General features: G+C 71.4%; 49 protein-coding genes and 3 pseudogenes (1 of these 52 cut by a window edge). 28 read left to right on the forward strand and 24 right to left on the reverse strand.

Annotated features, from left to right (window positions below):
- Positions 1-512: 512 nt before the first annotated feature.
- Positions 513-1,541 (forward strand): DUF2510 domain-containing protein, encoded by a 1,029-nt coding sequence (locus tag ACFYZJ_RS13000; RefSeq protein WP_388566397.1) that lies wholly within the window; start codon positions 513-515, stop codon positions 1,539-1,541.
- Between the two features lie 159 nt (positions 1,542-1,700).
- Here ACFYZJ_RS13000 and ACFYZJ_RS13005 read toward each other — a convergent pair whose 3' ends face one another.
- Positions 1,701-2,315: a TetR/AcrR family transcriptional regulator C-terminal ligand-binding domain-containing protein gene (locus ACFYZJ_RS13005; RefSeq protein ID WP_388566399.1), complete on the reverse strand. Its 615-nt coding sequence runs from the start codon at positions 2,313-2,315 to the stop codon at positions 1,701-1,703.
- 238 nt (positions 2,316-2,553) lie between these two features.
- Between ACFYZJ_RS13005 and ACFYZJ_RS13010 the strand changes: the two genes are divergently transcribed.
- Together ACFYZJ_RS13010 and ACFYZJ_RS13015 are read left to right on the forward strand one after the other, a co-directional pair.
- Positions 2,554-3,381: a phosphatase PAP2 family protein gene (locus ACFYZJ_RS13010; RefSeq protein ID WP_388566402.1), complete on the forward strand. Its 828-nt coding sequence runs from the start codon at positions 2,554-2,556 to the stop codon at positions 3,379-3,381.
- Positions 3,378-4,322, forward strand: a complete 945-nt coding sequence (locus tag ACFYZJ_RS13015) for a hypothetical protein (RefSeq protein WP_388566404.1) — start codon at positions 3,378-3,380, stop codon at positions 4,320-4,322. The genes ACFYZJ_RS13010 and ACFYZJ_RS13015 overlap by 4 nt, the downstream gene beginning before the upstream one ends.
- Before the next feature lie 61 nt (positions 4,323-4,383).
- Here ACFYZJ_RS13015 and ACFYZJ_RS13020 read toward each other — a convergent pair whose 3' ends face one another.
- Positions 4,384-6,435, reverse strand: coding sequence for a phosphocholine-specific phospholipase C (locus ACFYZJ_RS13020; RefSeq protein WP_388566406.1), 2,052 nt, complete (start codon positions 6,433-6,435; stop codon positions 4,384-4,386).
- Between the two features lie 301 nt (positions 6,436-6,736).
- Positions 6,737-7,813 (reverse strand): NAD(+)/NADH kinase, encoded by a 1,077-nt coding sequence (locus ACFYZJ_RS13025; RefSeq protein ID WP_388566409.1) that lies wholly within the window; start codon positions 7,811-7,813, stop codon positions 6,737-6,739.
- Between the two features lie 289 nt (positions 7,814-8,102).
- Here ACFYZJ_RS13025 and ACFYZJ_RS13030 point away from each other — a divergent pair, with 289 nt between their 5' ends.
- The 3 genes from ACFYZJ_RS13030 to ACFYZJ_RS13040 are packed head-to-tail and all read left to right on the forward strand — an operon-like array spanning position 8,103 to position 10,278.
- On the forward strand, positions 8,103-9,173 hold the full coding sequence (locus ACFYZJ_RS13030) for a Rieske 2Fe-2S domain-containing protein (RefSeq protein ID WP_388566412.1): 1,071 nt from the start codon (positions 8,103-8,105) through the stop codon (positions 9,171-9,173).
- Entirely contained in the window at positions 9,170-9,346 is a 177-nt protein-coding gene (locus tag ACFYZJ_RS13035) for a hypothetical protein (protein WP_388566413.1), read from the forward strand. Before ACFYZJ_RS13030 ends, ACFYZJ_RS13035 begins: the two co-directional genes overlap by 4 nt.
- Complete coding sequence (locus ACFYZJ_RS13040; protein ID WP_388566415.1) at positions 9,343-10,278, forward strand: PDR/VanB family oxidoreductase; 936 nt, start codon at positions 9,343-9,345, stop codon at positions 10,276-10,278. The genes ACFYZJ_RS13035 and ACFYZJ_RS13040 overlap by 4 nt, the downstream gene beginning before the upstream one ends.
- Before the next feature lie 49 nt (positions 10,279-10,327).
- On the opposite strand, the gene ACFYZJ_RS13045 is transcribed toward ACFYZJ_RS13040, so the two are convergent.
- The 4 genes from ACFYZJ_RS13045 to ACFYZJ_RS13060 are packed head-to-tail and all read right to left on the reverse strand — an operon-like array spanning position 10,328 to position 14,367.
- Positions 10,328-11,143, reverse strand: coding sequence for an ABC transporter permease (locus ACFYZJ_RS13045; protein ID WP_388566417.1), 816 nt, complete (start codon positions 11,141-11,143; stop codon positions 10,328-10,330).
- A 37-nt stretch (positions 11,144-11,180) separates the two neighbouring features.
- Complete coding sequence (locus tag ACFYZJ_RS13050) at positions 11,181-12,071, reverse strand: ABC transporter permease (protein WP_388566420.1); 891 nt, start codon at positions 12,069-12,071, stop codon at positions 11,181-11,183.
- A gap of 11 nt (positions 12,072-12,082) precedes the next feature.
- Positions 12,083-13,288: an ABC transporter substrate-binding protein gene (locus ACFYZJ_RS13055; protein ID WP_388566423.1), complete on the reverse strand. Its 1,206-nt coding sequence runs from the start codon at positions 13,286-13,288 to the stop codon at positions 12,083-12,085.
- 41 nt (positions 13,289-13,329) lie between these two features.
- A complete protein-coding gene (locus ACFYZJ_RS13060) occupies positions 13,330-14,367 on the reverse strand; it encodes an ABC transporter ATP-binding protein (protein WP_388566426.1) in 1,038 nt (345 codons plus the stop codon).
- Between the two features lie 122 nt (positions 14,368-14,489).
- On the opposite strand from ACFYZJ_RS13060, the gene ACFYZJ_RS13065 reads away from it, so the two are divergent.
- Positions 14,490-15,227 (forward strand): FadR/GntR family transcriptional regulator, encoded by a 738-nt coding sequence (locus ACFYZJ_RS13065; RefSeq protein WP_388566429.1) that lies wholly within the window; start codon positions 14,490-14,492, stop codon positions 15,225-15,227.
- Between the two features lie 101 nt (positions 15,228-15,328).
- On the opposite strand, the gene ACFYZJ_RS13070 is transcribed toward ACFYZJ_RS13065, so the two are convergent.
- The gene (locus ACFYZJ_RS13070; protein ID WP_388566431.1) at positions 15,329-15,997 is read right to left on the reverse strand and encodes a hypothetical protein; all 669 of its coding nucleotides are present in this window, start codon (positions 15,995-15,997) and stop codon (positions 15,329-15,331) included.
- Positions 15,998-16,219: 222 nt separating this feature from the next.
- On the opposite strand from ACFYZJ_RS13070, the gene ACFYZJ_RS13075 reads away from it, so the two are divergent.
- Genes ACFYZJ_RS13075 through ACFYZJ_RS13090 form a run of 4 tightly spaced genes read left to right on the forward strand, consistent with a single transcriptional unit; the run spans position 16,220 to position 20,105 of the window.
- Positions 16,220-16,876, forward strand: coding sequence for a helix-turn-helix domain-containing protein (locus tag ACFYZJ_RS13075; protein WP_388566434.1), 657 nt, complete (start codon positions 16,220-16,222; stop codon positions 16,874-16,876).
- Positions 16,877-16,908: 32 nt separating this feature from the next.
- Positions 16,909-17,439: a toxin-antitoxin system, toxin component gene (locus tag ACFYZJ_RS13080; protein WP_388566672.1), complete on the forward strand. Its 531-nt coding sequence runs from the start codon at positions 16,909-16,911 to the stop codon at positions 17,437-17,439.
- 19 nt (positions 17,440-17,458) lie between these two features.
- Positions 17,459-18,667, forward strand: a complete 1,209-nt coding sequence (locus ACFYZJ_RS13085; protein ID WP_388566437.1) for an MAB_1171c family putative transporter — start codon at positions 17,459-17,461, stop codon at positions 18,665-18,667.
- On the forward strand, positions 18,651-20,105 hold the full coding sequence (locus ACFYZJ_RS13090; protein WP_388566440.1) for an NAD(P)/FAD-dependent oxidoreductase: 1,455 nt from the start codon (positions 18,651-18,653) through the stop codon (positions 20,103-20,105). The genes ACFYZJ_RS13085 and ACFYZJ_RS13090 overlap by 17 nt, the downstream gene beginning before the upstream one ends.
- 260 nt (positions 20,106-20,365) lie before the next feature.
- Here ACFYZJ_RS13090 and ACFYZJ_RS13095 read toward each other — a convergent pair whose 3' ends face one another.
- Entirely contained in the window at positions 20,366-21,388 is a 1,023-nt protein-coding gene (locus ACFYZJ_RS13095; RefSeq protein WP_388566443.1) for an alpha/beta fold hydrolase, read from the reverse strand.
- Positions 21,389-21,662: 274 nt separating this feature from the next.
- On the opposite strand from ACFYZJ_RS13095, the gene ACFYZJ_RS13100 reads away from it, so the two are divergent.
- Positions 21,663-21,887 (forward strand): hypothetical protein, encoded by a 225-nt coding sequence (locus tag ACFYZJ_RS13100; protein ID WP_388566446.1) that lies wholly within the window; start codon positions 21,663-21,665, stop codon positions 21,885-21,887.
- Positions 21,888-21,924: 37 nt separating this feature from the next.
- Here the strand turns inward: ACFYZJ_RS13100 and ACFYZJ_RS13105 are convergent, their stop codons facing one another.
- On the reverse strand, positions 21,925-22,644 hold the full coding sequence (locus tag ACFYZJ_RS13105; RefSeq protein WP_388566449.1) for a 4'-phosphopantetheinyl transferase: 720 nt from the start codon (positions 22,642-22,644) through the stop codon (positions 21,925-21,927).
- Positions 22,589-23,497 carry a metallophosphoesterase family protein gene (locus tag ACFYZJ_RS13110; RefSeq protein ID WP_388566452.1) on the reverse strand — a complete coding sequence of 303 codons (909 nt, stop codon included), beginning with the start codon at positions 23,495-23,497 and terminating at the stop codon, positions 22,589-22,591. Before ACFYZJ_RS13110 ends, ACFYZJ_RS13105 begins: the two co-directional genes overlap by 56 nt.
- A gap of 332 nt (positions 23,498-23,829) precedes the next feature.
- Between ACFYZJ_RS13110 and ACFYZJ_RS13115 the strand changes: the two genes are divergently transcribed.
- On the forward strand, positions 23,830-24,951 hold the full coding sequence (locus ACFYZJ_RS13115; RefSeq protein WP_388566454.1) for an ATP-grasp domain-containing protein: 1,122 nt from the start codon (positions 23,830-23,832) through the stop codon (positions 24,949-24,951).
- A gap of 156 nt (positions 24,952-25,107) precedes the next feature.
- Positions 25,108-26,796: a carbohydrate binding domain-containing protein gene (locus tag ACFYZJ_RS13120; protein WP_388566456.1), complete on the forward strand. Its 1,689-nt coding sequence runs from the start codon at positions 25,108-25,110 to the stop codon at positions 26,794-26,796.
- Between the two features lie 48 nt (positions 26,797-26,844).
- On the opposite strand, the gene ACFYZJ_RS13125 is transcribed toward ACFYZJ_RS13120, so the two are convergent.
- The 4 genes from ACFYZJ_RS13125 to ACFYZJ_RS13140 are packed head-to-tail and all read right to left on the reverse strand — an operon-like array spanning position 26,845 to position 33,299.
- Complete coding sequence (locus tag ACFYZJ_RS13125; RefSeq protein WP_388566458.1) at positions 26,845-28,095, reverse strand: alpha-L-fucosidase; 1,251 nt, start codon at positions 28,093-28,095, stop codon at positions 26,845-26,847.
- A 3-nt stretch (positions 28,096-28,098) separates the two neighbouring features.
- Positions 28,099-31,143 (reverse strand): alpha-mannosidase, encoded by a 3,045-nt coding sequence (locus ACFYZJ_RS13130; RefSeq protein WP_388566460.1) that lies wholly within the window; start codon positions 31,141-31,143, stop codon positions 28,099-28,101.
- 57 nt (positions 31,144-31,200) lie between these two features.
- Positions 31,201-32,538 carry a 6-phospho-beta-glucosidase gene (locus ACFYZJ_RS13135; RefSeq protein ID WP_388566462.1) on the reverse strand — a complete coding sequence of 446 codons (1,338 nt, stop codon included), beginning with the start codon at positions 32,536-32,538 and terminating at the stop codon, positions 31,201-31,203.
- The gene (locus tag ACFYZJ_RS13140) at positions 32,535-33,299 is read right to left on the reverse strand and encodes a DeoR/GlpR family DNA-binding transcription regulator (protein ID WP_388566674.1); all 765 of its coding nucleotides are present in this window, start codon (positions 33,297-33,299) and stop codon (positions 32,535-32,537) included. Before ACFYZJ_RS13140 ends, ACFYZJ_RS13135 begins: the two co-directional genes overlap by 4 nt.
- Positions 33,300-33,427: 128 nt before the next feature.
- Here ACFYZJ_RS13140 and ACFYZJ_RS13145 point away from each other — a divergent pair.
- The 3 pseudogenes from ACFYZJ_RS13145 to ACFYZJ_RS13155 all read left to right on the forward strand — a co-directional run.
- Positions 33,428-33,541: pseudogene (locus ACFYZJ_RS13145) on the forward strand (carbohydrate kinase family protein); the annotation flags it as partial.
- Positions 33,542-33,970 (forward strand): annotated as a pseudogene (locus tag ACFYZJ_RS13150) (beta-galactosidase); the annotation flags it as partial. It lies immediately after the preceding pseudogene.
- A pseudogene (locus tag ACFYZJ_RS13155) lies at positions 33,879-34,481 on the forward strand (hypothetical protein); the annotation flags it as partial. The pseudogenes ACFYZJ_RS13150 and ACFYZJ_RS13155, both read left to right, overlap by 92 nt.
- 9 nt (positions 34,482-34,490) lie before the next feature.
- On the opposite strand, the gene ACFYZJ_RS13160 reads toward ACFYZJ_RS13155, so the two are convergent.
- The 5 genes from ACFYZJ_RS13160 to ACFYZJ_RS13180 form a co-directional block, all read right to left on the reverse strand.
- Positions 34,491-35,171 (reverse strand): DUF4232 domain-containing protein, encoded by a 681-nt coding sequence (locus ACFYZJ_RS13160; protein WP_388566465.1) that lies wholly within the window; start codon positions 35,169-35,171, stop codon positions 34,491-34,493.
- A gap of 193 nt (positions 35,172-35,364) precedes the next feature.
- A complete protein-coding gene (locus ACFYZJ_RS13165; RefSeq protein ID WP_388566468.1) occupies positions 35,365-35,820 on the reverse strand; it encodes a MaoC family dehydratase in 456 nt (151 codons plus the stop codon).
- 15 nt (positions 35,821-35,835) lie between these two features.
- Entirely contained in the window at positions 35,836-37,341 is a 1,506-nt protein-coding gene (menE, locus tag ACFYZJ_RS13170; protein ID WP_388566470.1) for an o-succinylbenzoate--CoA ligase, read from the reverse strand.
- Between the two features lie 12 nt (positions 37,342-37,353).
- The gene (locus tag ACFYZJ_RS13175; RefSeq protein ID WP_388566472.1) at positions 37,354-38,229 is read right to left on the reverse strand and encodes an amidohydrolase family protein; all 876 of its coding nucleotides are present in this window, start codon (positions 38,227-38,229) and stop codon (positions 37,354-37,356) included.
- Complete coding sequence (locus ACFYZJ_RS13180; protein ID WP_388566475.1) at positions 38,229-39,146, reverse strand: SDR family NAD(P)-dependent oxidoreductase; 918 nt, start codon at positions 39,144-39,146, stop codon at positions 38,229-38,231. Before ACFYZJ_RS13180 ends, ACFYZJ_RS13175 begins: the two co-directional genes overlap by 1 nt.
- 142 nt (positions 39,147-39,288) lie before the next feature.
- On the opposite strand from ACFYZJ_RS13180, the gene ACFYZJ_RS13185 reads away from it, so the two are divergent.
- The 3 genes from ACFYZJ_RS13185 (at position 39,289) to ACFYZJ_RS13195 (ending at position 42,303) form a co-directional block, all read left to right on the forward strand.
- Positions 39,289-39,843: a MarR family winged helix-turn-helix transcriptional regulator gene (locus ACFYZJ_RS13185; protein ID WP_388566478.1), complete on the forward strand. Its 555-nt coding sequence runs from the start codon at positions 39,289-39,291 to the stop codon at positions 39,841-39,843.
- A 9-nt stretch (positions 39,844-39,852) separates the two neighbouring features.
- The gene (locus tag ACFYZJ_RS13190; protein WP_388566481.1) at positions 39,853-40,629 is read left to right on the forward strand and encodes an IclR family transcriptional regulator; all 777 of its coding nucleotides are present in this window, start codon (positions 39,853-39,855) and stop codon (positions 40,627-40,629) included.
- 270 nt (positions 40,630-40,899) lie between these two features.
- Positions 40,900-42,303, forward strand: coding sequence for a glycoside hydrolase family 16 protein (locus ACFYZJ_RS13195; protein ID WP_388566483.1), 1,404 nt, complete (start codon positions 40,900-40,902; stop codon positions 42,301-42,303).
- Between the two features lie 101 nt (positions 42,304-42,404).
- Here the strand turns inward: ACFYZJ_RS13195 and ACFYZJ_RS13200 are convergent, their stop codons facing one another.
- Positions 42,405-42,599: a DoxX family protein gene (locus ACFYZJ_RS13200; RefSeq protein ID WP_388566485.1), complete on the reverse strand. Its 195-nt coding sequence runs from the start codon at positions 42,597-42,599 to the stop codon at positions 42,405-42,407.
- A 505-nt stretch (positions 42,600-43,104) separates the two neighbouring features.
- Positions 43,105-43,992 (reverse strand): helix-turn-helix domain-containing protein, encoded by an 888-nt coding sequence (locus ACFYZJ_RS13205; RefSeq protein ID WP_388566488.1) that lies wholly within the window; start codon positions 43,990-43,992, stop codon positions 43,105-43,107.
- A gap of 146 nt (positions 43,993-44,138) precedes the next feature.
- Here ACFYZJ_RS13205 and tkt point away from each other — a divergent pair, with 146 nt between their 5' ends.
- From tkt to ACFYZJ_RS13240, 7 genes are read left to right on the forward strand one after another with little or no spacing between them, the layout of a single operon-like run.
- Positions 44,139-46,214, forward strand: a complete 2,076-nt coding sequence (gene tkt, locus ACFYZJ_RS13210; protein WP_388566491.1) for a transketolase — start codon at positions 44,139-44,141, stop codon at positions 46,212-46,214.
- A 19-nt stretch (positions 46,215-46,233) separates the two neighbouring features.
- Positions 46,234-47,379: a transaldolase gene (gene tal / locus ACFYZJ_RS13215; RefSeq protein ID WP_388566494.1), complete on the forward strand. Its 1,146-nt coding sequence runs from the start codon at positions 46,234-46,236 to the stop codon at positions 47,377-47,379.
- On the forward strand, positions 47,376-48,989 hold the full coding sequence (gene zwf, locus ACFYZJ_RS13220) for a glucose-6-phosphate dehydrogenase (protein ID WP_388566497.1): 1,614 nt from the start codon (positions 47,376-47,378) through the stop codon (positions 48,987-48,989). Before tal ends, zwf begins: the two co-directional genes overlap by 4 nt.
- The gene (gene opcA / locus ACFYZJ_RS13225; protein ID WP_388566500.1) at positions 48,986-49,924 is read left to right on the forward strand and encodes a glucose-6-phosphate dehydrogenase assembly protein OpcA; all 939 of its coding nucleotides are present in this window, start codon (positions 48,986-48,988) and stop codon (positions 49,922-49,924) included. Before zwf ends, opcA begins: the two co-directional genes overlap by 4 nt.
- On the forward strand, positions 49,917-51,575 hold the full coding sequence (gene pgi / locus ACFYZJ_RS13230) for a glucose-6-phosphate isomerase (protein ID WP_388566503.1): 1,659 nt from the start codon (positions 49,917-49,919) through the stop codon (positions 51,573-51,575). Before opcA ends, pgi begins: the two co-directional genes overlap by 8 nt.
- Before the next feature lies 1 nt (position 51,576).
- Complete coding sequence (gnd, locus tag ACFYZJ_RS13235) at positions 51,577-52,458, forward strand: phosphogluconate dehydrogenase (NAD(+)-dependent, decarboxylating) (protein WP_388566505.1); 882 nt, start codon at positions 51,577-51,579, stop codon at positions 52,456-52,458.
- Positions 52,459-52,464: 6 nt separating this feature from the next.
- Positions 52,465-53,058: a histidine phosphatase family protein gene (locus tag ACFYZJ_RS13240; protein WP_388566508.1), complete on the forward strand. Its 594-nt coding sequence runs from the start codon at positions 52,465-52,467 to the stop codon at positions 53,056-53,058.
- 14 nt (positions 53,059-53,072) lie between these two features.
- Here ACFYZJ_RS13240 and ACFYZJ_RS13245 read toward each other — a convergent pair whose 3' ends face one another.
- Together ACFYZJ_RS13245 and ACFYZJ_RS13250 are read right to left on the reverse strand one after the other, a co-directional pair.
- Positions 53,073-54,863, reverse strand: a complete 1,791-nt coding sequence (locus ACFYZJ_RS13245; RefSeq protein WP_388566511.1) for a bifunctional sugar phosphate isomerase/epimerase/4-hydroxyphenylpyruvate dioxygenase family protein — start codon at positions 54,861-54,863, stop codon at positions 53,073-53,075.
- Between the two features lie 13 nt (positions 54,864-54,876).
- Entirely contained in the window at positions 54,877-55,752 is an 876-nt protein-coding gene (locus tag ACFYZJ_RS13250) for a shikimate dehydrogenase (RefSeq protein ID WP_388566514.1), read from the reverse strand.
- A 137-nt stretch (positions 55,753-55,889) separates the two neighbouring features.
- Between ACFYZJ_RS13250 and ACFYZJ_RS13255 the strand changes: the two genes are divergently transcribed.
- Positions 55,890-56,188, forward strand: the start of a protein-coding gene (locus tag ACFYZJ_RS13255) for a TetR/AcrR family transcriptional regulator (protein WP_388566517.1). It continues 367 nt past the right edge of the window; only the first 299 of its 666 coding nucleotides appear in the window; the start codon lies at positions 55,890-55,892; the stop codon falls past the right edge of the window.

A 56,188-nucleotide genomic window follows, 5' to 3' on the forward strand; every position in this document is an offset into this window, starting at 1 on the left:
GACCAGGCAGAGGCGCGGGGCACGGGCACAGGCCAGGCGCCGCTGCGCCCGCAGGTCGGGCCGGACGGGCGGACGGCAGACGGCAGACGGCAGACCGGCAAACGGACAAACAGGCAGCGTGGGCCGGTGGCTCGGGCGGGCGCGGGGCGCGGGCATGAGCCCGGCGCGGGCGCGGGACCAGGCAGAGGCGCGGGGCACGGGCACAGGCCAGGCGCCGCTGCGCCCGCAGGTCGGGCCGGACGGGCGGACGGCAGACGGCAGACGGCAGACGGGCCGGTGGCAGACGGGCCGGTGGCTCGGGCGGGCGCGGGGCGCGGGCATGAGCCCGGCGCGGGCGCGGGACCAGGCAGAGGCGCGGGGCACGGGCACAGGCCGGGCGCCGCTGCGCCCGCAGGTCGGGCCGGACGGGCGGACGGCAGACGGCAGACGGCAGACGGGCCGGTGGCAGACGGGCCGGTGGCTCGGGCGGGCGCTCTCATCCGGCTTTCACACCCGCCTCATACCGTGGGGGCATGACGCAGGTGACTCCACCCGGGTGGTATCCCGACCCGGGACAGACAAGTGACGGGCCCCCCACCGAGCGCTGGTGGGACGGCAAGGCATGGACGGACCGGGTCCGCCCCGTGGACCCGGGCGCCTCGTGGGGTCCGCCGGCGCAGCCGCCGGTCGCCGGAGCGTACCCGGGCGAGCCGTTCGCCGCCGTCCCCCACCCCGGGGCCGGGCCCGCCCCGGCGCGGCGTGGGGTGCGGACCGGGATAGCCGTGGCGGCGGCGATCGTGGTCCTGGCGGGCATAGGCGGCGGTGTCTACGCGCTCACCGCACAAGCCGGCGGGAGCGGCCGCTCCGCGGGCGCCCAGGGTCCGGGCGGTCCCGGCGGCTTCGGTGGCCAGGAAGGCCAGGGCGGCCAAGGTGGTCAGGGGGGCCAGGGCGGGCAGGGCGGTCCGTTCGGTGGCGGTTCGGGCGGTCGGATGCCCGCGCCCGGGCAGTCCGGGCAACCGGGGACCGAGGACGGTTACGCCACCGACCCGTTCAACGGCATCAGCATCCCGGTGCCCGACGGCTGGACCGGCCAGACCATCGAGGGCGGGGCGGCCGTCCAGTCGGGCGGCTCCTACAAGTGCCCCGGCGACACCTCGAAGACCTGCAGCACCGGCGGGGCGTACTCGGCCCCCGCCGAGCGGCAGGGGCTGACGGCGACCACCGCTCGGGCGGCGGCCGAGCAGGACATCGCGAAGAACGCCGAGGAGTCCTACGGCGGCACGTCCTACGGCGGGATCACCTCGCACCAGGTGCTGGCCTCCGGGGCGGTGACCGTGGCCGGGCAGAAGGGCTACCTGGTCCGCTGGAAGGCGGAGACGGCCAAGGGCACGGACGGCTACGTCGAGTCGCTGGTCTTCCCGTCGCCCGCCGACTCCGGGCAGCTCGTCGTCGTACGCTTCGGCATCGACGCCGGGGCGAACGCGCCCAAGCCGTCCGTCCTGGACCAGATCGCCAAGGGCATCAAGGCGGCGACGGCGAGCGGCGACGGGCAGAAGGTGTAGGGGGTTTCCAGCCGCCCCCGGCCGACGCCATGCGGCCGGGCGGGGCTCCCCTCCGCTCAGGAGGAGCCCCGCCCGGCCTGGGGTGCGCGCCGCCCCCGTCCCCACGGTGCGGCGCTGTCGGGCCGACGTCCGGTCATCCCACGGACGGCGTCCCGGTCCTCAGGTCAGTCCGAGCGACGGGAGCACCACGGCCTCGACGAAGCGGGTGAGGTACTCCTCGTCCGCGTACTCCCCTTCCAGCAGGGGGCGGACCCGCAGCACGCCCAGCAGTTGTGCGGGGACGTACTCCAGCGCCGGATGGGCGGCGGGCACCTCCCCGCGCTCCACACCACGCCGGACGATCTCCTGCAGCGCCCTGACCTCGGGCTCGACCAGTGCTTCGCGCAGTGCCCGCGCGAGCTCAGGGTCCTGCATCACAGCGTGACCGAGGGCCTGGTGGAGCTTGGTGTCCCGGCGCGACCACTCGGCCGCGGCCCGCGCCACGGCGCGCAGGTCCCCGGCGAGCGAACCGGTGTCGATGCCCGCGAACCGCACGCAGCGGCTGGCCCGCAGGGCGGCGGCCACGAACTGGGGCTTGGTCTTCCACTGCCGGTACAGCGTGGACTTGCTGCACCGGGTGACGGCGGCGACGCCCTCCATGGTGACCGCGTCATAGCCGCATTCGCGGATCTGCTCCAGCACGGCGTCGAAGAACTCCTGCTCGCGCTCGGGCGTGAGCTTGGAGCGGCGCGAGGCGGCCGCCGTCTGCGGTGCCTCCGCTGCCTGCGACGTCATGGCTTGTGCTCCTCGGTCGTGGTGGCCGGCCGGGTGGGCCGCTTCACACCAGTATATCGATACGCCAGTGTACCGGTACGAGAGCGTATCGGTACACTGGCGTATCGATGAGCCTTGGACAGGACCCACTCCTCTGTCGAGTGGATCCCCTCCTGGGCTCACCACGCACCACCCGACGCACTCCGACGCCCGGCTTCGCTCGCGCGCGGGGGCCCATCGTCAGCAAAGGGGGGCGGGGATGGATTCCCGCACCGAGCCCGACAGCGAAGCGGCGGCCGCGATACACCGGCCGGCCCTCGTCCGCGAAGTCCTTCTGGTCGCGGGGCTCTTCCTCGTCTACAAATTCGGCCGGCAACTCGCGAACGGCCACACCGCGCAGGCGTTCCACAACGCGCACCGCGTGTGGGACTGGGAGCGCGCACTCCGGCTGCCGGGCGAGGGCGCCGTGCAGTCCGCACTGCTGCACGGCGACACCCTCGTCCGCGCCGCGAACCTCTACTACGTGGCCGTGCACTTCACGGCCACGGCGGCCTTCCTGGTGTGGCTGTACCTGCGGCGGCCCGGCCACTACCTGTGGGCCCGCCGGGTTCTCGCCCTGGTCACCGGCGCGGCGCTGGCGCTGCACCTCACGTTTCCGCTCGCCCCGCCGCGGATGCTGCACGCGGGGCACCTGGTGGACACCGGGCAGCTGTACGGGCCGACGGTGTACGGGGCCGAGCCCGCGACCGATTCGATGGCGAACCAGTTCGCCGCCATGCCCTCGCTGCACTTCGGCTGGGCGCTGATGGTCGCGACCGGTCTGATCGCGGCGACCCGGTCCCGCTGGCGGTGGCTGTGGCTGCTGCATCCGCTGCTGACGCTGCTCGTGATCGTCGGCACGGCGAACCACTACTGGCTCGACGCGGTGGTGGCGACGGCCCTGCTGGGCATCGCCCTGGCCGTGGTCCCCAGTCCGTCGTCGAAGGCGCGGGGCACCGCCGCGGCAGCGCGGCGCACGGTGCCGTCTCCGAGGTCCGCCGAGCCCAGGACCGCCGACGGCCCCGGTCTCGTGGGAGCCGGACGATGAGCGCCGCCGTCCTCGCGATCGTCCTCTCCCTGTTCTCCGCCGTCGCCTACGCGGCCGCCGCCGTGGCTCAGGAGCGGCTCGCCGCCCGGGAGGCCGGGACCGGTGTGGTGCGGCTGCTGACGCGCGGCGCCTGGTGGGGGTCGGTCGCGCTGAACGCCTCCGCCGCGCTGCTGCACGTGTCCGCCCTCAAGTTCGGTCCGCTGACGCTGGTGCAGCCGCTCGGCGCGCTCACCCTGGTGGCCGCGGTGCCGCTGGGGGCGCGGGCGGCGGGCCGCCGGGTCAGCGCCGTGGAGTGGCGGGGCACGGCCCTGACGCTGCTCGGTCTGGCCGCGCTGCTGGTGACGGCGTCCGGTCCGGAGCCGGACGAGGTGCTGAGCCTGCCCGAGGCGCTGGCCGTGGCCGGGGCGACCACCGCCGTGATCGGCGTGCTCTCCCGACCGGGCGCCCACCCCGGGCTTCGGCACGCGACCGCGTCCGGTTTCGCGTCGGGTGTCGCCTCCGCGCTCACCCAGACGGTGACGGTGGCGGCGACGGACCGCTCGGCACCGCTGCTGAGCGCACACGTCGTCGTGGTGGCGCTGCTGGTGGCGTTGTTCGCGACGGTCGGCCTGCTGCTGTCGCAGACCGCGTACCGGGGCGGCCTCGGCGCGCCGCTCGCCCTCGTCACCCTCGCCAACCCGGTCGCGGCGGCGGTGATCGGCCTCAGCCTGCTGGGCGAACGCCTCCAGGGCGGCGCGGCCGGTCTGCTCCTCGCGGCGGCGGGTGCGGGCCTGGCGTCCTGGGGCGTGGTGACGCTGTCGCGGCCCGACCCCGCCGCCCCGGCCCCCGTCGACGACCACCCGGTCGCCGCGGTGCTGGCCCTGGAGCCCGGGCCGGCTCCCGTCGAGCCGTCGCTGCCCGCTCAGCGGCCGGCCGCGCCGGAGCACCTGACCACCCTGTGAACGCTCGGGTGGCCGGCGCGTGCGCGCACGCGCCGGCCACCGCCGGCACCGGATGCTCCGGTCAGTCGGTCACGATCGCGGGGTCGCTCACGCCCGGCCGGCCGTTCTCCACGTGCCCGGCGAAGCGGCGCAGGAAGGACGGGTCGGCCCCGCAGGTGACGGTGAGGTCGTACCAGCGCCTGCTGGCCCCCAGGTCGACGGTGTGCTTCACGGTGGCACCGGGTCGCACCGTGACCGTCTGCGGGCGGCCGCCGTAACCGCTGGTGACCTCCAGCTTCACCGTGCCGGAGCCCTTGTTGGTGAAGGTCAGCGCGAGGTCGTCACCGCAGTGCCGGGCGGTGACCTCGGGACCGGCGGCCTTGCCGCGGCCCTTGAAAGCGCGCAGGAAGCCGTTGGGGCCGTGCACGGTCAGGTCGTACGAGCCGCTGGAGTACGCGGAGTTCCAGGTGTCCGAGACCGACTTGCCGGCCTCCGTGGTGTAGGTCCACGGGCCGTCGGTGCGGTTGCCGGAGGTGACGAGGAAGGCGGCACCGGCGTGCGCACCGGAGGCGAAGCTGAGGGTGAACGTCCCGGCCGCGGTGTCCGCCGAACCGTCCACGATCGGCGCGTACTTCAGCGGGCGGGTGGGCCGCAGACCGCGCTCCTGCTTGGGCAGGACACCCTTGGCGGGCGGGGTCGGCACATAGTCGGGGTGGCGGTCGTGGTCCGGCGGCCGGTAGCCGTCGGTGGACGGCAGCGCGACGGGCTTGGTGTCCTTGCGGGAGAAGTCGAAGGCGGAGGTCAGGTCGCCGGTGATGGCGCGCCGCCAGGGCGAGATGTTCGGCTCGTGCACGCCGAAGCGGCGCTCCATGAACCGGATGACGGAGGTGTGGTCGAGCGTCTCGGAGCAGACGTAGCCGCCCTTGCTCCACGGGGAGACGACCAGCATCGGCACGCGCTGGCCGAGACCGTAGGGGCCGGCGACGTGGCTGCCGTCGCCCTTGAAGAGGTCGGGTCCCACGTCGACGGTGGACTTGCCCTGCGCGGCGGAGGCGGGCGGGATGGGCGGTATGAGGTGGTCGAAGAAGCCGTCGTTCTCGTCATAGGTGATGAACAGGGCGGTCTTCGCCCACACCTCGGGGTCGGAGGTGAGCGCGTCCAGGACCTGGGCGACGTACCAGGCGCCGTAGTTGGCGGGCCAGTTGGGGTGCTCGGTGAAGGCCTCGGGGGCGACGATCCAGGAGATCTGCGGCAGCTTGCCGGATGTCACGTCGGCCTTGAGCCGGTCGAAGAAGCCCTCGCCCTTGCGGGCGTCGGTGCCGGTGCGGGCCTTGTCGTAGAGGGGGTCGCCGGGCCCCGCGTTCTGGTACTGCTTGAAGTACAGCAGGGAGTTGTCGCCGTAGTTGCCGCGGTAGGCGTCCTGGATCCAGCCCCAGGAGCCGTTCGCGTCGAGGCCGTCGCCGACGTCCTGGTAGATCTTCCAGGAGACCCCCGCCTTCTCCAGGCGCTCGGGGTAGGTGGTCCAGCTGTAGCCCGCCTCGTCGTTGCCGAGGACCGGGCCGCCGCCCTGGCCGTCGTTGCCGGTGTACCCCGTCCACAGGTAGTAGCGGTTCGGGTCGGTGGAGCCGATGAACGAGCAGTGGTACGCGTCGCAGATGGTGAAGGCGTCGGCGAGCGCGTAGTGGAAGGGGATGTCCGCACGCGTCAGGTACGCCATGGTCGTGGAGCCCTTGGACGGCACCCACTTGTCGTACCTGCCCCCGTTGAAGGCGGCGTGTCCGTCGTTCCAGCCGTGCGGCAGGTCCTGGATGAAGGCGAGGCCCAGGTCGTCGGCGTCGGGGTGGAACGGCAGGATGTCCTTGGTGCCGTCCGACTGGTGCCAGACCGTCTTGCCGTTCTGCAGGGTCACCGGGCGCGGGTCGCCGAAGCCCCGCACACCTCTGAGGGTGCCGAAGTAGTGGTCGAAGGAACGGTTCTCCTGCATCAGGACGACGATGTGCTCGACGTCCTCGACGGTTCCGGAACGGTGGTTGGCGGGAAGGGCCGCGGCGCGCTCGATGCTGCTGGAGAGCGCCGTGAACGCGGCGGTGCCGCCCGCGAGTTGGAGGAATCTGCGCCGATTCACTTCAGGCATGACGGAGTGACCTCTTGTCCTGACGGGGCGGGAAACGCCCGATGGTGAGGGAACCTGCGCGAAGGGAGTGTTCCAGGAGCACCAAACGTCAGGAAAGGGTCTGATGGCGCCTGTGTGAAAGTCGTCGGTACGCCGGATGCGGGCGGGCCAAGGGCTGATGGTGGATGGGCCAAGACTCGGTCCCGGTGCCACCAAGACCCGCCCAAGAGGTCAAGGGCGACCCACTTCGGGCCCTGCGTTCACGGAACCTGGGGGTCGTACCCGGCGGCGGACACGGCCGTGTCTCCTGCCGGGCCCCCGGTCAGCTGTGGCGCCCGCCGTCCGCCGCCGGGCCGATGGGCAGCGCCAGGTGTGCCAGGTCGTCCGGCCGTGGGGTGGTCACCGGCCACAGCGGCGCGGGGGTCCCGTCCACGACCGCCGCCGGGGCGTCGGTCAGCTTCATCCGCTCGCGCAGGCGGCCGTAGAAGTCCATCGGCCCCAGCCGGATGGCCCTCAGGCGCCGTGGGGAGGGGTAGACACCGATCCAGTCCCCCGGGTACAGGACGCCCCGCAACTGGCCGTCGATGCTGACGGCGGCCTGGCCCGACCGTTCGAGAACCTTCAGGGCGACGGGTTCGTCGGGGGCCGCCACGACCGAGCGGTTGAACGCCATGTGGGGGGCGACCGGGGTGAAGACGAGGGCTTCCGCACGGGGCGAGACGACCGGGCCGCCGGCGGCGAAGCTGTAGGCGGTGGAACCCGTCGGTGTGGCCACCAGCAGGGCGTCGGCGGAGTACGAGGCGAGCAGCCGGCCGGCGAGGTAGACGCCGACCGACACCTGCCGGTCCCGTGCCAGCTTCTCCAGTACGACGTCGTTCAGCGCCATCACGTTCAGCGGAATGCCCCAGTCGTCGCAGACCTCGCAATGGGCGCGCACCTGGGGAGGCGGCAGCAGCGGTCCGCGGCCGTAGCGCGTCAGCGCCTCCATCTCCGGCGGCACCTCCAGACGGCGCGAGGCGCGCAGGGTGAGCAACATGCGCTGATCGACCGAGTACCGGTTCTGTCGTACGGCGTCGAGCGCCTGGCGCACCAGCGTGACGGGCACCTCCGTCAGGAACCCCACGCGGCCGATGTCGACCCCCAGGATCAGGGCGTCGTTCTCGGCGGCCAGCCGGGCACCGCGCAGGAAGGTCCCGTCTCCTCCCAGGGTGACGATCAGGTCCGGGTCACCCGCGGAGTCCACCTCGTCCCGGGCATGGCGCCGCCCACCGTCCTGCCACACGTCGATGTCCGCGTACTGCACGGCGTGCTCGGTGCACCACGCGCGCACGGTCCGGGCCGCGTCCACGGCTTCGGCGCGGCCGCCGTGGACGACCAGGCCGATACGTCCCACCGTCACGTCTCCGCCTCCCCGTCACCTCGCGGATGATCGCCTGCTGCGCAGGCCCGGGCGCCCGCTCACCACGCCCACCTCCAGTCTGGCCGTGTTCCGCCGCCACGTCAGCACGGGGCGATCCGACGCTACGCACAGTCACGGCGAGATCGGCCGCGGAGCAGTCGTGCGGACTTTCGCGGAGGCACTTCCGCCTGACAGAAGCCGCCTTGCGCCGTGGCCCCGGCCGTCAGGAACCTGGGGCCGACCACGGCACGCGGGGCGACGACGCCCCGCTCTCAGGGACGGGAACGCCATGCCTCACACGACCGCCTTCGCCAGGAACCAGTGGTACGTCGCCGCCTACAGCCATGAGGTCGGGCGCGAGTTGCTCGGCCGGACGATCCTCGGTGAGCCGCTCGTCCTCTACCGCACCGAGGAGGACGGCAGGCCCGTCGCCCTCCACGACCGCTGCGTGCACCGCCGCTACCCGCTCTCGGAGAAGCCGACCCGCCTCGACGGCGACCGGATCGTGTGCGGCTACCACGGCTTCACCTACGACACCACCGGCTCCTGTGTCTACGTGCCGGGACAGAAGCGCGTTCCGCGCACCGCGCGCGTCGCGTCCTACCCGGTCGTCGAACAGGACTCCCTGGTGTGGGTGTGGATCGGTGACCCCGCGCTCGCCGACCCGATGGCCATTCCGCGGGCGAAGCACCTCGACTCGCCGGGCTGGGTCACCGTCCGCGGCATGGAACCGATCGACTGCGACTACGGCCTGCTGGTCGACAACCTCCTCGACCTGTCCCACGAGACCTATCTGCACGGCGGCTACATCGGCACTCCGGAGGTCGCGGAGACGCCCATCACCACCGAGGTCGACGAGGGCGCCGGCATCGTGCGGGTCGGCCGGCACATGGACGACGCCGAGTGCCCGCCCTTCTACGCCCGTTCGACCGGCATCGAGGGCCGCATCACCCGCTGGCAGGACATCGAGTACCACGCCCCGTGCCTGTACCTGCTGCACAGCCGGATCGCGCCGGTCGGCGTGCTGCCCGAGCCGGACGGCAGCGACCCGAACGGCTTCCACACCGAGATCACCTACGCCATCACGCCGTCCGCCGACGGCAAGGTGTACGACTTCTGGGCCGTCTCGCGCGACTGGGCGACGGACGACGACGAGGTCACCGAGTTCCTGCGCGGGAACAACCACACCGTCGTCATGCAGGACGTCACCGCGCTCAACCTGCTGCAGAAGACGCTCGGCACCGAGCGCCAGGGTTACCAGGAGCTGAGCATCAACATCGACACCGGCGGTCTCGCCGCCCGCCGCATCCTCGCCCGGCTGGTCGAGGAGGGCGAGAAGCCCGTGGAGAAGGTCCGGTGAGCGCGCCTTTCGTGACCGGCGAGATCTACCGCATCGACTGGGTACCCGGCACGGACACCCTGCACGGCACCTGCCACTGCGGCGCGGAGCACACCGCCCAGGATCCGGTGGAGATGTGGGAGTGGATGCTCGCGCACCCCGAAGGACACCAGCCTCGAGGAACCACCTCATGACCACGTACGAAGCCGAACTCGTCGTCGACCGCCGCGAGCCTGCGGCCGAGGGCGTGCTCGCCCTGACCCTGCGCCACCCGCTGGGCGAAAAGCTGCCGGCCTGGGAGCCGGGCGCCCACGTCGACGTCCTGCTCGGGCCGGGACTGGAGCGGCAGTACTCGCTGTGCGGCGATCCCGCGGACCGGCACGCCTGGCGGATCGCCGTGCTGCGCGAGGCCGACGGGCGGGGAGGGTCGGCACACGTCCACGAGCAGGTGCGCGAGGGCGACAAGGTACGGGTGCGGGGCCCGCGCAACCACTTCCCGCTGCACCCCTCCCCCCGATACCGCTTCATCGCCGGCGGCATCGGCATCACGCCCGTTCTGCCGATGCTCGCCGCGGCCGAGGCGGCGGGTGCCGAGTGGACCCTGCTGTACGGCGGCCGCACCCGCCGGTCCATGGCGTTCACCGCGGAGTTGGAGCGGTACGGGGACCGGGTCACCGTCGCCCCGCAGGACGAGACCGGGCTGCTGGACCTGGCCTCGGTGCTGGACGACCTGCCCGACGGCACGCTCGTCTACTGCTGCGGCCCCGGCCCGCTGCTGGACGCGGTGGAGGAGCGCTGCCCCGCCGGGACACTGCGCGTCGAGCGGTTCCAGCCCAAGGAGCAACCAACGGGAGACGACGGCGAGTTCGAGGTCGTCCTCGCGCGGAGCGGCCGTACGCTCACCGTCCCCCCGCACGTGTCGGTCCTCGACACCGTGCGCGACGCCGGCGTCGAGGTGCTCTACTCCTGCACCGAGGGCACCTGCGGCACCTGCGAGACCGACGTCCTGGAGGGCACCCCGGACCACCGGGACTCGGTGCTGACACCGGAGGAGCGGGAGTCCGGCGAGACGATGATGATCTGCGTGTCGCGGTGCCGGGGCGGGCGGTTGGTGCTCGACCTGTGACCGGGGGCTCCCCCGAGGACGGGGCCCGGCCCGGTGCCGGGTCCCGGCCCTAGATCCGGCTCTCCGTAGCCGTGTCCGCCGACAGTCGCTGGGCGACGTAGATCGGGATCACCGACAGCAGGACCAGTACCGCCGCCACCACGTTGACCACGGGCGCCTGCTGAGGGCGTGTCATGTTGTTGAAGATCCAGATCGGCAGGGTCTCGATGCCGGGGCCCGCGGTGAACGTCGTCACCACGATCTCGTCGAAGGACAGCGCGAACGCGAGCAGTCCCCCCGCGAACAGCGCCGAGCGCACCAGCGGGAACGTCACGTCGACGAAGGCACGGAAGGTGTCGGCCCCGAGGTCCATCGCCGCCTCCTCGAAGGAGCCGGAGGTACGGCGCAGCCGTGCGACCACGTTGTTGAAGACGACGACGATGCAGAAGGTGGCGTGCCCGACGATCACGGTGAACAGCCCGAGGCCGACTCCGAGCGGCTGAAGCACCGTGCTGAACGCCGAGTTGAGCGCGATGCCGGTGACGATGCCGGGCAGCGCGATCGGCAGGACGACCACGAACGAGATGGTGCCGCGGCCGAAGAACCGGTGCCGGGCCACCGCGAACGCGATGAGCGTGCCCAGCACCAGGGCGATGGCCGTGGCGCCGAGGCCCGCCTTCACCGAGACCCACAGCGCGCTGCGGGCGCCCGCGTTCTCCCAGGCCACCGACCACCAGTGGAACGTCCACCCGGGCGGGGGCCAGCTCGCGCTGCGGTCCGGGTTGAAGGAGTTGACCAGGACGAGCGCGAGCGGGACGTAGATGACCGCGAAGCCGAGCCCGGCGGCGATGCGCAGCGCGCTGCGCGCGGAGCGGGACAGTTGCATGACGTGGGACCTCTTCGAGCGGCGAGGCTGCGGAGTTCTAGAGGCTGCTGAGCGCGCCGGTGCGGCGCATCGCCAGCAGGTACAGCACGATGACCACCACCGGTACCGTGCCCAGCGCGGCGGCCATGGGCAGGTTGAGTTCGATGTTGGAGTACACGAGGTTGCCGATCAGCTGGGTCTTGCCGCCGACGATCTGCACGGTGATGTAGTCGCCGAGGCTGAGCGAGAAGGTGAAGACCGAGCCGGCGGCGACGGACGGCAGCACCATCGGCAGGACGACCGAGCGGAAGGTGCGGCCGGGCCGCGCCCCGAGGTCGGCGGAGGCGTCCAGCAGGTTGGCGGGCAGCTGCGCCAGCGCGGTGTGGACCGGAAGGATCATGTACGGCAGCCACAGGTACGTGAGCGTGATGATCGCCGCCGGGAGGCCGAACCCGGGTCCGCTCAGCCCGAACGGCTTCAGCATCCAGTCGGCCAGCCCGCCCTCGGACAGGATCAGCCGCCACGCGTACACCTTGACCAGGTAACTCGCCCATAGAGGTGTCAGGATCGCGACCACCAGCAGCGGTCGCCACCTGGGCTTCGCGACGCGCGCCGTGTAGAAGGCGAGCGGGAAGCCGATCACCGCGCACAGGACGGTGACCGCGAGGGCCACGACGATGCTGCGCCAGATGACCTCGCGGAAGACGGGGGTCGTCAGCAGCGCGTGGAAGTTGTCGGTCGACCAGACCTTCACCACCTCGGAGGTGAAGGAGTTCGTCGTCCAGAACGCCGAGAGGAACAGCACTGCGAGCGAGCCGAGGTAGAGCACGGCCAGCCACAGCAGGGGAGCGGTGAGCAGCAGGGACAGCCGCAGCCGCGGGCGGCGGTGCAGCATCCCGGCGAGCCGCCGGACGGGGGCCCGTCCGGCGGCCTGCGCGGTGGCGGTCATCGTCGTAGCCCTCAGCCCTTGATCTCGGTCCAGGCCTGGACCCACTTGGCGTACGGCACGCACTTGACGTCGCTGCGGCCGTCGAGGCACTGCTCGATGGGCGTGTTCCAGAAGGCGATGTTCTTCCAGTACGCCGTGTCGGCGGCGTGGAAGGTGGTGCAGAAGCTCTTGTCGCTGGTCTGCTCGCACGCCTTGGCGTTGGCGGGCGCCTCACCGAAGTACTCGGCGACCTGCGCGTTCACCTTCGGGGAGATGATCCAGTTCATCCACTGGTAGGCGCAGTTGGGGTGCTTGGCCTTGGCGTAGAGCATCCAGGTGTCGGACCAGCCGGTCGAGCCCTCCTTGGGCACGATGGCGTTGACCTTGGCGCCCTCGCTCTTCGCCAGGTTGGCGATGACCTGCCAGGTGGTGCCGACCACGGAGTCGCCGCTCTTGAAGGCGGAGACCTCCTTGAGGTAGTCGCCCCAGTACTCGCCGATGTTCGCGTTCTGCTTCTTCAGCAGGTCGACCGCCGCGTCGAACTGCTTCTGGTCGAGCGCGTACGGGTCCTTGATCTTCAGCTCGGGCTTGGTGGCCTTCAGGTACAGGGCCGCGTCGGCGATGTAGATCGGGGAGTCGTACGCCGTCACGTGGCCCTTGTACCTGGCGGCGTCGTCGAAGACGGCGGACCAGGAGGTCGGCGCGGGCTTGACCTTCTCCGTGTTGTACATGAGGAGGTTGGCGCCGCGGCCGTGCGGGATGCCGTAGGCCTTGCCCTTGACGGAGTTCCAGGCCTGCAGCTTCAGGTCGCTGAACACGTCCTTGTAGTTCGGCACGAGGTCGGTGTTGACCGGGGACGCGTCACCGGAGGCGATCAGACGCAGGGAGGCGTCGCCGGAGGCGGAGACGGCGTCGTACTCGCCGGTCTTCATCAGCTTGACCATCTCGTCGGAACTGGCCGCCACCTTGGAGTGGACCTGACAGCCGGTCTGCTTCTCGAAGTCGCTGACCCAGTTGACCTTGGGGTCGTTGGAGCCGTCCTCGACATAGCCGGCCCAGGCGATCAGGTTGACCTGTCCCTCGTTCTTGCCCAGTTTCGACTGCGCCTTCAGGTCGGGCGGGTTGAGGCCGGTGGACGAGGAGGAGCCGCCCGAGCCGGAGCCGGACGAGCCGCAGGCGGTGGCCGCGAGCAGTACCGCGGCGGCTGCGGTGGCTTTCAAGGTACGGGTGAGACGCACGACGTTCTCCATACGTGACGGTGACCTGGCGTGGGGGATGGTCAGCGGGCGGCGGGGACCTGGACGGCGTGGCGGCGGTGCCACGCCAGGCGCACCCGGGTGCCGCGGTAGGCGGCGACGTCCTCGGAGGAGGTCTCCAGGTTCTGCTGGAGCGCGGTGAGGCGGCCGCCCGCGTCGAGGTCGACGAGGAAGCGGGTGGAGTCGCCGAGGTAGACCACTTCGGCGACGGTGCCGGTGGCGGTGGAGTGCTCGGGCTCGTCGGCGAGGGAGGACTCCTTCAGCACCCGGATCTTCTCGGGCCGGATGCTGTACGTGCCCGGGGCGCCGGTGACCCGCTCGGCGGCCTCGCCCTGAAGCAGGTTGGAGGTGCCGACGAAGGAAGCGACGAACGCGGTCGCGGGGCGCTCGTAGATCTCGGCGGGGGTGCCGACCTGTTCGATGCGGCCCTGGTTGAAGACGGCGATGCGGTCGCTCATCGTCAGGGCCTCCTCCTGGTCGTGGGTGACGAACACGAAGGTGATCCCGACCTCGCGCTGGAGGGCCTTGAGCTCGACCTGCATCTGCTCGCGCAGCTTGAGGTCGAGGGCGCCGAGCGGCTCGTCGAGCAGCAGCAGCCGGGGGCGGCCGACGAGGGCCCGGGCGAGTGCGACCCGCTGGCGCTGGCCGCCGGAGAGCTGGCTCGGCCGCCGCTTGCCGAAGCCTTCGAGGCGTACGTCGGCGAGCGCCTCGCGGGCCCGCTGGAGCCGTTCGGCCTTGGGCACCTTGCGGACCTTGAGGCCGTAGGCGACGTTCTGCTCGACGGTCATGTGCGGGAAGAGCGCGTAGTCCTGGAAGACGGTGTGCACGTCCCGCTCGAAGGGAGCCAGGCCGGTGACGTCCTGGCCGGCCAGCTCGACGGTGCCGGAGGTGGGGCTCTCGAAGCCCGCGATCATGCGCAGGACGGTGGTCTTGCCGGAGCCGGACGGGCCCAGCATCGAGAAGAACTCCCCGTCGGATATCTCCAGGTCGACCCCGGCCACGGCGGTGGTGCCGCCGAACTCCTTCCGCAGGCCCTGCAACCGGATGGCGCTGCCCTCCATGGACGGGAACCTTTCTGAAGCACTCTTCCGTTCTTACCCTGGGTAGTAAAGATATGAAGTCATAGTTCAAAGCTCAAGACCCTCTTAAGGTAAAGGTTGAGTCAACGCACAAGGTGGTTGCCGTGAAGCAGAACAGGGACGGCGCCGCCCGGAGAGCCGTGTTCGCCCCGGTGGACACCCGGGCGCGCGTGGAGACGGTGGTTCGCCGGCTCGGCGACGCCATCGAGCTCGGGCTGCTCGCCGACGGGGAGCAACTGCCCGGGGAGGCGGAGCTGGCGGGGCAGCTCGGCGTGTCCACCGTGACCCTGCGCGAGGCGCTGATGGCGCTGCGGCAGCAGGGGCTGGTCACCACCCGGCGAGGGCGCGGCGGCGGCAGCTTCGTCTCGCTGCCCGCGGACCCGGCCGAGGAGCGGCTGAGGCAGCGGCTGGCCGGGTGGAGCACGGAGGAACTGCGCGACCTCGGCGACCACTGGGCGGCCGTCTCCGGCGCCGCCGCCCGGCTCGCGGCCGAGCGCACCGAACCGGACGACCTCCAGCACCTGCGGCGCAGCCTGGAGGAGTTCGCGACGGCCGGGGACGCGGCGGCGCGCAGTCGCGTCTACGGCCGGTTCCATGTGGAGCTGGCCGCCGCCGCGCAGTCGGCCCGGCTCACCCGGGAGCAGATCGCGCTCCAGACGGAGGTCGGGGCACTGCTGTGTCTCGTGCTTGGGGACGACGCCTGTCGCGACGAGGTGGCCGACCGGCATCGCTCCCTCCTCCGCGCCGTGCAGGACGGGGCGCGGGATGCGGCCAGGGAGCTGGCCGAGCGGTGCGTGCAGGATTCGACGGCGCGGCTCATCGCGCTGCGGGTGACCCTGTAGGCCCCCTCGTCGGGCGTCCCGCCTGTCCCGCGACGGCAAGGGTGAGCCCCGGCACCGTCGGTGACCTGAACACCGACGGGACCGGGGCTGAGGGGGAAGCCCTACGCCGGCAGCTCGGGCACCACGCTGAGGTGACCGGCCGAGTGCCGGGCGCGGCGCGGGCGGCGGGCGGCCGGTGCCGGGCGGCGGGCCTCGCGCAGTACCAGGGTCAGCCGGGAGTACCCCATGTCCTGCAGGGTCTTGGGGGTCTCCCCCACCACGCGGCAGTCGGTGCCCCAGCGCGGGTCGGGATGCAGCAGCGGGCGTACCGCCCCGTCGTGCTCCACGGCGTGCGGGCCGACCGCGCGGATCCAGTGCGGCAGGCCGTGCCGGTAGGCGGCCTCCATGATCGGGTCCTGGGCGATGTCCCGGCGGATGGCCTGCAGCCCGTGGTCGTGGCCGTGTCGCTCCACGGCCGCGGCGAAGTGCGCGAGCATCGGCAGGCACCAGCTCGACTCGTGCTCGCCGAGGACCGTGCCCGCGTCCGGATGGAACAGCACGAACCGCAGGAAGTTGTCGCACGGCATGGCCGTCGGGTGGGACGCGACTCCGCTGAACAGCGTCCTGAACGCGCTGTTGGTGAGCACCACGTCCCAGCGGTGGTCGAAGACGACGGACGGGAAGGGGACGGCCTCGAGGAGCGTGGCATAGTCCTGCAGATACGCCCGTGCTTCCGGACTCTCGGGGAGGGGCCGCGGCTGCGACCGCTGCCCTCCTGCCTGAAACGCCATCGGGAGGTCACCCCTCTTGCCCTTGCGCCCTACACGTGGCGCCTTGATCCTGCTGTCCTGCATCCGGGCGTGTCAACTATCGTGGCATTTGGCGTCTGTTGACGGCTGAATCTCGCCACAGTTGTGGCGAGACCTGGATGCCAGTTCGAGGCAACGGCTAGTCTCCGGTTGGTTCCGGGCAAGCAAGAACAACGACCTGAGCGAGACGTAGGAGACCTGTCGGTGACGGATGGCTTCGAGATGCCGGGAGTCGCGGCGTCGGGTCTGCTACCGGCCGTCGTGGCCCGTGTCACCGCCCTCGCCGACCGGCTGGGCGTGCCGCACGAGCGGATCTTCGACGTCGCGCGGCTGTCGGTCGAGTCCGGCGTCCCGGAGCCGGTGGTGAAGGCCCTGCTGAGCGGAGTGCCCGCCGGGGAGCCGGACCTGCAGGCGCGTTTCCTGCAGCGACTGGACCTGCTGCGCCGCACCCGGCTCAAACCCAACGGGCGCAGGTACACCCAGCAGGAGATCGCCGACGGCGCGGGCATGTCGCGCCAGCAGGCGGGTGCCCTCATCAACGGCGACCGGCGCCCCACCATGGAGCACTGCGACGCCATTCAGCGCTTCTTCGGCGTGCATGCCGGGTTCCTCACGGCCGAGGACCCGGAGGCGCTCGGACACGCCCTCCAGCGCTCCGAGCAGGAGCTCCTCCAGCAGCTCGCCGACCGCGAACGCGCCGCGGCCGAGGCCGCCGACGACCCGCTGGAGCGGCTGTTACAGGACCACGGCGTGCGCGGCATCGCCTGGCGGGCGGCCCAGCTGCCCACCGACCAGCATCGGGACAAGGTCGCCGAGTGGCTGGACATGCTCCTGGAGAGCGTCAAACGGCCCGAGTCGTGATCCGGGAGAGAACCGTGGGCATCGGAAGGGAAATGCGCCGCCTGTGCGGCGAGTTGGTCGCGGAGCTGTCGCTCCCGGCACCGGCGGAACCCGCCGACCTGTACGCCGCGCTGTGCGACGGCATGAGCAGACGGCGCGGCCGTCCGGTCCGCTTCCGTACGGCCGCCTTCCCGCCCGGCACGGCGAGCGGACTCTGGCTCGACATGGTCGACCAGGACCTCGTCGTCATCGAGGAACGCACCGCACCCGACCATCAGTTGGTGATCCTGGGCCACGAGCTGTGGCACATGAACGCCGGGCACCACGGTCACCACGTGGAGGGCGCGGAGGTCGCGGCGCGTCTGCTGAGCGACGGCGCGGATCTGCAGGCCACCGTGCACAGGGTCGCCGCCCGTACGCACTTCGACCTCGGTGACGAGAAGGACGCCGAGAGCTTCGGGCTGCTGCTGGCGAGCAAGTGCCGGACCTGGCTGGCCGGTTCGTCCCTGCGCGGGCCCGTCAAGCGGGACGACCTGGCGGGGCGGATCGAGGCGTCGCTCGGCTATCGCGGACCGCGCGGCTGAGGGCGCGGACGCCGATTCCGTGGACGGTTCCAGCTATTACCTTCCGGCTGCCGCGATGGGCCTGGCGCTCACCTTCAAGGCGCCCGCCCTGGCCCGTTCCTGGCGCGACCCGCTGCTCAGGTCGGTGTGTGCCCTGCTGGCGCTGGCCGGCCTGGTGTTCTTCTTCGCCGCACCCCCGACCATCGCGAAGGTCAACGGCCTCACGGGCATCACCAATGTCTCGGCGCCCCTGGTGTACTGCCTGCTGAGTGCGTTCAGCGCGTCCTGTCTGGTGCTCGTCGTCAACTGGCGCGGTGGCCCGCCCGAGGAGACCCGGCGCACCACCCGGCGGGTCGTCATCGGGTACGGGGCGGTCATCGTCGCCCTGATGACGCTGTTCGCGCTCGGGGACGCCCCGGTGGAACGGCTGGTCGACTTCGACACGTACTACGCCTGCACCCCGTATCTGCGCGAGATGATCGTGCTGTATCTGCTGGCGCTCACCGTGGCGGGCGTCGCGATGAACGTCCTGTGCGGGCGCTGGGCCCTGCAGGTACGCGGCTGGCTGCGCGTCGGACTGCTGATCATCGTGACCGGCTACCTGTTCAACCTGGCCTATCTGACCACCAAGTTCACCGCCGTCATCGCCCGCTGGTCCGGCCACGACCTGGACTATCTGAGCAGTGCCGCGGCGCCGGTGCTGGCCTCCGCCGGGGCGCAGATCAGCGCCGTCGGCTTCTGTCTCCCACTGGCCTGCCGGCGCGTCGGGGACAGCTGGAACACCTGGGCGACCTACCGCCGACTCGGGCCGCTGTGGCGCGAGCTGCGACCGGTGTCCGCGCACGCGGACCGCGGTGTGCGCATCTCCTGGTGGTCGCCTGTCGAACTCCAGGTCACCCAGCGGGAGTCCGACATCCACGACGGCATGCTCGGCCTGTACCCCTACTTCGACTCCGAGGTGCGTTCCCGCGCCTACGAGGCCGCCCTGGCGGCCGGCTCCGACCCCGTCCACGCGCAGGCCGAGGCCGACGCGGCGATGGTGGCGGCGGCCGTGCGGGCGAGGGCCGCCGATCCGGAGGGCAGGGTGATCAGCTCGGTGGGGGCGGACAGCGCCTCCGCCACGTCCCCCGAGGTCCCCCGAGACCTTGTGCGGATGTCGACCGCCCTGCGTCAGTCACCCGTCGTCGCGGCCGTCCGGGGGCCGGCCGCGACCAGGCCAGGAAGCGACTTCCATGACCGAAACCGCTAGCTCCTCCCCTGACGCGAGACCGCGTCGCGCCGTCGTGATCGGCGGTGGCATGGCCGGCATGCTGGCCGCCGCGGCCCTGCGCGCGTACGCCGACGTCACCGTCGTCGAGCGGGATGTGCTGCCCGAGGGCCCCGAACCGCGCAAGGGGCTCCCGCAGGCCCGGCATGTGCACGTGATCTGGTCCGGGGGCGCCCGCGCCATGGAGGAACTGCTGCCCGGGGTGACCGAGGAGTGGCTCGCCGCGGGCGCCCGGCGGGTCCCGCTGCCCACGGGGCTCGTTTCCCTGCAGCCGCGGGGCTGGTTCCGGCGCTGGCCCGAAATGCAGTTCCTGATCGCGTGCAGCCGTGATCTGCTCGACTGGGTGGTGCGTGAGCGGGTCACCCGGGGAGAGCGGGTGACCGTGCTGCAGCGGACCGAACTGCTGTCCCTGGAGGGCGACGCGTCGCGGGTGACGGGCGTGCGGGTGCGGTCGGCCGACGGCGAGGAGCGGGTGCTGGAGGCCGACCTGGTCGTGGACGCCGCGGGACGCGGTTCGCGGGCGGCGGACTGGCTGAAGGCGCTGGGCGTGCCCGCGGCGCCGCTGGAGGAGGTGGACTCGGGGCTCGTCTACTCCAGCCGGATCTACCGGCCGCCCGCGGGCACGGAGGACTTCCCGATGGTCAACGTGCAGTCGGACGCGACCGTACCGGTGCCGGGGCGGACCACGACCGTCGAGCCGGTCGAGGGCGGGCGGTGGCTCGTGACGCTGTCGGGCACGCGTGGCGGGGAACCGCCCTCCGACGCCAGGGAGTTCGAGGCGTTCGCCCGGGAGAGCGTGCGGCATTCGGTGGTGGGCGAGCTGATCGCGCACGCGGAGCCGCTGACGGACCCGGTCGTCACCCGCAGTACGGTCAACCGCCGGCGGTTCTACGAGAAGGTCAAGGGCTGGCCCGAGGGGTTCGTGGCGGTCGGCGACTCCGTGGCCACCTACAACCCGGTCTACGGGCACGGGCTCTCGGTCGCCGCGCAGGGTGCCGTGGCGCTGGGCGAGTTGGTGGCCCGGCACGGGCCGGCCGCGCCGGGGCTCGCGCGGCGGGCGCAGCGGGCGGTGGCCCGTCCGGTGGCGACGGCCTGGGAGTTCGCGACCAGCACGGACATCCACTACCCCGGAGCGATCGGCAAGGCGCCGAGCCTCGCCAACCGCGTCCTCGGTGCGTACGTCAACCGGCTGATGCTGACCGCGACCGGCCGTCCGCTCGTCGCCAAGGCGTTCTTCGACGTGGTCACCCTGTCGAAGCCGACGAGCGAACTGGTCAGACCGGTGGTGCTGATCGCCGTCCTGCGCGGCCCCCGCCGCCCGCTCCTGACGGCGCCCCCGCTGACCGCCGACGAGTGGAAGGCGGTCACGGGGTCGACGGAAGGCCCTCAGGCTTCCGAAGCCGGGGAAAGCGCGGCCTAGTGCCGCGACAGGCAACGTTCGCCCCGTCGCGACGCCCGGCACGCTCCCCCAAGCTCTTCGAGCAGGGGGGACCCCCACTCGCCGCACCGACCCAAACCCCAGGTACGTCCAGTACGAGGGCTTCCGGCCGGCACTCCCCCAAGCTCTTCGAGCAGGGGGTACCCCCGGAGCACGCACCGGACGCCGCCCTTGACGGGCAAACGTTGCCTGCCGCGGCACCGGAAACCTGGGGGCACACGCCCCGTGGAATCGACGCCGGGTCATGTGGCGCTGCGTTCGCTCGCCTCGCGTACGTCCCTGGCCGGGGTCGGGTTCCCGGACGGGCGGGGACGGCCGGCCCGCAGGAGCGCGCGCCAGTGGTCGCGGCTCCACGCCGCCGGGGGTGTGCCGCCGGTGAACTCCTCGACCAGGGCGAGGAAACGCGCGGGGTCGGCGTGGAACGGGAAGTGGCCCGCGCCCTGGAAGATCTCCAGACGGCTGCCTGGCATCGCCTCGTGCGCCCGGTGGGCGTGCCGCACCGGCACCACACCGTCCCGGTCGCCCCAGATCAGCAGGGTGGGCATGCCCTCGGTGAGATAGCAGCGGTCGAGCATGGTGACCGCCTGGCCGCGCCAGTCGACCACGGCCCGCAGCGTGCGGATGAAGGCGCTGCGGGACGTCGCGTCCGGCAGCGCGTCCACCAGGTTCAGCAACTCCGCCGTGTCCTGGCCGAGATCGGTGTCCAGCAGTCGCATGACGTTGGCGGCCAGGCCCAGGTTGAGCCGCATGCCGGGGAGGCGGAGCGCGGAGAGCATCAGGTGCGCTCCGGGCAGGGAGACAGCCCGGAGCACCGGGTTGACCTCGCGGCCCACTCCCCCGGCGCTGACCAGAATCAGCCGTTCGGTGCGCTCGGGGAACTGGTAGGCGAACTGCATGGCGACCCCGCCGCCCAGCGAGTGCCCCACCAGGGTGGCCGATTCCATGCCGAGGGTGGTGAGCAGATCGCGCACCCCGTTGGCGTACGCGGCCACGGAGTAGTCCGCGCGCGGTTTGTCGGACGCTCCGTGGCCGAGCAGGTCCGGCGCGAGCACGGTGTGGGTGCGGGCCAGGTCGGGGATCAGCTCCGCCCAGGTCGCCGAGGAGTCGCCGATGCCGTGGATGAGGACGAGCGCCGGGCCGTCGCCGGCCAGGCGGTAGGCGCGCCGGTAACCGTGCACGACCCGGTGGCGCAGGCGCAGTTCGCCCTCGCCCACGGGGCGCAGCCTGAGGGCGCGCCGCGCGCGCCCACCCGTGACGTCCTCCACCGCTCGCCTCCCTTCCGCCGGCCGCCGCAAAGGCGTGTGAAAGCCCTTGCTCTCCAGCGTAGGGGGCGTGGTCCCCGCTGGATTTCGGCCAGGTTTCGCCTCCGCTAAGCGGGCGAACCCGCAGGGAGGCGAACGGGATTGTCAGTGGCGGACGGCAAGCTGGGAGGTGCGTCCGAGGTGCGCGCGGCGGCCGTCCGCGTACCGCCGGCGCGTGCCGTGCACGAACCGCCGCGCGACGCCCCGTCGCACGGCCGAAACCGGGGAGAGCCGACCGATGCCGACCGCCGCCCTGACCGACCACCAGCGCGCCGCCGTGCAGGCCTATCTGCGTCTCCTGCACACCGTGCGAGCCGCCTTCGACGGCCCGCCGCACGGGCATCGACCAGCCGTGGTCCCGACCGCCGCGCTGGCCGAGGCGGACCGGGCCCTGGCGGAGGCGGGACTCACGGGCACCGAGGAGGAGTTCTTCCGCCTGCTCGGAGACTGGTGTCCCCGATGACCCGGTGGACGACCGGTGGACGAACCGGGTGGACGACTCAGAAGTGGTGCACGACGACGGCCGTCGCGAGCAGACCCCCGCGTACGGTCCAGCGACCGTCGAAGGCCTCGACCCGGCGGCCGTCGACCAGCGGCCCCGGCACCAAAAGCCGCGCCCGGAAGCCGCCGGAGGCGGCCGAGGCGGTCAGGGAGTCCGCCGAGTTCGTGACCTGGGGGGCGGCGCCGGGGTCGATCTCCACGTCGGCCTCGAGAAAGTCGAGCCACTTGCCGGTCAGGGGGAACCACGCCTTGTAGACGGACTCCTTGGCGCTGAACAGCAGCCGGTCCCAGTGGACGGAAGGGTGGCTGTGGGAAAGGCCCGCCAGCCGGGTCCGCTCGGTGGGCAGGGCCACCGCGTCCAGCACGCCGTCGGGCAGCCGGTCGTGGGGTTCGGCGTCGATGCCGAGCGAGGCGAGTTCCCCGGCCCGGACCAGTGCGGCGGCACAGTAGCCGTCGCAGTGCGTCATGCTGCCGATCAGCCCGTCCGGCCAGCGCGGTGCGCCGCGCTCGCCGGGCAGGACCGGCTGCGGCGGCACGCCGAGCTTTTCCATGGCGTGCCGTGCGCAGCCCCGTACGGCGGTGAACTCGCGGCGCCGCTTGTCCACCGCTCGCGCTATGACCGCTTCTTCTTCGGGGTAGAGGCTGACGTCGTCGCCGAGCGCGTCACGGCCGTGCGCCTCCACGACCGCGACCGGACCCGGAAGCAGCTCCTCGATCACCTGCTTGCTCCTCCATCGGCAGAATGCGGCGCAGCTCCCCGGGCGGCTGCGGGCGCGGCCCCCATTCGCGGGGGTAGCCCAGGGACACCTCTTCGAAGCGGACGCCGTCGTGGTGGGTGGTCCGCGGAATGTGCAGATGGCCGTAGACCATGCACGCCACCGGGAAGCGACGGTGCCAGTCGGCGGTCAGGCGGGTGCCGCACCACATGGCGAACTCGGGGTAGCGCAGGATGTCCGTCGGGTGCCGGTCCAGCGGGTAGTGGTTCACCAGCACCACGGGGAGATCGCCGGGGATCTCCGTCAGCCTGCGCTCGGTTTCGGCCACCCGGGCCCGGCACCACGCCTCGCGACTGGGATACGGGTCGGGGTGCAGCAGGTACTCGTCGGTGCACACGATGCCGGTGCCGTGCGCGTAGGCGAGTCCCTGCTCCTTGGTCGCGCATCCCGCCGGCAGGAACGAGTAGTCGTACAGGAGGAACAGCGGGGCGACGACCGCCGGACCGCCCGGCCCCTCCCAGACCGGGTAGGGGTCCTCGGGTGTCGTCACGCCCAGCTCGCGGCACACGGCCACCAGGTGTTCGTACCGTTCGACTCCGCGCAGGGTGACGGTGTCCCTCTGGTGGGTCCACAGCTCGTGGTTGCCGGGCGCCCAGATCACCTTGCGGAATCGGCCGGCGAGCAGTTCCAGGGCCCAGCGGATGTCGGCGACGGTCTCGGCCACGTCACCCGCGACCAGCAGCCAGTCCTCGTCCGAGGTGGGCCGCATTCGCTCGACCAGGGAGCGGTTCTCGGCGTATCCGACGTGCAGGTCGCTGATGGCGAGCAGGCGTCCACGGCCGTCCGTCGACTCCACTGACGCCCCTTTCGAGAACCGAATTGGCTCCACAAGACCACATCGGGCCACGGACGGACAAGAGCGACCCGCGGCCGGCCCCCGACCCTGGCCGAAACAGCATGCATGGGGTGCTCAGGAGTCCTGGAACACAGCCCTCGCCGCCTGAACAAGGCCCGGGGAAAATCCGTAACACGCGCGTAGCAGTGGTGGCGCCCGGAAGGGCCTATGATCGCCCCAGCACATCCGCCGCGGACGCCGCAGAAGCGTACGGCGGTTCGGTGCACCTCCCTCTCCCCTGGCCGGGCACGGCCTGCTTCGCCCTGCCCGCACAACCGTGAAAGGCGGCCTGCATGGTCTCTCGCGTACGCGTCTGGCTCAACCGCACGTACGCGGAGAACGTGTTCTTCATGGATCAGCTGCGGAGAAATCCCAGCGACCGGGCCGTCGAGATCCACGCCACGCACGGCGACCCCGACTCGCCCGTCCTGGCCGCCGCGGACACCGCCGATCTGGAGCCGGAGGGCCTGTCCCCGGCCGCGTACGTCGAGTACGCCCTCGACCAGTGCGCACGACGTGGCATCGATGTCTTCGTGCCCCGGCTGCACCAGGAGGCGATCGTCGCGCACTGCGCCGAGTTCGAGTCGGCCGGTACGGCGCTGCTCGCGCCGACCACCGAGGCGGTCGCGGTCTTTCAGGACAAGGCGACGGCGTACCAGGCCGTGGAGTCGATCGGGGTGCCGGTGCCGCCTTGGCGACGGGTGACCGACGCTGAGGAACTCGCCGCCGCGGTCGAGGAGTTGGAGGCCGCCGGGCACAGGGCGTGCTTCAAGCCGGCGGCGGGGGCGGGCGGTGTCGGCTTCCGCGTCATCACGCGCGCCCCGTTCTCACTCGCGCACCTGAGCGGCTTCCCGAGCCCGTACGTGCCGCTCGACCTGGTCGTGCGGGCGGTGCGGGAGGCCGGGGAGCCGGTGGACTGGCTGGTGATGCCGCGCCTGGAGGAACCCGAGGTGTCGGTCGACTGCCTGACCGGACGGGACAACCGGATCCGTATGGCGGTGGGCCGTACGAAGAACGGCCGTCGGCGCGGATTCACGCTGCACGAGAAGTGGCTGGAGCCGGCGCGGCGCCTCGCGGAGGGGTTCGGGTTGCACTTCCTGTCCAACATCCAGTTCCGGATGTTCGGCGACGAGCCGGTGCTGCTGGATGTCAACACGCGCCCCGCGGGCGGGCTGCACCAGCTGTCGCTGTGCGGGATCAACGCCCCTTGGGCGGCCGTGCAGTTGGCGCTCGGCGAGGATCCGGGGCAGGTTGTCCCGCCCTTCCTGGGGACGGACTACTCGGTGGTGGCCGGGCCACGTCCGGTGCGCGCGGTTTCGGTGCCGCAGCAGCGTGCGGAGGAGCGGGCTCCGGTGTTGCCCGCGGTGCCGGTCGACTCCGTCGCGGTTTCCGCGGGTGAGGTCCTGCCTCTTTAGAGCTCCGAACAGAAGTGGGCGCCCCCTGGGCGCCGGACCGGTCTGGACCAATCTTCCCGCACCCCCTTGACACCAGGATTGGTCCATACCAACTTTGTTGCGCACCCTTCTGCACTCCCCTGCACTCCCGAACCCCACTTCTTTCAGGGAGATCGCGTGCGCACAGCTCTCAGACGTTCCAGACGTGCCTTCTTCGCCCTCATAGGCTCCGCCGCCCTCGCCCTGGCCGGGGCGGTCGCCCTTCCCGGGACCGCCCACGCGGCCAACATCCTGTCCAACCCGGGCTTCGAGTCCGGCGGTCTCACGCCCTGGACCTGTACCGGCAACCTGGGCTCGGTCGTCTCCAGTCCCGTTCACAGCGGCTCCAAGGCCCTTGCCGGAGCGGTGAGTTCGAGCGACGACGCCCAGTGCAGCCAGACCGTCTCGGTGCAGCCGAACACCACCTACACCCTCAGCGGCTGGGTCCGCGGTTCCTACGTGTACCTCGGCGTCGACGGCGGCGCGTCCACCTGGACGACGTCCCCGTCGGCGTACAGCCAGCTCACTGTCTCCTTCACCACCGGCGCCTCCCAGACCAGCGCCACGATCTACGTCCACGGCTGGTACGCGCAGGGCACCTACTACGCCGACGACATCAGCCTGGACGGGCCGGGCGGCGGCGGTGGCGGTGGCGACACGCAGGCGCCGACCGCGCCGACGGGGCTGACCTCCACAGGCAAGACGTCGTCGAGCGTGTCACTGAAGTGGAACGCCTCCACCGACAACGTGGGCGTCACGGCGTACGACATCTACAGCGGCTCCAACCAACTGCTGAGCGTCTCCGGTACGTCCGCCACCGTCAGCGGCCTCTCGTCCGGCACGAGTTACACCTTCACCGTCAAGGCACGGGACGCGGCCGGGAACGTCTCCGGGCCGTCCAACGCCGTGACCGTGACGACGGACGCCGGCAGCGGCGGCGGAGGCGGCTTCACGCAGGCGGCACCGTACCTGTACGAGGGCTGGGGCGACCCGCCGAGCCCGGCCACGGTGATGAGCGCGACCGGCATCAAGTGGTTCACCATGGCGTTCGTACTGGACTCCGGCGGCTGCACGCCCGCCTGGGACGGCAGCCGGCCGCTGACCGGTGGCGCCGACCAGAGCGCCATCAACGCCGTCCGCTCGGCGGGCGGTGACATCGTCCCGTCGTTCGGCGGCTGGCAGGGCAGCAAGCTCGGCGCCAACTGCTCCTCCGCGAGCGCGCTCGCCGGGGCCCTGCAGAAGGTGATCGACGCCTATGGCCTGAAGGCGATCGACATGGACATCGAGAACTCGGACGAATTCGAGAACGAGGCCGTCCAGGCGAAGATCCTCACCGCGCTGAAGACCGTCAAGGCGAACAACCCGGGCCTGAAGACGATCGTCACCTTCGGCACCTCGACGACCGGCCCGACCTACTACGGCAACCGGCTCATCGAGCAGGCGCAGTCGCTGAACGCGAACATCGACGTGTTCACGATCATGCCGTTCGACTTCGGTGGTGGCTCCGACATGTACGGGAACACCGTGAACGCGGCCGAGGGCCTGAAGGCCAAGCTGAAGTCCACGTTCGGCTGGGACGACGCGACCGCGTACTCCCACATCGGCATCTCCGGCATGAACGGCCTGTCCGACCAGCAGGAGAACACCACCCCGGCGATCTGGACCCAGATCCGCGACTGGGCGAACTCCCACCACATCGCCCGGCTCGCCTTCTGGTCGGTCAACCGCGACCGGCCCTGCCCGGGCGGCGGCGTGGTGAGCAACTGCTCCGGCATCAGCCAGAGCGACTGGCAGTTCACGTCCATCACGGCCGGATTCACCGGCTGAGACCACCGACCGGCGGCCGGTCCCACGAGGGCCGGCCGCCTCGGCGGGTCAGAACCGGCCCGACCCCCGGTACAGCTCCAACTCCCCGTCCAGTTCGACGGCGAGGACGGTGGCGTACGGGTCGAGGTCGGCCGCGGCGGGCGGATCGACCCAGAGCACGCCGACCGCCTCGTGCAGTCCGCCGACGACCCGGTGACCGAGCTCGGTCCCGGTGCCGAGCACACTGACCCTGCGGACCTTCGTCGCCAGGCCCCGGACGCCGATCTCGGCGCGCGGGATGTCGAACAGCGTGAGGTAGAGGGTACGGCGGTCGGCGGAGAGGGTGCTGGGTCCGTGGTGGTGCCCGGCAGGAAGACCGCGCACCGTCCCGTAGACCGCCTCCGCGTGCTTCCGGATCCACTCCCCCAGCCCTTCCAGGCGCTCGACCTGGGGCCGCGGGATGGTGCCGTCCTCCATGGGGCCGACGTCGAGCAGCAGGTTGCCGCCTGCGCCGATCGTCTCGGTGAAGTAGCGGATCAGCTGGGACAGCGACTTGTGGTTGTGGTCGTGGTGCTGGTACCCCCATGAGTCGTTGATCGTCAGGCACAGCTCCCAGGGACCCTCCGGCGGCACGATGGGGGCACCCTGCTCCGGCGTCGCGTAGTCGCCCTCGCTGAGCATGCGGGCGTTGAAGACGACATCGGGCACGTACGACCGGATGAGCGCGGCGAGTTCGGGGATGCGCCACTGCTCCTCGCTGCGGTCCCACTCGCCGTCGAACCACATCAGGTCGGGCCGGTAGCGGGCGGCGAGCTCACGGACCTGGCCGTCCCGGTAGGCGATGAACCGCTCCCAGGCCTGGAGGTCCTCGTCCTCGGCCGCGACCTCGGAGTACCGGTTGTCCTCCAGCTCCGGCGGGCGGCCGGGCTTGCGCGTGGAGGCGTAGTCGGGGTGGTTCCAGTCGGAGTGCGAGTAGTAGAGGCCGACCTTGAGGCCCTTCTCGCGCAGGGCCTCGGCGTAGGGGCCGATGTAGTCCCTGCCGAGGTCGAGGTCGCCGTACCGCGTGTCCCACAGGGCCACGCCGTCGTGGTGCCGACTCGTCAGCACGGCGTACTTGGCGCCGGCGCGGGCGAACAGGTCCGCCCACGCCTTCGGGTCGTACTTGGCGCCGGTGAAGCGCTCAAGCTGTGCCATGTACTGGTCGTGCGGCACGATGCCGTCGTAGAACGACCAGGACTCCTGGACCCCGTCGACGGCGTAGATGCCCCAGTGGACGAAGATCCCCAACTTGGCGTCGAGGAACCAGGGTTGCATGGCCACGGGTCAGCCCCTCCGCAGGCGGAGCGTCAGGATCTGGAAGGGCCGCAGGGTGACGGGGACACCGCCGTCGACGATCTCCGCGTCCTCCAGCGGGCGCTCCAGCAGATCCGTCACCTGGGCGCCGGCGAGCGGGAAGCCCGTGCGCAGCACGCCTGCGGCGCGGCCGCCCCGGGACTCGTAGAGCCGTACGACGATGTCACCGGACTCGTCGTCGGCGAGTTTCACGGCCTCCACGGTGACGCCCTCGCCGTCCACGGAGACGACCGGCTCCGGCGCGCCCGCCGCATCGGCCAGCCGCAGCGGGAGGTTGAGGGCGTAGCCCTCGGCCACCGCGTCGTCGATCGTGGCGCCCGGCAGAAGGGAGTAGGTGAAGCGGTGGCGGCCCTGGTCGGCGCCCGGGTCGGGGACCCGCGGGGCGCGGACCAGGCTGAGGCGGACCGTGGTCGTCGTACCGCCGTCGTCCCTCACCGTGCGGGAGACGTCGTGGCCGTAGGTCGAGTCGTTGATGACCGCGACGCCGTAGCCGGGCTCGGCGATGTGCACCCAGCGGTGGCCGGAGACCTCGAAACGGGCCGCCTCCCAGCTGGTGTTGGTGTGCGTGGGCCGCTGGATGTGGCCGAACTGGATCTCCGCGGAGGAGTGCGGGGCGCGGATGTCGACCGGGAAGCCCGCCTTCAGGAACTTCTCCGCCTCGTGCCAGTCGATGTCCGTCTCGAAGTCGATACGGGGGCTGCCGGCGCGGAGCGTGATCGTCTGCGTGATCTTCGAGCCCTTGCCGAAGCTGCGCTCCACGCGGATCGAGCCGAGCAGCGGGTCCTCGTCGACGACCGTGACGGAATCGGCGTCCAACAGGTCCGTGTAGCGGTTCCGGTAGTGCTTGTCGACGTCCCAGGCGTCCCAGCAGTTCGGGAGGTCGGTGTGCAGACGGAGGAGGTTGCCCTTGTCGGCCAGGACTTCACGGCCACCGGCCCGCAGGTCGCGTACGGACGCCAGCGTGCCGTCCTCGGCCACCTCGACCCGTACCAGGCCGTTGTCGAGCACACGGCCGCTCACCGTGACGGGCTGCGGGGGTTCGGCGACCGCGACCGGCGCACTGCCGCCCGCCGGCACCTCCACGTACGTCGGCACGCCCGTGGCCGTGCGGATGACCTCGGCGCGGTCGAACGGGCTGGTGTTGAAGACACGGGTGCCACCCTCGCCCAGCGCGGCGACCGCCTCGGCCGTCAGCTCCTCCAGTTCCCGGGCGACGCGGGCGTACTCGGCCTCGGCCTCGCGGTGCACCCAGGCGATCGAGGAGCCCGGCAGGATGTCGTGGAACTGGTGCAGCAGGACCGTCTTCCACAGCCGGTCGAGCTTCGCGTACGGGTACGCGTAGCCCGGCGCGTGCAGTGCGGCCGTCGTCGCCCACAGCTCGGCCTCGCGCAGCCGGTGCTCGCTGCGTCGGTTGCCCTGCTTGGTGCGGGCCTGGGAGGTGTAGGTGGCCCGGTGCAGCTCCAGGTACAGCTCGCCGACCCAGACCGGGGCGTCGGGGTACTCCGCGCGGGCCTTGGCGAAGAACGCGTCGGGGTGCTCGATCTCGACCTTCGGGGAGCCCTCCAGGTCCTTCAGCCGGCGTGCCCGTTCCATGATCTCGCGGGTGGGGCCGCCACCGCCGTCGCCCCAGCCGAAGGGGGCCAGCGAGCGCGTCGCGCCGCCCTTCTCCGAGTAGTTGCGCACGGCCCGGGCCATCTCCTCGCCGCTGAAGCGGGCGTTGTAGGTGTCGACCGGCGGGAAGTGGGTGAAGATGCGGGTGCCGTCGATGCCCTCCCACCAGAAGGTGTGGTGGGGGAACTTGTTCGTCTGGTTCCAGGAGATCTTCTGGGTGAGGAACCACTCGTTGCCGGCGAGCCTCGCGAGCTGCGGGTAGGCCGCCGTGTAGCCGAAGGAGTCCGGCAGCCAGACGCCCTTGGTCTCCACGCCGAAGTGCTCGATGAAGAACCGCTTGCCGTGGATCAGCTGGCGGGCCAGGGCCTCGCCGCCGGGCAGGTTGCCGTCGGCCTCCACCCACATGCCGCCGACCGGCGCCCACTGGCCCTTCTTCACCGACTCCTGGATGCGGGCCCACACGTGCGGGTGGTTGTCGCGCACCCACTCGTACTGCTGGGCCTGGGAGCAGGCGAAGACGAACTCCTCGTACTCGTCGGCCAGGGACGTGACGTTGGAGAAGGTGCGGGAGGTCTTGCGCTTGGTCTCGCGGATCGGCCACAGCCAGGCGGAGTCGATGTGCGCGTGGCCGACGCCGGAGATGATGTGCGCGCTGGCGTGCGCGGGCTTGGCGAGGACGGGCTTCAGCGCCTGGCGTACGGAGGCGGCCGAGCCGGAGATGTCGTCCAGGTCGAGCAGGTCCATCGCCCGGTCGAGGGTGTGCATGATCTCGTGCCGGCGCGGGTCGTGCTCGCCGAGCTGCAGCATCAGCTCGCGCAGCACCTGGATGTCGAGGTCGAGGTGCCAGACCTCCTCGTCGAGGATGGCGATGTCGGCGCGCCGGAAGGTGTAGAGGGGCTTGTCCCCGGCCGTGAGCACGTCGCCGAGCGGGGTGGGGGCCGCGAAGTCGTTCGCGAGGATGTCCGGGTTGGAGGCGGCCTCGACAAGGTAGTCGATCTCCTCGCCGCCGACGGCCGGGTGGGCGATCGGCACGTACTGGTTGAGCGGGTTGACGGCCTTCAGCGGCCGGCCGTCGGTCAGGTGCACCAGGGCCTCGGCCTGGTTGCCGGGCCAGTCGCCCACGAAGCCGAGGTCGATGACGGCCTCGACGCGCTTCCCGGCCCACGCGGTGGGCACCTGCCCGCGCATCCGGAACCAGGTGGTGCCCCACGGCGGGCCCCAGGGGGTGCCCATCGCGAACGGCGCGTACGGCGCGGCGGCGGCCTCGGCGAACGGGACCGGCTCCCCCGGGGCCTGCCAGGCCTCCACCGCTAGGGGGACCGTGGCGGCGTAGATCGCGGTCTTGATGCGCTGGTCGTGGAGGCGCTGGACGCGCTCCTCGATCCGGCGGCGTTCGTCGTGCATGAGGTGTCTCCAGGTGAGCGGGGACCGAGCGAGGGGAAAGCGCTTACTCAGAGGTGCTCACTTAAGGTACGCGAGCCCAGAGTGCACCGATGTGTAGCCCTCGACCAGCCTGCGGGCCACGTTCACGGAGTCGACCAGCGGATGCAGGGCGAACGCCTTGACGGCCGTCGCACGGTCGCCGGACGCGGCGGCGGCGAGCACCTCGCGCTCGACCGCCTTGACCGCGCAGACCAGACCGGTGGCGTGGCCGGGCAGCGGGTCGACGGCGACCGGGTGCGCGCCGTTCACGTCGACCAGGCAGGGGACCTCGATCACGGCCTCGGTGTCGAGGACGGACAGGGTGCCCCGGTTGCGGACGTTGAGGATCAGGGTGGTGCGCTCGTCCCGGGCGATGGCCCGCATCAGGGCGAGGGCGACCTTCTCGTAGCCGCCGGACAGGTCGTCGGCCTCGCGCTCGCCCGCGCCCGCGGTCTCGCGGTTCTCGGCCATGTAGGTCGCCTCCCGCTCGGCGCGGGTGCGTTCCCAGGCCTGGAGGGCGGAGGTGTCCGACCGGGTGGCCTCCTGGTAGAAGTGGGCCTGCTGGTCGCGCAGGAAGGCGCCGCGGGTCTTCTCCGCTTGCTGGTAGACGCGGACGGCCTCGCGGTTGAAGTAGTAGTAGTGCAGATACTCGTTGGGGATCGCGCCGAGCGACTGCAGCCACTCCACCCCGAAGAGCTTGCCCTCCTCGAAGGAGCCGAGCAGGTCGGGGTCGGCGAGCAGGCGCGGGAGCTCGTCGCGGCCGGCGATGCGCAGGCCGCGTACCCAGCCGAGGTGGTTGAGGCCGACGTAGTCGATCCACGCCTCCTTCGGGTTCGCGCCGAGCACACGGGCGATACGGCGGCCGAGGCCGACCGGTGAGTCGCAGATGCCGATGACGCGGTCGCCGAGGTGGCGGGACATGGCCTCCGTGACGAGCCCCGCGGGGTTGGTGAAGTTGATGACCCAGGCGTCGGGGGCGAGCCGGGCCACCCGCCGGGCGATGTCGACGGCGACCGGGACCGTGCGCAGACCGTAGGCGATGCCGCCGGCGCCGACCGTCTCCTGGCCGAGGACGCCCTCCGCGAGGGCCACCCGCTCGTCGTTCGCCCTGCCCTCGAGGCCGCCGACGCGGATCGCGGAGAAGACGAAGTCGGCGCCGCGCAGGGCCTCGTCGAGGTCGGTGGTGGCGGTGACCTCGGGCGCGTCGGGCACCCCCGCCGCCTGCTCGGCCAGTACCCGGGTCACCGCGGACAGTCGGTCCGCGTCGAGGTCGTGCAGCACGACCCGGGTGACCCGGCCCTCGGCGCGGTCCGCGAGGAGCGCCCCGTACACGAGCGGCACCCGGAACCCGCCACCGCCCAGAATCGTCAGCTTCACGCTTGCACCTCTCCTGCCACGATCACCTCGACGCCCGCCTCTCCGAGCGAGGAGCGGGTCGCCGCGTTCACCGCCGCGTCCGTCACCACCACGTCCAGGTCCTCGGGACCGCAGACCTTCGCCATCCCCGTACCCGGGAACTTCGCCGAGTCGGCGAGCAGGACGACCCGGTCGCTCGCCTTGATCATGGCTCGCTTGACCGGCACCTCGACGACCGTCGTGTCCATCACCTGCCCACCGGGCCGGACCCCGCTGGTGCCGAGGAAGAGCCAGTCGGCGTGCAGCTGGCGCAGGTTGTCCTCGGTGAGGAAGCCGACCAGGGAGCGGTACTCGCGGCGGACCATGCCGCCGAGCAGCACCAGCTCGATGCCCTCGTCGTCGGCGAGTTCCTCGTAGACGACCAGGTTGCTGGTGATCACGGTGAGCCGACGGCCGTGCAGCCGGCGGGCCAGGCGGTAGGCGGTGGTGCCGATGTCGAGCAGCACCGACTGTCCGTCCGTGACCATCTCGGCGGCGCGCGCGGCTATCGCGTCCTTCTCGGGCACGCGCACCTCGGTGACCTCGGCGAAGGGCTGGTCGCCCTCCTCGACGACCGCGCCGCCGTGCACCCGCGTGAGCAACCCGTCCTCCTCCAGCTTGACGAGATCGCGCCGGATGGTGGCCGGGCTCACACCGAGCTGCTCGGAGAGATCGGTCACTGACGCGGGGCCGCCGGAGCGCAGGGCCCGCAGGATGAGTTGGTGTCGTCGTTCCGCCAGCACGCCGTGAACACTACTCGTCATCTTCAATCATTTCTATGCTCACTTCTGCTTGAGTATTGACCAATCTCGTCGAGCAGCGCACGATTCCGTGCACCGAGTTTGAGCGGTTCTGACGAGAGGACGTACGCGTGGCCGACGACCGGCCCGAGGTCCTGCTGACCGGGCTGCTCTTCTACGACCTCGGCCTCACGGGCCTGGGCAAGCCACCGACGCCGGGCGAGGAGATCTGGACGACGGGCATGCTGTCCCTGTTGCGGGCGCCCACCGACAACGACGAACTGGGCGGTATGGCGCTGCGCTGGCGGGCCTGGGGGCTCGACACGCTGGTCCGCAAGGTCGTGTCGGTACGGCGGGACGGCGGCCTGGTGACCGTGGACGCGGAGTACGACGGCACCGTCGGGGTCGTGCGGCACCGGCAGGTGTTCACACCGGTCTAGGGCGGCGTCCGGGTCGACGAAGAGGCCGAGCTGCCCGAGGAGTTCGACGATGTGGCGCGGGTCGGGTCGGTGTTCGAGACGACGCCGGGCCTCGATCTGCTGGAGTGGTTCGGGCAGGGCCCCTGGGAGTCGTACCCCGACCGCAGCGCGGGCGCCCCGGTCGGCCATCACTCCGAACGCGGCCGGAAACGAGGTGCGTCTGCACCTGACGAACTACCAGAACCGCTACTTCGGCGGCGCGGCGATGATCCGCCTCTACCACTTCGACCTGGACGGGAACGTCATCGACGTGGAGACGGTCTCGCCGTGGATCCTCGGCCGGGCCGTGAAGGGGCTGAACGAGCTGGAGCGGCAGGAGATCGAACTCAGTGGGGACGCCGACCGGTTCCCGGTCGAGATCGACTTCACGGAGCGCTTCTCCGGCTTCGACCCGGTACCGGCCCGTCCCGCCCGACCTGCATCGAAGATGCTGATACCGGGCACGGTCGCCTACTGGCGCTTCGAGTCGCCCGTCTCCGGCACCGTCCGCGACCTGTCCGGCCGCGGCAACGACCTCTACGTGGAGGGCTGCCCGGTCGTCCGCAATCCGAGGTCCGCCGCGGTCGGGATCACCTCCGTGGGGCTGCCGTGGCTGCTCGGCGGATACGAGTACGCCGGGAAGATCGACCAGATCCTGCACGGCCGTCTCGGCGACGTGCGGATCGTCGAACGGGCGCTGCCCGTCACGTCGTTCATGAACCACTGACCGCGGCGGCTACCGGGTGACGGGACCGACGGTCACGGACCGGTCGTCGGGACCGTCACCCTTGGCGGGCAGGTTCACCGTGAGCCGCAGGATGTGCGGGTGGATCTCCCGCGGCGGGGTGATCACCGCGCGGGTGAAGGTCACTCCCCTGCCGCCGCCGTAGTTCTGCGGCACGACCAGCACGAAGGTCGCGCTCCGGCCCGGGGCGAGGACCACGGTGTGCGGGGCCTCGGCGCTCCGCCGGGCACGGAGGTGTCCGTTTCCGCCGACCAGGTCCACGCCCGGGAAGCCGTGCAGGGAGCAGGCGGCGGGGCCGGAGTTCGTCAGTCGTACGGGAATGTTCGAATACGGGCCCTTGCCGTACGCGTCGCCCTTGGCGAACGTCAGGTGTGCGGTCCTGCAGGTGGCGGCGGCCCGCGCGGTGGTCCGGGGTCCCGTGGACGCCGTGGCCGAGCCGGGCGTGCCGCTCGTACCACCGGTCGCGGTGCCGGAGCCGGCCGTCGGCGAGGCACCGCTGCCCGCCGAACTCCCGCCGGAGCCCGGGGTGGGGTCCGACGAGGACGCCGTGGCGGACGGAGCGGCGCTCACCGTGCTGTGCTTGCCGTCGTCGCCGTTGCAGCCGGTGAGCGCGAGTCCCGCCGCGAGCACCACGGCGGCGGCCGACACCTTGTGGAATTGCTGCACGCGCATGAGCTGTCCCCCTGGTCCGGATGCGGGACCCGCCGCGCGGGCCCTGCATGCCAGTTAGACGGCGGAACGGGAGGCGAGGTTGCGGCGGGCCCGGGGAGGACTCCCGTGCGCATTGTCACCCGCCGCCGGGGGAACCCGGGTGGGGCTCCGGGCGTGCGCCCTGCGCCCCTGCCTCAGGCAGAACGCCCCCGCCTCAGGCGTAGAACCGCGACAGGCTCTGCAGCACGGCCGCCGGCTTCCCGCCGCCGTCGATCTCTATCGTGCCGTCGACGGTGATCTGCACCCCGCCCGGCACGTCCTCCAGCGAGGCGAGCTTCGCCACCAGCCGGATGCGGGAGCCGACCTTCACCGGAGCGGGGAAACGCACCTTGTTCAGGCCGTAGTTCACCTTCGTCGACACGCCCTCGACCTCGAGCAGCTCGGTGAACAGCGGGATGAAGAGGGAGAGGGTCAGATAGCCGTGCGCGATGGGCGCGCCGAACGGGCCCTCCTTGGCCTTCTCCGGGTCGATGTGGATCCACTGGTGGTCGCCGGTCGCGTCGGCGAACAGGTTGATCCGCTCCTGGGTGACCTCGATCCACTCGCTGGTGCCGAGGTCGCTGCCGGCCAGCTTCTTGAGTTCGTCGAGGCCGTTGACGGTGATGCTCATGTGTGGTCCTTGTGTCTAGGAGTCGGTGCCGTACCGGGAGCGGACCCGGGACTTCAGGAGCTTTCCGGAGGCGGTGCGCGGGAGGGCGTCCGCGATCACCACCGACTTGGGGATCTTGTACTTGGCGAGCCGCCCGGCGAGTGAGGCGATGACCTCGTCCGGGTCGAGCGTGGCGCCCTCGCGGGGGACGACGACCGCGCGCGGCACCTCGCCCCACTTGTCGTCGGGGACGCCGATGACGGCGCACTCGACGATGTCGGGGTGGGCGAGGAGCTGGTCCTCGATCTCGGCGGGGTAGATGTTCTCGCCCCCCGAGATGATCATGTCCTTGATGCGGTCGACGATGTAGACGTATCCGTCCTCGTCGACACGGGCCGCGTCCCCGCTGCGGAACCAGCCGTCGGCGAACACGGCCGCGGTCTCCTCCGGCAGGCCCCAGTAGCCGGGCATGACGTGCGGGCCGCGCACCACGACCTCGCCGGTCTCGCCGACGCCGACCGGGGTGAGGTCGGGGCGCACCACCCGTACGTCGCTGAAGAAGTGCGGCACACCGGCCGAGCCCGCCTTGCCGACCGCGTGCTCGGCGTCCAGGAAAAGGGTGCCGGGCGCGGCCTCGGTCATGCCGTAGCCCTGGAGGAAGGTGAGCCCGCGCTCCTGGTACCTCGCGATCAGCGGGGTCGGGACCGGGGAGCCGCCGCAGGTGAGGATGCGCAGACTGGACAGGTCGGCCCCGGCCCAGCGCGGATGCCGGGCCACCTGGTCGAACATGGTCGGCACCCCGAACATGAAGGTGATCCGGTGGCGTTCGATCAGGTCGAAGGTGGCGTCCGGGTCGAAGGACTCGACCAGGACGCAGGTGCCGCCCTTGAGCAGGACCGGCAGGGTGAGCATGTTCAGCCCGGCCGTGTGGAACAACGGGGCGGACACCAGGGCGCGTTCGTCGGCGATCAGGTCGTGGTCGACGAGGACGTTGAACGCGTTCCAGACCAGGTTGCCGTGGGTGAGCATGGCGCCCTTGGGGCGGCCCGTGGTCCCCGAGGTGTACATGATGATGCAGGTGTCGTCGAGGGGGACGGGCTGGTCGATCGGCTCGTCGCTCGCGGCGGCCAGCAACTCCTCGTACTCGCGGCCCACTTCGACGTAGGTGCGCACATCGGTGCTGCCCGGCAGGCCGGCGACGAGCGCGGCCAGCGAGGGCGCGTAGAGGAGGGCCTTGGCGCCCGAGTCGGCGAGCTGGTAGGCGATCTCCGGTCCGGCGAGGCGGATGTTGAGCGGGACGAAGACCGCGCCGAGGGTGCCCGCCGCGAACAGCGTCTCCAGATAGGCGGGATGGTTGGGTCCGAGGTAGGCGATCCGGTCGCCGCGGCGCACGCCCCGGGCGCGCAGGGCGTGCGCGAGCCGGGTGGTGCGTTCGTACAGCTCCGCGTACGTGACGCTGCGGTCGCCGTGGATCAGGGCGGTGCGGTGCGGGGTCTTGCGGGCCCGGCGTGCGGGCCATGACCCCAGTCCCTCGTTGCGCATCTCACGGCCCCTTTACGCTTTCGTCAGCCCGAGCAGGCGGGCGGCGTTCTCCTTGAGGATCTTCGGCCGGACCTCGTCCTTGATCGACAGCTGCTCGAAGTCGGCGAGCCAGCGGTCGGGGGTGAGGACGGGGAAGTCGGAGCCGAAGAGCACCTTGTCCTTGAGCAAGGTGTTGGCGTACTGGACGAGCTGCGGCGGAAAGTACTTCGGCGACCAGCCGGACAGGTCGATGTGGACGCCCGGCTTGTGCGTGGCGACGGCGAGGGCCTCGTCCTGCCAGGGGAAGGACGGGTGCGCCAGGATGATCTTCAGATGGGGGAAGTCGGCGGCCACGTCGTCCACGTGCAGCGGGTTGGAGTACTTCAGGCGGATCCCGCCCCCGCCGGGGACGCCCGCGCCGATGCCGGTCTGGCCGGTGTGGAAGAGCGCGATCGTCCCCGTCTCCTCGATGACCTCGTACAGGCCGTAGGCCACCGAGCGGTCGTTGGGGAAGAAGCCCTGGATGCTGGGGTGGAACTTGAAGCCCTTGACCCCGTACTCCTCGACCAGACGGCGGGCCTGCTTCACGCCCGCCTTGCCGCGGAAGGGGTCGATGGAGGCGAACGGGATCAGCACGTCCGGGTTGGCGGCGGCGGCCTCGGCGACCTCCTCGTTGGGGACGGGTCGGGTGCCGGTCGCGGACTCGGCGTCGACCGTGAAGATCACGGCGGCCATCTTCCGCTCGCGGTAGTACGCGGCCGTCTCCTGAAGCGTCGGCTTCCGCTTGCCCTCCACCTTGAAGTAGGCGGTGGACGCGTCGTGCAGGTCGTCGTCCAGGGAGGAGTGGCCCTTGGCGGAGACCTCCGCGTGGGTGTGGACGTCGATCGCGACGAGTTCGTTGAGGTCCATCACGCCTCCGGGAACTTCGGCGCGGGGATGCCGACGGTCTGCGGTTCGGCGCCGACCGAGGTGGTCCAGACGTCGGCGAGGGCGCCCGGGGACCAGCCGCCGTCGGCGTACGCCGCCCTGATCTCCTGCGGATGCGACCAGAGTGCCACCTTGTCGCCACCGATGCCGATGGCCTGGCCGGTCACACCGCGCGCGGCCTCGGAGGCGAGGAAGGGGACGAGGGCGGCGCAGTCCTCCGGGGTACCGAAGCCCTCGCCCTTGCGGAGGAAGTCGGGCAGCGGCTCCCCGTTCTTCATGGCCTCGATGTACGGGGCGAAGGCGGGGATGGTCTCGGTCATGGCGGTGGCGGCGACCGGCACGATCGCGTTGACGGTGATGTTCGCGCGGGCCAGCTCCATCGACCAGGTGCGGGCCATGGCGGCGATGCCGGCCTTGGCGGCGGCGTAGTTGGTCTGGCCGAAGTTGCCGCGCTGGCCGGCCGGGGAACCGACCAGGATCAGGGTGCCGCCCTCCCCCTGCTCGCGCATGCGGACGGCGGCGGCGCGGGCGCAGGTGAAGGTGCCGCGCAGATGCGTGGTGATCACCGCGTCGAAGTCGTCGTCGGTCATCTTCCAGAGCACCTTGTCGCGCAGGATGCCGGCGTTGGTGACCAGGATGTCGAGCCGGCCGAACTCCTCCACGGCACGGGCGACCAGCCGGTCGGCGGCCTCGCTGGTGCCGACCGCGACGACCTCGGCCACGGCCCTGCCGCCCGCCTCGGTGATGGACTTCACGGCCTGCTCGGCGACGGCCTCGTCGACGTCGTTCACGACCACGGCGGCGCCGTGGGCGGCCAGGGCGTGGGCGTAGGCCAGGCCGAGGCCACGGCCGCTTCCGGTGACGACGGCCACCTTGCCGGTGAGATCGATGCTGGGCACGAGCGGGTCCCTTCCAGACGGGTCGGCCACCGGGCGCGCTGCGGCAGGGGCGTCTGCGGCTCCGACGGCGTGCGGCTTCGAGATCGAAGCTAAGGACAATCATTGTTGTCGTCAATAGTTGTTGCCGACCGGTCCTTGCGGCATGCTGTGGGCAGCAGTCCGTACCGCCTCCGACCGCCTCTGCCCGGAGGCCCGGCCCAGGGAGCCCGTCATCACCGGCCAGCAGCACGCCCCCACCTCCGCCGACCCCATCGACGCCCGGGAGCCGTGGATGCGCGGGCTGCACGCGGACACCGGCTATCTGCTGTACCGGCTCGGGCTGCGCTCGGGTCAGCTGTTCAACGCCTTCCTCCAGGAGTCGGGCCTGCGGCTGCGCCACTACGCGCTGCTGCGCTTCCTCGCCGGCTCCGAGGGCGCCCTCCAGCGCGAGCTGAGCACCTCCCTCGGCTACGACCCGAGCGCGATCGTCGGTCTGGTCGACGACCTGGAGAAGCTCGGTTTCGCCGAACGCCGCCCCTCCCCCGACGACCGGCGCAGCCGTATCGTCGTGCTGACCGAGGCCGGCCGCGCCTTCCTGCGCGGAACCGACGAGGCGGGTTCGCGGGTCACCGACGAACTGCTCCGGCCGCTCGACGCCGACGAGCGGGAGGTCCTGCACGCACTGCTGCTCAGAGTCGCCGAGACCGGACTCGGGTGACCCGTTCCGATGACCGCCGACGCCCTGCCCCCGCAGACGGCACGCTCCGCGCCGGACCGGCTGCTCGCCGTACTCGCCGCCTTCGACCACGCGCATCCGGCGCTCTGCCTGACCGACATCAGCCGCCGGGCCGGCCTCACCCTCACCACCACGCACCGGCTGGTGGGCGCGCTGACCGAGTGGGGCGCGCTGGAGCGGGACGGGGACGGCGTTTACCACGTGGGCCTGAGGCTGTGGGAGATCGCGGCGCTCGCCCCGCGCGGGCTCCAGCTGCGGCAGGTCGCACTGCCGTACCTGGAGGACCTGTACGAGGCGACGCACGAGAACGTGCAGCTCGCCGTGCGCGACGGCGCGGAGGTCGTGTACATCGAGTGGCTCTCGGGGCGCTCCGCCGTCGGCGTGCACATCCGGGTCGGCGCCCGCTGGCCGCTGCACGCCACGGGGGTCGGGCTCGCGCTGCTGGCCCACAGCGACCTGGCGTTCCAGGAGGAGTACTGCTCGGGGCCGCTGGCCGCGTTCACCCCGTACACCCTCACGGATCCGGAACGGCTGCGCCGCGAACTGGCCGAGGTGCGGCGCTCGGGCGCTGCGGTGAGCAGCCGTCAGGTGACGGACGACGCCCTGTCGGTGGCGGCCCCGGTCCGCGACCGGGACGGCACCGTGACCGCGGCGGTGTCGGTCGTGGTCCCCCACGCGACGGCCCAGGTACCGGCCCTCGTCCCGGCGGTGCGGCTCGCGGCGCGGGGGATCTCACGAGCGCTGGGGTGGCAGCCGGAGGCACGGTGATCGTTCGCTCCCGGTGACGTGTCGCGGTCGAACCCGTCGGCGGCACCGGAAGGCGGGAGAGCTCCCCGGACGGACATCCCGGAAGTCTCCTCCCTTCACCACCTGAACTCCCCTGACCCGCGCGGACTTTCTCTGCTTCACCTCTTGACGGCCGGAGTGACGGAGAGCACATTGAGCGCGCAACCACCGCGTGAGAGCGCTCTCAAGAAGCCGCAGGCGCTCTCACCGGGCACCCGCGCGTCAACCCTCCGTACCCGAGAGGCACCCCCCATGAGCGATTCCTCCGGCATACCCAGAAGGCGCCGCCCCGTCAGGCGGGCGCTCCTCGCCGCCCTCGGCACGACCGTGCTCGCCGTGGTCGCCGCCACGGCCGCCGCACCGTCCGCGAACGCCTCCGCCCCCGCTCCCCCGTCGGGCTGGAGCCAGGTCTTCCTCGACGACTTCAACGGCCCGGCCGGCTCCGGCGTCAACACCTCCAACTGGCAGTACGACACCGGGACGTCGTACCCGGGCGGCGCCGCCAACTGGGGCACCGGCGAGGTCGAGACCATGACCTCCAGCACCAGCAACGTCTCGCTGGACGGCAACGGCAACCTGCTCATCACCCCGCGCCGCGACGCCTCCGGCCACTGGACCTCGGGCCGTATCGAGACGACCCGCACCGACTTCCAGCCCCCGGCCGGCGGCAAGCTGCGCGTCGAGGCCCGGCTGCAGATGCCGAACGTGACCGGCACCGCCGCCGAGGGCTACTGGCCCGCGTTCTGGATGCTGGGCGCGCCCTACCGCGGGAACTACCAGAACTGGCCGTCCGTCGGCGAGCTGGACATCATGGAGAACGTCCAGGGCCTGAACAAGACGTGGGCCACGATGCACTGCGGCACCAACCCGGGCGGCCCGTGCAACGAGACCAGCGGCATCGGCAACTCCACCGCGTGTCCGAACACCACCTGCCAGTCCGGCTTCCACACCTACTCCATGGAGTGGGACCGCTCGGTGAGCCCGGAGGCGATCCGCTTCTACGTCGACGGCGTCAACTACCAGACGGTCACCGCGGACCAGGTCGACGCGACGACCTGGGCCAACGCCACCAACCACGGGTTCTTCGTCATCCTGAACGTGGCGATGGGCGGCGGCTTCCCGGGCGCGTTCGGCGGCGGCCCGGACAACGACACGCAGCCCGACCACCCGATGGTGGTCGACTACGTCCAGGTCCTCCAGTCCTCGGGCGGTGGGAGCGGTACCACACCTCCGCCGTCGGGCAACCGCGACGCCTACAGCGCGATCCAGGCCGAGTCGTACGACAGCCAGTCCGGCGTGGCCACCGAGACCACCACGGACACCGGCGGCGGCCAGGACATCGGCTCGCTGGCCAACGGCGACTGGGCGCTGTACAAGGGGGTCGACTTCGGTTCCACGGCCGCGAAGCAGTTCTACGGCCGGGTCGCGAGCGGTGCGGCGAGTGGAGTGAGCGGCCTGGTGGAGGTACGGCTCGACAGCCGGAGCAGCGCACCGATCGGCAGCTTCGCGGTGGCCGACACCGGTGGCTGGCAGAGCTGGCGGACGGTCCCGGCCAACATCACTTCCGTGACCGGCACGCACGACGTCTATCTCACCTTCACCAGCGGTCAACCGAACGACTTCGTCAACGTGAACTGGTTCGACTTCGGGCACTGACCGCCACTCTCCCCCACGGGAAACGGGCCCCGCGCACGCGTGCGCGGGGTCCCTTTCCCATGCATGGAGCTCAGCGCGACGCCCGAGCTCGGCTGGGCACGTTACGCGTTCGCCGCGGCCTGGTCGGCGACAGCGACCGACTGCGGCTCCTGCCTGCCGGTGGACAGCAGCCGCTCGAGCGCCCACGGGCCGGGACCGAAAGCGGCGAGCAGCAGGAAGATCCAGGCATACAGGACAGACGGCTCACCGCTGTTCTCGATCGGCAGCAGACCGGTCGGCTGGTGCACCACGCTCACCGCGGCTGCCTCCCGGCTGCGCGTCGACGTCCTCAACACCGGTGACCGAGTCGAGTGCGAGGTCGACGGAACGAGCCGCACGCCGACGTTCGCCGTGGACTTCGCCTACCAGCCCCCTCGGCGCCTGCGCGACCTGCTGCCCACCGGGGCGCCGCACGGTGAACTCGACGGCGTCCTCCGTGTCGCCGGTGTCCGCCGGCAATCCATAAGTCTTCGTCGACGCCGCCGACCTCGGACTGCCCGAGCAGGAGGCCCTCTTCGCCGCCGACGCGGCGGTGCGGCAGCGGCTCACCGGCATCCGCCGCGCCGCGGCCCGCCTCGTGGGCCGGCCGGAGGGCGGCGTGTTCCCCAAGGTCGCCGCGGTCGGCCAGTACCGGTACCGACGCCTGGCGCACCGCGATCCGTACCCGGCTGGGCGGCCTGCGGTAGGTGCCGAACCCGCAGCCGTGGCCCCGGCGCCCTGACCGGCCGGGGCCACGGCTGCCACGTCGTGCCCGCGAGGTGTTCAGCGCAGCTCCGCCCGGAACGCCGCCGGCGTCGTGTCCGTGTGCTGGTGGAAGAACTTGGAGAAGTTCGCCGCGTCGGGGAAACCCACGGCGGCGCCGACGCGGCCTATCGGCAGGTCCGTGTGCGCCAGCAGGCGCTTGGCCTCGAGGATCACCCGCTTGTCGATGAAGCCCTTGGGGGTCTCGCCGGTGGCGGCACGGACGGCGCGGACCAGGGTGCGGCGGGAGTAGCCGAGGGCGTCGGCGTAGGCGCTGACGCTGTGGTTGGTCGCGAAGTCCTTCTCCACCGCGTCCCGGAACCGGGTGAAGGTGCTGTCGAGCTGGTCGCGGGCCGCCTCGGCGGAGCTGGTGGCGAGGTGCGCGAGGCGTACCAGGAACGCGGTCAGCGAGTGCCGCAGCACCTCGGTGTGCAGAGGGAGCGGCAGCGTGGTGGTGTCCTCGTACTCGCGCCCGAGCTGGGCGAGGGCCGCCCGGAGCGCGGCGAGCTGCGCCGGGTCGGGGTGCAGCAGCGGCGGCAGGTCGTAGCGGTACAGACCCGTGGCCTCCACCGTGGCGCGGGGGAGGAAGCCGGGTTGCATGGTGAGCACGGTGCCGCGGTACTCGCTCGCCCGGGAGAAGCGGTGGACCTGCCCGGGGCGGATCCACAGAAGGTCGCCGTCGGTCATCTCGTACTCGGCGAAATCCACCATGTGTGTCACGGGGCCGCCAGTGAAGAGCATCACCACATGGAAATCGATGCGGTGGACACGGTCCAGCGGCGCGTCCTCGTGCCAGGTGCGCCCGGGCCCCATCGGGCCCACCTGCATGCCGACGCCGCACACGCTCAGGTCGACCGGGAACGCGTATGTCCTGATCCCGTCGCCGTCTTGCAGGGTTCTGTCCGCCATGTCCTTCTCGTGCCGCCTCGGTACCACTGTCGATGTCCCACTTTCACCGAAGGCTGACACAGGCGCACCTTCCCCGGCAAAAGTCAGACTTTTAGGTTTGAACGCGTTCCACCAGCGATTCCGCATCCAGTGAGGACTACTTGAAGATGAGTGCGCAGAGCACCGACGGATTCGAATGGACCGAGCTCGACCGGCGGGCCGTCGACACCGCCCGCATCCTGGCGGCCGACGCCGTGCAAAAGGTCGGCAACGGCCACCCGGGCACCGCGATGAGCCTGGCCCCGGCCGCGTACACGATCTTTCACAAGGTGATGCGCCATGATCCGGCGGATCCCGAGTGGACGGGCCGTGACCGCTTCGTCCTCTCCCCCGGCCACACCTCGCTGACCCTCTACACGCAGCTCTTCCTGGCCGGCTACGAGCTGGAGCTGGACGACCTCAAGGCGTTCCGCACGCACGGCTCGAAGACGCCCGGTCACCCTGAGTACGGGCACACGGCCGGTGTCGAGACCACCACCGGCCCGCTCGGCCAGGGCGTCGCCAACGCGGTGGGCATGGCGATGGCCGCCCGCTACGAGCGCGGTCTGTTCGACCCGGACGCCCCCGCGGGCGAGTCCCCCTTCGACCACACGATCTGGGCGATCGTCTCCGACGGCGACCTGGAGGAGGGCGTCTCCGCCGAGGCCTCCTCGATGGCTGGCCACCAGAAGCTCGGCAACCTCGTCTTCCTGTACGACGACAACCACATCTCCATCGAGGGCGACACCGCGACCGCGTTCTCCGAGGACGTGCTGAAGCGCTACGAGGCCTACGGCTGGCACACGCAGCGCATCGAGCCCGCCGAGAACGGCGACGTCGACGTCCACGCGCTGTACGCGGCGCTGAAGGCGGCGCAGGCCGAGACCGAGCGCCCCTCGATCATCGCGATGCGCACGATCATCGCCTGGCCGGCCCCGAACGCGCAGAACACCGAGGCCGCCCACGGCTCGGCCCTGGGCGCGGACGAGGTCGCCGCCACCAAGCGCGTCCTCGGCTTCGACCCGGAGAAGTCCTTCGAGGTGGCCCCCGAGGTCCTCGCCCACACCCGTCAGGCCCTGGACCGGGGCGCCGAGGCGCACGCCGCCTGGGACAAGCGGATCGCCGAGTGGCGCGGTGCCCAGCCCGAGCGCGCGAAGCTGTTCGACCGTGTCGTGGCCGGTCAGCTCCCCGACGGCTGGGAGCAGGCGCTTCCGGAGTTCGAGGAGGGCGCGTCCGTCGCCACGCGTGCCGCCTCCGGCAAGGTGCTGCAGGCGCTCGGCGCGGTCTTTCCCGAGCTGTGGGGCGGCTCCGCCGACCTCGCCGGGTCGAACAACACGACCATCGACAAGACGTCGTCCTTCCTGCCGAAGGGCAACCCGCTGCCGGAGGCGAGCCCGTACGGCCGCACCATCCACTTCGGTATCCGCGAGTTCTCGATGGCCGCGGAGATGAACGGCATCGCCCTGCACGGCAACACCCGTGTCTACGGCGGCACGTTCCTGGTGTTCTCCGACTACATGCGCAACGCGGTCCGCATGTCCGCCCTGATGCAGCTGCCCGTCACGTACGTGTGGACGCACGACTCCATCGGCCTCGGTGAGGACGGCCCGACCCACCAGCCGGTCGAACACCTCGCTGCCCTGCGCGCGATCCCGGGCCTGAACATCGTGCGCCCGGCCGACGCCAACGAGACCGCGATCGCCTGGGCCGAGATCCTCAAGCGGCACTCCACCAACCCCGCCCCGCACGGGCTCGCGCTCACCCGCCAGGGCGTGCCGACGTACGCCCCGAACCCCGATGCGGCCAAGGGCGGTTACGTCCTGAAGGAGTCCTCCACCGGGACGCCGGACGTCATCCTGATCGCCACCGGTTCCGAGGTGCAGCTCGCCGTCGCCGCGCGGGAGCAGCTGGAGGCCGAGGGCGTGGGCACCCGGGTGGTGTCGATGCCGTCCGTGGAGTGGTTCGAGGAGCAGCCCGCCGAGTACCGCGAGCGCGTCCTCCCGCCGTCCGTGAAGGCCCGGGTGGCCGTCGAGGCCGGTATCGGCCTGACCTGGTACCGGTACGTCGGCGACAACGGCCGCATCGTGTCCCTGGAGCACTTCGGCGCCTCCGCCGACGCGGGGACCCTGTTCGCCGAGTTCGGCTTCACCCCCGAGAACGTGGCCGCCGCCGCCCGGGAATCCCTGGCCGCCGTCCGCGGTTGATCCGATCGCCAGAAGGAAGATGATCACAGTGACCGAAGCAACCGCAGCCGCGGAGCCCCTGAAGCGCCTGTCCGAGGCGGGCGTGTCGATCTGGCTGGACGACCTGTCCCGCAAGCGGATCGCGTCCGGCAACCTCGCGGAACTCATCGAGACCAAGCACGTGGTGGGCGTCACCACCAACCCGTCCATCTTCCAGGCCGCCATCGGCTCCGGAGAGGGCTACGAGGAGCAGCTGGCCGACCTGGCCGTGCGCGGTGTGACGGTCGAGGAGGCCGTCCGCATGATGACCACCGCCGACGTCCGCGCCGCCGCCGACATCCTGCGGCCCGTGTACGACGCGACGGACGGCCGGGACGGCCGGGTCTCCATCGAGGTCGACCCGCGCCTCGCCCACAACACGGCGGCGACCATCGCCGAGGCCAGGCAACTCGCCTGGCTGGTCGACCGACCCAACGTGATGATCAAGATCCCGGCGACCGAGGCGGGCCTGCCGGCCATCACCGAGGTCATCGGCCAGGGCATCAGCGTCAACGTGACGCTGATCTTCTCACTGGAGCGCTACCGCCAGGTCATGGACGCCTACCTCGCCGGTCTGGAGAAGGCCCGGGCGGCCGGTCTCGACCTGTCCGCCATCCACTCCGTCGCCTCCTTCTTCGTCTCCCGCGTCGACACCGAGATCGACAAGCGCCTGACGAAGCTCGGCACCGAGGAGGCCCTGGCTCTCACGGGCCGGGCCGCGCTCGCGAACGCACGGCTCGCGTACGAGGCTTACGAGAAGGCGTTCGCATCCGAGCGGTGGAGCGCGCTGGAGACCGCGGGCGCGAACAGGCAGCGCCCCCTGTGGGCCTCCACCGGCGTGAAGGACCCGGCGTACAAGGACACCCTGTACGTCGACGAACTGGTCGCGCCGGGCACGGTCAACACCATGCCGGAGGCCACTCTGGACGCCACCGCCGACCACGGCGACATCCACGGCGACACGGTGACGGGTGGCTACGAGCAGGCCCGCGCCGACCTCGCCGCCGTGGAGCGGCTCGGGATCTCCTACGACGAGGTCGTGCAGCAGCTCGAGGACGAGGGCGTCGCGAAGTTCGAGACGGCCTGGCAGGACCTGCTGGACGCCGTGACGAAGTCCCTGGACAGCAAGGGAGTTGACGCGGAATGAGCGACGAGACCATGGCACAGGGCGCGGCTCCGGCGGAGAGCACGCTGGTGCTCGAAGCCGCCCTCACCCCACCGGACAGCGGTTCGCCCGCCTGGGACAACCCGCTGCGCGACCCCCGGGACCGCCGTCTGCCCCGTATCGCAGGCCCTTCCGGCCTGGTCATCTTCGGTGTCACCGGTGACCTTTCCCGCAAGAAGCTGATGCCGGCGGTCTACGACCTGGCCAACCGCGGTCTGCTGCCGCCGGGCTTCTCCCTCGTCGGGTTCGCCCGGCGCGACTGGGCCGACCAGGACTTCGCGCAGGTGGTGCACGACGCGGTGCGCGAGCACGCCCGTACGCCCTTCCGCGAGGAGGTGTGGCAGCAGCTCGCCGAGGGCATGCGGTTCATCCCGGGTGACTTCGACGACGACACCGCGTTCAAGCAGCTGAAGTCCGCGGTCGACGAGTTGGACGCCTCCCGGGGCACCAGCGGCAACTACGCGTTCTATCTGTCGGTGCCGCCGAAGTTCTTCCCGAAGGTCGTCCAGCAGCTGAAGAAGCACGGCCTCGCCGACGCTCCGGAGGGTTCCTGGCGGCGCGCGGTCATCGAGAAGCCGTTCGGCCACGACCTGGCGAGCGCGCGCGAGCTGAACCGGATCGTGCACGAGGTGTTCGAGCCGGACCAGGTGTTCCGCATCGACCACTACCTGGGCAAGGAGACCGTCCAGAACATCCTGGCGCTGCGGTTCGCCAACCAGATGTACGAGCCGATCTGGAACCGGTCCTTCGTGGACCACGTGCAGATCACCATGGCCGAGGACATCGGCATCGGCGGCCGCGCCGGCTACTACGACGGCATCGGAGCCGCCCGGGACGTCATCCAGAACCACCTGCTCCAGCTGATGGCCCTGACGGCCATGGAGGAGCCCATCGCTTTCGACGCCGCGTCGCTGGTCACCGAGAAGATGAAGGTCCTGAAGTCGGTGAAGCTGCCCGAGGACCTCGGGGCGCACACCGTGCGGGGCCAGTACGCGGCGGCCTGGCAGGGCGGCGAGAAGGTGCGCGGATACCTCCAGGAGGAGGGCATCGACCCGGCGTCCACCACGGACACCTACGCGGCGATCAAGCTGGAGGTCGACAACCGCCGCTGGGCGGGCGTGCCGTTCTACCTCAGGACGGGCAAGCGCCTGGGCCGCCGGGTGACGGAGATCGCGGTCGTCTTCCAGCGGGCGCCCCACTCCCCCTTCGACACCACGGCCACGGAGGAACTGGGCCAGAACGCGATCGTCATCCGGGTGCAGCCCGATGAGGGGATGACCGTCCGCTTCGGTTCGAAGGTGCCGGGTACGTCGATGGAGATCCGGGACGTCACGATGGACTTCGCCTACGGCGAGTCGTTCACCGAGTCCAGCCCGGAGGCGTACGAACGGCTGATCCTGGACGTACTCCTCGGCGACGCCAACCTCTTCCCCCGTACGGAGGAAGTGGAGGAGTCCTGGAGGATCCTCGACCCGATCGAGGAGTACTGGGCGACGCACGGCAAGCCCGCGCAGTACGCCTCGGGCAGCTGGGGTCCCGAGGAAGCCGACGAGATGCTCGCACGAGACGGACGGAGCTGGCGCAGGCCATGAAGATCGACCTGACCGACACCACGGCAAGCAAGATCAACAAGGCGCTGGTGCAGGGCCGCCGCGCCCTCGGCACCCCCGCCGTGGGCATGGTCCTGACCATGGTCATCGTGACCGACGAGGAGAACGCCTACGACTCGATGAAGGCGGCCGAGGACGCCTCGCACGAGCACCCCTCGCGGACCCTGGTGGTCATCAAGCGGCACGCCCGCACCCCGCGCGACCGCACCCGGTCGCACCTGGACGCCGAGGTCCGGGTGGGTGCCGACGCCGGCACCGGCGAGACGGTCGTGCTGCGGATGTACGGCGAGGTGTCCGACCACGCCGACTCGGTGGTCCTGCCGCTGCTGCTGCCCGACGCGCCCGTCGTCGTGTGGTGGCCGGTGGACGCGCCGGACAACCCGGCCAAGGACCCGCTGGGCGCCCTCGCGCAGCGCCGCATCACCGACCTGTACGCCGTCGAGGACCCGCAGCGGGTGCTGCGCGCCCGGGTCGCCTCCTACGCGCCGGGCGACACCGACCTGGCCTGGACCCGGCTGACGCCGTGGCGGTCGATGCTGGCCGCCGCGCTCGACCAGGCCCGCACCAAGGTGACCTCCGCGGCGGTGGAGGCCGAGGCGGAGAACCCGGCCGCCGAGCTGCTGGCCCGCTGGCTGGAAGCCCGTCTGAAGGTGTCCGTCGACCGGGTCGTCACCGCGGGACCGGTCGTCACGGCCGTCCGGCTGGGCACCGACAAGGGCGAGATCGTCATCGACCGCCCCGAAGGCCCGCTGGCCACACTCACCCTGCCCGGCCAGCCCTCGCGCACCCTGGCGCTGAAGGTGCGCCCGACCTCCGAACTGATCGCCGAGGAGCTGCGCCGCCTCGACGCGGACGAGATGTACGCCATCGCCCTGCGCGGCGGCGACGGTGCCAAGGAAGGTGCCGCCCATGTCTGACAGCCCGAGGCTCACCCGGCGGCCCGAGTGGGCCGAACTGGAGGACCACCGTGCCCAGTGGCACGCACACCTGCGGGACCTGTTCGACCAGGACCCCGGGCGTGCGGAGCGCTACGTCGTACGCGTCGGTGATCTGCGCATCGACTACTCCAAGCACCTGATCACCGACGAGACCCTGGCCCTGCTCCAGGAACTGGCCACCGCCACCGACGTGTTCGGCCTCCGGGACGCCATGTTCCGCGGCGAGAAGATCAACACCACCGAACAGCGGGCCGTGCTGCACACCGCGCTGCGCGCGCCCCGGGACGCGGTGATCGAGGTCGACGGCGAGAACGTGGTGCCCAAGGTGCACACGGTGCTCGACAAGATGACCGACTTCGCGGACCGGGTCCGGTCGGGCGAGTGGACCGGGTACACCGGCAAGCGGATCAGGAACATCGTCAACATCGGCATCGGCGGCTCCGACCTGGGCCCCGCGATGGCGTACGAGGCGCTGCGCGCGTACACGGCACGCGAGTTGACGTTCCGGTTCGTGTCGAACGTGGACGGTGCCGACCTGCACGAGGCGGTGCGGGACCTGGACCCGGCGGAGACGCTGTTCATCGTCGCGTCGAAGACGTTCACCACGATCGAGACGATCACGAACGCCACCTCGGCCCGGTCCTGGCTGCTCGCGGCCTTCGAGGGCGACGAAAAGGCGGTCGCCAAGCACTTCGTCGCCCTGTCGACGAACGCCGGGAAGGTCACCGAGTTCGGCATCGACCCGGACAACATGTTCGAGTTCTGGGACTGGGTCGGCGGCCGCTACTCGTACGACTCGGCCATCGGACTGTCGCTGATGATCGCGATCGGTCCCGAGCGGTTCCGGGAGATGCTGGACGGCTTCCGCATCGTCGACGAGCACTTCCGCAACACACCCGCCGAGGCCAACGCGCCCTTGATTCTGGGCCTGTTGGGAATCTGGTACGGCAACTTCTTCGACGCCCAGTCGCACGCGGTGCTGCCGTACTCGCACTACCTGTCGAAGTTCACCGCCTACCTCCAGCAGCTGGACATGGAGTCCAACGGCAAGTCGGTGGACCGCGACGGGCACCCGGTGCAGTGGCAGACCGGCCCGGTGGTGTGGGGCACCCCGGGCACCAACGGCCAGCACGCCTACTACCAGCTGATCCACCAGGGCACCAAGCTGATCCCGGCCGACCTGATCGGCTTCGCGAAGCCGGTCGCCGAGCTGGGCGACGAGCTCAAGGCACAGCACGACCTGCTGATGGCGAACCTGTTCGCGCAGGGCCAGGCGCTCGCCTTCGGCAAGACGGAGCAGGAGGTGCGCGCGGAGGGCGTGCCGGAGGAGCAGGTTGCGCACCGCACCTTCAAGGGCAACCACCCCACCACCACGATCCTGGCCACCGAGCTGAACCCGTCGGTCCTCGGCCAGCTGATCGCCCTCTACGAGCACAAGGTCTTTGTCCAGGGCGCGATCTGGAACATCGACTCCTTCGACCAGTGGGGCGTCGAGCTGGGCAAGGTGCTCGCCAAGCGCGTCGAGCCCGCCCTGACTCGGGGTGCCGACGTCCCCGGTCTGGACCCGTCCACCGCCGCCCTCGTGGCCGCGTACCGCACGCTCAAGAACGATCCGGAAGAAGTGAACTGACATGCAGCTCGGACTCATCGGTCTCGGCAAGATGGGCGGCAACATGCGCGAGCGGATCCGCCGCGCGGGCCACACCGTCGTCGGCTACGACCGCAACCCTGAAGTCTCGGACGTCAAGAGCCTGGGCGAACTCGTCGAGAAGCTCGAAGCGCCGCGCGTGGTGTGGGTGATGGTCCCGGCCGGCGCGCCCACCCAGTCCGTCATCGACGAACTCGCCGCCCTGCTCTCCCCCGGCGACATCGTGGTGGACGGCGGCAACTCCCGCTGGACGGACGACGAGAAGCACGCCACCGAGCTCGGCATCAAGGGCATCGGCTTCATCGACGCGGGCGTCTCCGGCGGAGTGTGGGGCCTGCAGAACGGCTACGCGCTGATGGTCGGCGGCGACAAGGAGCACGTCGATCGACTCCAGCCGATCTTCGACGCGCTCAAGCCCGAGGGGCCCTACGGTTACGTCCACGCGGGCCGGGTCGGCGCCGGGCACTTCTCCAAGATGGTCCACAACGGCATCGAGTACGCCATGATGCAGGCCTACGCCGAGGGCTGGGAGCTGCTGGAGAAGATCAAGTCCGTGGAGAACGTCCGCGAGGTCTTCCGCTCCTGGCAGGAGGGCACCGTCATCCGCTCCTGGCTGCTCGACCTCGCGGTCAACGCCCTGGACGAGGACGAGCACCTGGACAAGCTGCGCGGCTACGCCGAGGACTCCGGCGAAGGACGCTGGACCGTCGAGGCCGCCATCGACAACGCCGTCCCGCTCCCGGCGATCACGGCGTCCCTCTTCGCCCGGTTCGCCTCGCGGCAGGACGACTCCCCCCAGATGAAGATGATCGCGGCGCTGCGCAACCAGTTCGGCGGCCACGCGGTCGAGTCCGCGAAGGAGTAACGAGCCGTGGGCGACCTCCTGCTGGTCCGCCACGGCGAAACCGAGTGGAGCGTTTCGGGACAGCACACCAGCTTCACCGACCTCCCGCTCACCCAGCGGGGCGAGGAACAGGCCAAGTCCCTCGCCCCGCTGCTCGCCGGACGCACCTTCGCGCGCATCCTCACCAGCCCCCTCGGCCGCGCCATACGCACCGCCGAACTCGCCGGACTCTCCGGCGCCGTCCCCGACCCGGACCTGCACGAGTGGGACTACGGCGGGTACGAGGGCATCACCACCCGCGAGATACACCGCACCGACCCCGACTGGTGCCTGTGGACCCAGGGGGTTCCGGCGGGCCCGCCCGAGCACCCGGGCGAGTCGCCCGACGAGGTGGCGGCGCGTGCCGACCGGGTACTGGCCCGCATCGCGCCCGCCCTCGCCGAGGGCGATGTGATCCTCGTGGCCCACGGTCATTTCCTGCGCGTCCTCACCGCTCGCCGGCTCGGCCTCTCGGCCGCCGAGGGGCGCCTGTTCCAGCTCGGGACGGGCACGGTCAGCCGACTGTCCACCGAGCACGGCTGGCCCGTGATCTCGGAGTGGAACAAGACCTCGCCCCTGTAGGCCGTACGGCCCGATCAGCGCACCGGTCGGCTCGCGTGCTGCGCCGCCAGCCGCACCGGTGCGTTCCGGGCGCCGTAGCCCCGGTATCCGCCGTCCCGCTGGACCAGTTCGAAGAAGACGCGCCCTACGGTGTGCGTGTAGCAGTGCAGGAAGGCGCCGTCCGGATCGCGGTCGTAGAGGATGCCGAGGTCGCGGTACGTCTCCAACTCGCCGTCCGCGAACTCGTACTGGGCGGCCAGGTCGTCGTAGTAGTTCGCGGGCACCTGAAGGAGCCGGCCGCCCGCCTCGCGGAAGCGGCGGGCCGCCGCGACCACGTCCCCCGTGGCGAGCGCGATGTGCTGGGCGCGGGTGCCGTCGTCGGTCGGGGCGGGACCGATGCTCAGGGCGATGCGTACGCTGCCGTCGGCGTTGGTGACCGCGCGGCTGCGGTGCAGTCCGTGGGGGTCGGCGACGTCGACGCTTTCCTGGGCGTGCAGCCCGAGCACGCTGCGGTGGAAGAGGGCCGCCTCGTCGAACTGGTGCCACGGCTGGGTGAGCGCGAGGTGGTCGACGCGGTCGACGCCGGAGGCCGGGGCCTCGTGCGGGACGTCCTCGAAGTCGCCCCGCCAGTCGGGCAGTTCGGGGCGGCCGGTGGCGCAGAAGAACAGTTCCGTGCCGTCGGGCGCGGACACCGCCTCCAGTGGCGCGTCCTGCGGGGCGCGGCGGCGCGGCAGCACCGGGGCGAGCAGTGCCTCGGCGCGCCGGGCGGCTGCTTCCGGGTCCGGGGACTCCAGGCCGATGGCGGCGAGGGCGGTGCCGTCGCGGCGCGCGGCCGGGCCGGTGTTGACGAGGACGCGGGCCGCGCCCTGCTCCCACAGGTCCACGGGTTTCGTCCGGTGCCGGGCCGTGCGGGCGAAGCCGAGCGCGCCGAGGACCGCGGAGACCGGGTCGACGTCCGGGGTGACGAGTTCCGCGAAGGCGACACCGGTCGGCACCACCGGCGGGGGCGGGGCCGCGAGGCCGGTCGCCTCCTGGAGGACGAGCAGCGAGCGGCGGGCGTCCACGGCGGTGGGTGCGGCCTCGGCCTGGCGGAAGACGTCGTTGAAGACCTCCAGGGACAGCGGGCCGGTGTAGCCGGCGCGTGTCACATGGGTGAGGAGCCCGGCGAGGTCGAAGCCGCCCTGGCCGGGGAAGCAGCGGTAGTGGCGGCTCCACTGCAGGACGTCCATCGCCATCAGCGGGGCGTCGGCCAGTTGCAGGAAGAAGATCTTCTCGCCGGGGATGTCCTCGATGCCTTTCGGGTCGCTGCCCCGGGCGAGGATGTGGAAGCTGTCCAGGCAGACGCCGAGCGCCGGGTGGTCCGCGGCCTCGACGACGCGCCAGGCGTGGTCGTACGTGCTCACGTGCCGGCCCCAGGCCAGTGCCTCGTAGGCGACGCGGATCCCGAACTCCTGGGCGAGGTCGGCGAGTCGGCGCAGGTGCCAGGCGGCGAGCGCGTCGTCGTCCTCGGCGTGCGGGGAGACGCTGGAGCAGACCAGGACCGTGTCCGCGCCGAGCCGGTTCATCAGCTCGAACTTGTGCCGTGCCCGGCGCAGATTGTGTTGGAACTCCTCCGCCGGCACGGCCTCGATGTCGCGCATCGGCTGGTAGAGGTCGATGCTCAGGCCGAGGTCGGCGCAGCGGGCCCGGATCTCCTCGGGGCTCAGCGGGCTGGCGAGCAGGTCGTTCTCGAAGATCTCGATCCCGTCGAACCCGGCGCGGGCCGCGGCGGTGAGCTTCTCGGTCAGGGAGCCGCCGATCGAGACGGTGGCGATGGAGGTACGCACCAGGATTCCTTCCCTACGGACGGGCGGCCGTGGCCCCGGCCAGTTCGGTGATGTCCGCGAGCATCCGCGTGCTGTCCGGTTCCCGGCCGGTGAACAGGCGGAACGCGTCGGCGGCCTGGAAGACGGCCATGCCGCCGCCGTCGAGCGTGGCGCAGCCGAGCGCGCGGGCGGTGCGCAGCAGTTCGGTCTCCAGCGGGCGGTAGACCACCTCGGCGACCCACAGCCCGGGGTGCAGCAGCTCCGCCGGGAGCGGCAGCCCCGGGTGGGCGGCCATGCCGGTCGGGGTCGCGTGCACGAGGCCGTCTGCGCCCGTCAGAACCGTCGGCAACGCTTCGAGGCCGCAGGACGCGGCGCGCTCGGCGCCGAAGTGCCGGCCGAGGGAGGCGGCGAGGTCCGCGGCGCGCTCGGGCAGGGCGTCGACGACGGTGACGTGACCGGCGCCGAGTGTCAGCAGGGCGTGCGCGACGGCCGCGCCCGCGCCGCCCGCGCCGAGTTGCACCACGCGGTCCAGCGGGGCGTCGGGCAGGCCGCGGGCGAAGGAGGCGGCGAAGCCGGTGACGTCCGTGTTGTGGCCGACGGCCCGGCCGTCGTCGAAGACGACGGTGTTCACGGCGCCGAGCGCCTCGGCCTGCGGGGCGAGGGCGTCGAGGTGCGGGATGACGAGTTGCTTGCACGGGTGGGTGATGTTGAGCCCGTCGTAGCCCAGGTCGCGGGCGGCCCGCACCAGATCGCCCACGGCCTCCGGGCCGGCTCCGAGTCGGTCCAGGTCGATCAGCCGGTACAGGTAGCGCAGGCCCTGCCGGTCGGCCTCCCGTTCGTGCAGGGCGGGACTGAGCGAGGGACCGATGCCCGAACCGATGAGACCGACGAGATACGAGTCCTGGGGCACGACGGAGCCTTCCGAGCAATGTACGAACTAGTACGTTAGTCATAGCAGCAGTTCCGGGAGCGGGGGAAGACCCTCCGGGCAGGCGGCACGCACGGCCTTCTAGAATCGCGGGCACCAACCCGGCCCGGAGGAACCCGATGACCAGCGTCGACGAACCGGCACGACCAGGCGGCCGCATCCGCGACGCCGCCCGCACGAAGGCCGAGATCCTCGACGTGGCCACCCAGGAGTTCGCTCGCGCCGGGTACGACGGGGCCCGGGTCGACGAGATCGCCGCCCGCACCCGCACCACCAAGCGGATGATCTACTACTACTTCGGCGGCAAGGAGCAGCTGTTCACGGCCGTGCTGGAGCGGGCGTACGGGGTGATCCGCCAGGCCGAACAGCAGCTGGACGTCGAGCACCTGGACCCGGTCGCGGCCATCCGCCGGCTCGC

The organism is Streptomyces sp. NPDC001848 (assembly GCF_042891915.1).
GTDB lineage: Bacteria > Actinomycetota > Actinomycetes > Streptomycetales > Streptomycetaceae > Streptomyces.

Bases quoted from the DNA above. Each gene is read 5' to 3' on its own strand.
- ACFYZJ_RS13000 (WP_388566397.1), top strand. From the start codon at position 513: ATGACGCAGGTGACTCCACCCGGGTGGTATCCCGACCCGGGACAGACA.
- ACFYZJ_RS13005 (WP_388566399.1), bottom strand. From the start codon at position 2,315: ATGACGTCGCAGGCAGCGGAGGCACCGCAGACGGCGGCCGCCTCGCGC.
- ACFYZJ_RS13010 (WP_388566402.1), top strand. From the start codon at position 2,554: ATGGATTCCCGCACCGAGCCCGACAGCGAAGCGGCGGCCGCGATACAC.
- ACFYZJ_RS13015 (WP_388566404.1), top strand. From the start codon at position 3,378: ATGAGCGCCGCCGTCCTCGCGATCGTCCTCTCCCTGTTCTCCGCCGTC.
- ACFYZJ_RS13020 (WP_388566406.1), bottom strand. From the start codon at position 6,435: ATGCCTGAAGTGAATCGGCGCAGATTCCTCCAACTCGCGGGCGGCACC.
- ACFYZJ_RS13030 (WP_388566412.1), top strand. From the start codon at position 8,103: ATGCCTCACACGACCGCCTTCGCCAGGAACCAGTGGTACGTCGCCGCC.
- ACFYZJ_RS13040 (WP_388566415.1), top strand. From the start codon at position 9,343: ATGACCACGTACGAAGCCGAACTCGTCGTCGACCGCCGCGAGCCTGCG.
- ACFYZJ_RS13045 (WP_388566417.1), bottom strand. From the start codon at position 11,143: ATGCAACTGTCCCGCTCCGCGCGCAGCGCGCTGCGCATCGCCGCCGGG.
- ACFYZJ_RS13050 (WP_388566420.1), bottom strand. From the start codon at position 12,071: ATGACCGCCACCGCGCAGGCCGCCGGACGGGCCCCCGTCCGGCGGCTC.
- ACFYZJ_RS13060 (WP_388566426.1), bottom strand. From the start codon at position 14,367: ATGGAGGGCAGCGCCATCCGGTTGCAGGGCCTGCGGAAGGAGTTCGGC.
- ACFYZJ_RS13070 (WP_388566431.1), bottom strand. From the start codon at position 15,997: ATGGCGTTTCAGGCAGGAGGGCAGCGGTCGCAGCCGCGGCCCCTCCCC.
- ACFYZJ_RS13080 (WP_388566672.1), top strand. From the start codon at position 16,909: ATGCGCCGCCTGTGCGGCGAGTTGGTCGCGGAGCTGTCGCTCCCGGCA.
- ACFYZJ_RS13090 (WP_388566440.1), top strand. From the start codon at position 18,651: ATGACCGAAACCGCTAGCTCCTCCCCTGACGCGAGACCGCGTCGCGCC.
- ACFYZJ_RS13100 (WP_388566446.1), top strand. From the start codon at position 21,663: ATGCCGACCGCCGCCCTGACCGACCACCAGCGCGCCGCCGTGCAGGCC.
- ACFYZJ_RS13115 (WP_388566454.1), top strand. From the start codon at position 23,830: ATGGTCTCTCGCGTACGCGTCTGGCTCAACCGCACGTACGCGGAGAAC.
- ACFYZJ_RS13130 (WP_388566460.1), bottom strand. From the start codon at position 31,143: ATGCACGACGAACGCCGCCGGATCGAGGAGCGCGTCCAGCGCCTCCAC.
- ACFYZJ_RS13160 (WP_388566465.1), bottom strand. From the start codon at position 35,171: ATGCGCGTGCAGCAATTCCACAAGGTGTCGGCCGCCGCCGTGGTGCTC.
- ACFYZJ_RS13165 (WP_388566468.1), bottom strand. From the start codon at position 35,820: ATGAGCATCACCGTCAACGGCCTCGACGAACTCAAGAAGCTGGCCGGC.
- menE (WP_388566470.1), bottom strand. From the start codon at position 37,341: ATGCGCAACGAGGGACTGGGGTCATGGCCCGCACGCCGGGCCCGCAAG.
- ACFYZJ_RS13175 (WP_388566472.1), bottom strand. From the start codon at position 38,229: ATGGACCTCAACGAACTCGTCGCGATCGACGTCCACACCCACGCGGAG.
- ACFYZJ_RS13185 (WP_388566478.1), top strand. From the start codon at position 39,289: ATGCTGTGGGCAGCAGTCCGTACCGCCTCCGACCGCCTCTGCCCGGAG.
- ACFYZJ_RS13190 (WP_388566481.1), top strand. From the start codon at position 39,853: ATGACCGCCGACGCCCTGCCCCCGCAGACGGCACGCTCCGCGCCGGAC.
- ACFYZJ_RS13195 (WP_388566483.1), top strand. From the start codon at position 40,900: ATGAGCGATTCCTCCGGCATACCCAGAAGGCGCCGCCCCGTCAGGCGG.
- ACFYZJ_RS13205 (WP_388566488.1), bottom strand. From the start codon at position 43,992: ATGGCGGACAGAACCCTGCAAGACGGCGACGGGATCAGGACATACGCG.
- tkt (WP_388566491.1), top strand. From the start codon at position 44,139: ATGAGTGCGCAGAGCACCGACGGATTCGAATGGACCGAGCTCGACCGG.
- tal (WP_388566494.1), top strand. From the start codon at position 46,234: ATGATCACAGTGACCGAAGCAACCGCAGCCGCGGAGCCCCTGAAGCGC.
- zwf (WP_388566497.1), top strand. From the start codon at position 47,376: ATGAGCGACGAGACCATGGCACAGGGCGCGGCTCCGGCGGAGAGCACG.
- opcA (WP_388566500.1), top strand. From the start codon at position 48,986: ATGAAGATCGACCTGACCGACACCACGGCAAGCAAGATCAACAAGGCG.
- pgi (WP_388566503.1), top strand. From the start codon at position 49,917: ATGTCTGACAGCCCGAGGCTCACCCGGCGGCCCGAGTGGGCCGAACTG.
- gnd (WP_388566505.1), top strand. From the start codon at position 51,577: ATGCAGCTCGGACTCATCGGTCTCGGCAAGATGGGCGGCAACATGCGC.